This is a genomic window from Desulfolithobacter sp. (assembly GCF_054025815.1).
Window position 1 is genome coordinate 286,820 of the sequence record NZ_JBPMMS010000034.1, and the last position, 57,671, is coordinate 344,490.

Sequence of the window (57,671 nt, forward strand, 5' to 3'; positions counted from 1 at the left end):
TTCATACCGCCTATTCCGAGCTTCGGCGGCACAAGATGACCCGCCGGGGAGAGGAAGACCTTTATCTTTTTTCCATTCAGGTGGGAGATATCATCAAACAGGATCCCCGCAAGGTAGTTGTCGGTACCTCGGTGCAGGATGCGGCCCGGGCCATGGCCGACCACCATATCGGTTCGCTTCTGGTCCACGCCCGAGAGAATGAGGATGAGATACTGGGAATTGTCACTGACAGGGATCTGCGCAACAAGGTGATCGCCGCCGGGCTGGATTTGCGCAGGCCGGTGGAGGAGATCATGTCTTCTCCCGTGGTCACGGTACTGTCCCAGTCCATCTGTTTTGACGCCCTGATGAAAATGATGTCCACCGGAGTTCATCATCTGGCCGTGGAGCGTAAGGGGCGCATCATCGGGGTGGTGACCTCGCACGATATTCTGCTGCTCCAGGGTAATTCACCTTATGCCCTTTTCAAGGAGATCCGCAAGCAGCAGGAGATCCAGGGTCTCTATCCCCTGTCCCAGAAGATTCCCGATGTGATCCGCAATCTCATCAAGGAGGGAGCCAAGGCCGGCAATATCACCAGGATGATCTCCATCCTGAACGACCAGATTCTCGAGCGGCTCCTCACCCTGCTGGAAAACGAGTTAGGTCCGCCGCCGGTGGAGTACTGCTGGCTGCTCATGGGCAGTGAGGGACGCCGGGAGCAGACCTTCCGTACCGACCAGGATAACGCCATTGTCTATGCCGATCCGGCCAGCGAGAAACAGCGTCAGCAGGCGCAGGATTACTTTACCCGTTTTGCCGCAAAAGCCATCGATCATCTGGTCAACTGCGGTTATCCCCTTTGTCCCGGCGATATTATGGCCACCAATCCCAGGTGGTGTCAGCCCATGTCGGTCTGGAAGAAATATTTCAGCGACTGGGTGGCGGCACCAGAACCAGAGGAACTCCTCAATGTAACCATTTTTTTCGATTTCCGGCCTGGATACGGGGCTGCTACCCTGGCCGAGGATCTGCGTCGACATCTCGGTGATATCTCAAGCCGTCAGGAGATTTATCTGGTGCACCTGGCCAGGGAGTGTCTTGCCGCCCGGGCTCCGCTTTCTTTTTTCAAGAACTTCATTGTCGAGAAAAACGGCGAGCATAAGAACAAACTTGACATCAAGCGTAGCGGTCTGACCCCGTTTGTCAATTTCGCCCGGGTCATGGCTCTCAAGTATGGGGTGCGGGAAACCAATACCCTGGCCCGATTCCATGTCCTTGCCGACGAGGGCCATATCTCCCGGGACCTGTGGGCCGAGGCCAGCGAAGCCTACGAGATCCAGATGCATCTGCGCCTCATCCACCAGCTCCACCAGATAGAGGACGGGATCCTGCCGGACAACCATATTGATCCGGCCCAACTGTCTGACCTGGAGAAAAGGATGCTGAAAAACGCGTTTCAGGTTATCGACCATCTGCATATGGTCCTCAAAAATATTTTCCCGGTCAGTTGACGGTAATGCAGGGGCATACGTGCACCACACGGTCCGTCTGCCGGGGTCGGAGCCCGGCACGGATAGTTCTGTGACCAGATGAAATTTCTTGAAAAGATTCCATGGCTGCGCAGGCCCCATCCTGTAATTCAGCGCAACCGGGAGCTCTTTGCCGGCTTCAGCCAGGCCCGGCCGCTTGCAGAGTATACCTTTGTGGTCTGTGATACCGAGTTGACCGGCTTGAACCGGCGTCGCGACGAGATCATTTCCATTGGCGCGGTCCGGATCGTCAACCTGCAGATCGAGCTGAGCCATACCTTTCATGCATATATAAGGCCGGAAAACATCGATCCCAACGATGCCACCCTGGTGCACCGGATAACACCGGAGAAGCTTGTCGCGGCGCCACCCATGGAAGAAGTGCTGCCCAGGTTCGTGGAGTTCCTCGGTGATGCTCTCCTGGTGGGTCATTTTGTCGACATGGACATGCATTTTCTGGGCCGAGCCAGCCGTCGGGCCCTGGGTGGAACCCTGTCCAATCCCAGCGTAGATACAATGCGCCTTGCCCGGGGCTACAAGGAAGCCCGCTGCAGAGATTTTTATGGTCGGTGCGACATGTCCACTTCCTACAATCTGGATGACTTGAGCCGGGAGTTCAACCTGCCCCTTTTCAAACCCCATGATGCCCTGGAAGATGCCCTGCAGACGGCCTACCTCTTTCTTTTCCTTGTGAAAAAGCTTAAAGATGGAGGCATACGTACCCTGAAGGACCTCTATCGCTCCGGACGGACCCTGGGGCTGGTGTCGTAAAGCGGTCCGGCTGGTCGCCGGGACAGGAGCAAAAGATTTTTGTTTGATGAAGCCCGGCCAGCAGTAAGGGTTATGGCCGGATAACGGCCTATTTCCTTGACAGGCAAGAGGAAAAAAGGATACATTCCAGTTTCCCGGATTAACAGCCAGAAGATGTTGCCACTGAACAGACAGTGCGCAGACACTCTTCAGGTATCCTTGTTCGGGAGTCGTGCTGCGGTCGGGGAGTCCGCAGTCGATAGTCGGTCCACTGATCAGTGGCTCGTTTTCAAGACAGGGGAAATTCCATTACCCGTTTATTTCATGACAAAGAATAGGAGGAGAAAGTATGCGTACAGATGACTCTATCGCCTACTGGAAGGCGAATATCCGACTCGTCATCGGATGTCTCATCGTCTGGTTTATCGTGTCCTACGGGTTCGGTATCTTGCTGGCCGGGCCCCTCAATGCGATTCGGCTTGGCGGATATCAGCTCGGGTTCTGGTTTGCCCAGCAGGGCTCAATCTACACCTTTGTCGCTCTCATCTTTTTCTACGCCTGGCGTATGAATCAGCTTGACCGCAAATTTAACGTCCATGAAGAATAAGGAGGGGAGTGTATCATGAGCCTGCAATTAATGACCTATCTTGTTGTCGGGGCGACTTTCGCCCTTTACATCTTCATTGCGATCAAGGCCCGGGCCTCCACCACCGGTGAGTTTTACGTTGCCGGCAAAGGTGTCCACCCGGTACTCAACGGCATGGCCACCGGTGCCGACTGGATGTCCGCGGCCTCCTTTATTTCCATGGCCGGTCTCATCGCCTTTAAGGGATTTGACGCCTCTGTCTACCTCATGGGCTGGACCGGCGGCTACTGCCTGCTTGCCATGCTGCTGGCCCCCTATCTGCGCAAGTACGGAAAATTCACCGTGCCCGAGTTCATCGGCGACCGTTACTACTCCAATACGGCCCGAATCGTGGCGGTTATCTGTCTTATCACCGCTTCGCTGACCTATGTTATCGGCCAGATGAAAGGTATCGGCGTGGCCTTTTCCCGTTTTCTCGAGGTTCCGTTTGCCACCGGTCTGCTGGTGGGCATGGCGATTGTTTTTGTCTATGCGGTGCTTGGGGGCATGAAGGGCATTACCTACACTCAGATCGCCCAGTACTGCGTGCTCATCTTTGCCTATACCGTCCCGGCTGTCTTCATTTCTCTCCAGCTCACCGGTAACCCGCTCCCCCAGATTGGTCTTGGTTCCACCATGGCCGACGGTTCCGGAGTCTATCTGCTCGACAAGCTCGACCAGGTGCTTGTTGATCTCGGATTCAAGGCATATACGATCCAGAAAGGGACAACCATCAACATGTTTCTCCTGACGCTGTCCCTGATGATCGGTACCGCCGGTCTGCCCCATGTCATCACCCGGTTCTTCACCGTGCCCAAGGTTCGGGATGCCCGTTCCTCTGCCGGCTGGGCGCTGGTCTTTATCGCTATTCTCTACACCACCGCTCCAGCTGTCGGAGCAATGGCCCGGCTGAACCTGATGAATACGATCCAGATCGGTGAAGTCGGTTCCCCGGACGGTAATCTGAAGATTTCAGATGTCCCGGCCTGGTTTGTCAACTGGGAAAAGACCGGTCTGCTCAATCATGAGGACAAGAACAACGACGGGCGTATTCAGTACTACAATGACAAGAACAAGGAATTTGCTGCCAAGGCCGAGGCCTGGGGATGGAAAGGCAACGAAATGATCAAGGTTGACCGGGATATCATGGTTCTGGCCAACCCGGAAATCGCCAACCTTCCCAACTGGGTTATTGCTCTGGTTGCCGCCGGTGGTATCGCTGCAGCCCTGTCCACTGCTGCCGGTCTGTTGCTGGCGATCTCCTCGTCTATTTCCCATGACCTGCTCAAGGGGGTCTTTATTCCTGACATGACGGAGAAAAACGAGTTGCTGGCCTCCCGTATCTCCATGGCGGGTGCCATCCTGGTTGCCGGATACCTGGGACTCAATCCTCCCGGATTTGCGGCCCAGGTTGTGGCCCTGGCCTTTGGTCTGGCCGCCTCCTCGATTTTCCCGGCCATCATGATGGGAATCTTTTCCAAGCGGGTCAACAATACCGGTGCGGTTCTGGGCATGCTCTCCGGACTTGGTGTGACCCTGGTCTACATCTTCTGGTTCAAGGGCTGGTTCTTCATCAAGGGAACCGCCATGTTGCCCAACACCCCGGACAACTGGTTCCTGGGGATCTCTCCCGAGGCCTTTGGTGCAGTTGGTGCCCTGATCAACTTTGTTGTCGCCCTGGTAGTCTCCAACATGACCAAGGAGCCGCCTGAGCACATTCAGGCTCTGATCGAGGATATCCGCGTACCAGGTTCTTTTTCCAAGTAAAAATTGTTCTTTCAGGGAACCATAACCCTGATCGCAACCAGTGGGCCACAGCGCCCCGGCTCCTTGGAGTCGGGGCGTTTGTTGTTTGGGACTGTCTCCGGTCTCCGCTTGCCGTCCGGGACTGGGGTGCAGGGGGACAGCAAAGGAGAGCGACAGGAAAATCATCCTTTATCCGTATACTCTCCTGTTTTTCTGTTGCAAATTCCTGGCACTGCCACTAAAAAGCCGATATTCGCAACGATTCGTTGTTTATATAAGAAGTCCAGTATTCAGGTTACGTCCGTTGGTGTGCTATGAAACCGGTGTTTTTACGTCCAGAACAGTGCTGCCTGTACGTGGTTGATCCCCAGGAACGACTGATGGCCCATATCCATGGGGCCGACCGGGTGGTAAAAAATATTGGCCTCATGATCCACCTGGCCCGGGTGCTCAATATACCAATTGTCGCCAACACCCAGTACCGGAAGGGGATCGGTCCCATTGTTCCGGAACTTGCCGGGTTGTTGCAGGATGTGCCATGCCCGGATAAAGTGGAGTTCAATGGCCTGGCAAGTCCCGATGTCGGTCAGGTCCTGGCCGGTCTGGATCCTGGTGTGGATACCCTGCTGATCTGCGGGGTGGAAACCCATATCTGTATCTATCAGACCACCATCGGCGCTTTGCAGGCCGGGTATCAGGTCCGGATCGTGGCCGATGGCATTTCTTCACGGACCCCTGAAAACGATTATCTGGGACAGCAGCGGCTCCGTGAACTTGGAGCGGTCCTGGCGCCGGCGGAAATGATTATTTACGAGTTGCTGCGCAAGGCCGGGACCCCGGAGTTCAAGGCCATGCTGCCGCATCTGAAGTAAGGGGATGGCTTTGGTTGTCGGGCGGTTGTGAAGATGTGCCCTTTTCCCCTGTTTGTCATATGGTCCATGTGTTGGCAAGATGCAGGTGGTCTTCATGAATGGACTCAAAACTCTCTCCCAAGAACACGCAATTAAAATATGACAGGTAACGAAATACGTACACGGTTTCTCGAGTACTTTAAGCAAAAGGGCCATACCATAGTCGAAAGTTCCTCCCTGGTACCCCACGACGATCCGACCCTGCTGTTCACCAATGCCGGCATGGTGCAGTTCAAGCGGGTATTCATGGGCGAGGAGCAGCGCGACTATGTGCGGGCCACTACCTGCCAGCGGTGTGTCCGGGCCGGTGGTAAGCATAACGATCTGGAGAATGTCGGTCATACGGCCCGGCATCATACCTTTTTCGAGATGCTGGGTAATTTTTCCTTTGGGGATTATTTCAAGAAGGAAGCCATCGAATACGCATGGGAGTTCCTGACCCGGGAGCTGGGTCTGGATCCTGAGCAGCTCTGGGTGTCCGTGTTCCGGGATGACGACGAGGCCTATGAACTCTGGGAACAGATCGAGGATCTCCCTGCAGGGAGGATTGTTCGCCTCGGTGAGGAGGATAACTTCTGGGCCATGGGTGATACCGGTCCCTGCGGGCCCTGTTCCGAGATCCATATCGATCAGGGTGTGGAGGCGGGCTGTGGACGTCCGGAGTGCGCCGTGGGATGTGACTGCGATCGGTTTCTCGAGCTGTGGAACCTGGTTTTCATGCAGTTCTATCGGGATGAATCCGGCAAGATGACCCCACTGCCAAAACCGTCCATCGACACCGGTATGGGGCTTGAAAGGGTGGCGGCAGTCCTCCAGGGTAAACTGAACAATTTCGATTCCGACCTGTTCACGCCGCTTATCGGCCACATTGAAAAGATTTCCGGACGCAGATACAGGGAAGACACCAGTGACGACGTCTCCATGCGGGTCATTGCCGATCATGCCCGGGCTGCAACCTTCCTGATTTCCGACGGGGTGCTGCCCTCCAACGAGGGACGCGGCTATGTTCTGCGCCGGATCATGCGTCGGGCCATCCGCTTTGGCCGGGCCCTCGGGCTGACCAGGTCATTTTTTGCCGGGGTTTGTTCCCTGGTGGCAGACTCTATGGAAGAGGCCTATCCGCATCTTCGGGATGCACGCCAGTTGCTGGACAAGGTTGTCAACAACGAGGAAGACCGTTTCGGTGAGACCCTGGATAAGGGGTTGGCCATGCTGGCTTCGGAGATAGAGCGGCTGCGCAGGGAAGAAGGTGAAAGGGCCTGCATCGATGGGCAGTTCATCTTCAAACTCTATGACACGTACGGTTTTCCAGTGGACATTGTTCGGGACGTGGCACTGGAAAAGGGTATTGCCTTTGACGAGGCCGGATTCAACGCGGCCATGGAGCAGCAGCGGGAGCAGTCGCGTAAATCGTGGAAGGGCACTGATGTGGGCCACCTTGACCAGGGAGTGCTGGAGCTCCTGGAACAGGGGAGGCAGAGTCAGTTTGTCGGCTACTCCAACCGGGAGATTCACTGCACTGTCGAGGGAATTATCAATGAGCACGGTGAACTGGTGGAGAGTGCCGGAGAAGGAGAGCGGGTTCAGGTCTTCAGTCCCCGGACCCCCTTTTACGCCGAATCCGGTGGCCAGGCCGGTGACCGGGGAGCGATCATCTGGGACGGCGGCGAGATGGAAGTGGAGACTACCCGGTCGCCGGTGGAAGGAATAATCCTGCATGAAGGGGTCGTCACCAGGGGTGAGCTTCAGAGTGGCCAGGCCGTGACCCTGGCCGTTGCCGGGGACAGACGGGTGGCCACTGCCTGTAATCACAGTGCGACCCATCTCCTCCACGCAGCTATGAAACGGGTGCTGGGCGACCATGTTAAACAGGCCGGTTCCCTGGTTGAACACGATCGTCTCAGGTTCGATTTCACCCACTTTTCTCCGGTTACCCCTGAGGAGATCCAGGCCATCGAACAGCTGGTCAACAGTCAGATCCGGCAAAATATCCCGGTGCAGACGTCACTGCTCAAGCGCGATGAAGCCATAAAGGAAGGGGCCACGGCCCTGTTTGGCGAGAAGTATGGCGACGAGGTGCGGGTGGTTTCGATGGGCGATTTCAGTAAGGAGCTGTGCGGTGGAACCCATGTGCAGACCACCGGTGACATAGGATTTTTCAAGATCATCAGTGAAACCGGCATCGCGGCCGGTATTCGGCGTATCGAGGCCGTGACCGGTGACCGGGCCCTGGCCTGGGTTCAGGATCTGACCCGTCAGGCCGCAGCTGTCTCCGCGCTGCTTTCAGGTCCTCTGGATCAGGCGGCGGAAAAGATCGAATCCCTGCTCAAGCGCCAGAAGGAGCTGGAAAAGGAAGTGGCGCAGCTGACCGCAAGACTCGCCCTTTCCGATCTCGATTCTCTTCTGAACTCGGCCGTTGAGGTCGACGGTATCAGGGTGATCGGTGGTCAGGTCAAACTGGATTCGCCCAAAACCCTGCGCGAGATTGGCGACAAGCTGCGCGAAAAAATGGGGTCAGGTGTGGCTGTCCTCGGGGGGGAATTCGGCGGCAAGGCTGCGCTGCTGGCCCTGGTCAGCAAGGATCTTACCGGCCGGATCAGGGCCGGGGACCTGGTCCGTGAGGTTGCCGGTATTGTTGGAGGCAAGGGAGGTGGCCGGCCGGACATGGCCCAGGCCGGCGGACCCATGCCCGATAAGCTGCCCGAGGCAATGAAGGCGCTGCCGGATATTGTGGCCAGATTGCTGGGTGAGGAAAAATGACAGACCTTCAGGACGTGCAACGGGTTGTTATCACTGGTGTCGGCCTGACCGCGCCGGGCGGGGCCAATGATCTGTCGGAGTTTCGCCGCCGGCTGCTGGCCGGTGAGAGCGGGATCTCGACCATTGATCTGCGCTACATGGACCGGGCTCCGGCCGGTCTCTGTGCTTTCCCCGAGACCCGCTATCGCAAGAAAAAGGAGAACAAGCGCGGCACCCGTGCCGGCTGTATCGGGGTGTTCTGCGCCGGTGAGGCCCTTGCTGATGCAGGGATCGATTTCTCTGTGTACGACAAGGGCAGGACCGGCGTCTACATCGGGTTGACCGAGCATGGGACGGTGGAGACGGAAAACGAAGTCTATAACATTTCCCGTTTTGACTATAATGTGGATTACTGGACCCATCATCACAATCCGCGCACGGTCCTGAATAATCCAGCCGGTGAAATCACCATGAATCTTGGGATCACCGGGCCCCATTACTCCGTGGGTGCCGCCTGTGCCGCCGGTAACGCCGCCCTGATCCAGGGCACACAGATGCTGCGGCTGGGCGAGGTGGACATGGCGCTGTGTGGAGGTATTTCCGAGAGCACCGGTTCTTTTGGAATCTTTGCCAGCTTCCGGGCCCAGGGGGCGCTGGCGGAACACGAAAATCCACAAAAAGCCAGCCGGCCCTTTGACAGGGATCGTAACGGCATTGTCATTTCCGAGGGAGGGTGTATCTTTGTCCTGGAGCGGCTGGACCGGGCCCTGGCCCGGGGTGCAACGATTTACGGGGAAATTGCCGGCTATGCCATGAATTCAGATGCCCGTGATTTTGTGCTTCCCTATGGTGAGCGCCAGGCCCAGTGCATGGAGCTGGCCCTGCAGCGGGCAGGGCTTTTGCCAGAGGATATCACCATTATAAATACCCATGCCACCGGCACCAGACAGGGTGATATCGAGGAGTGCAGGGCGATCCGCACACTGTTTGGCGACCTCGAGACCACCTGGATCAACAACACGAAGTCGCTTATCGGGCACGCCATGGGGGCGGCCGGGGTGCTGGAGCTGGCCGGTAACCTGCCTGCTTTTTCCGATCACATGGTGCACCCTACCATCAACCTGGACCGGCTTGATCCGGAGTGCGACCTGTCCACCATTGTTGCCGGGAAGCCGAAACAGCTTGACAAGGTGGAGACAATTTTGAATAACTCCTTCGGCATGGTGGGGATCAACTCGGTGGTTATTGTCAGACGCTTTGATCTCTGATCCTGGATGCATACTCCGTGTCAGCCCCTAACCGGAGAAAATGGAATTTTTTGAGATATAACGTTAGAGGATTTGTATGACCCGTGATGAAATTAAGGATATGATCCTGGAGATCATTGAAGATATTGATGAAGATGCCGACTTCGATGGTCTTGATCCGGACAAGCCGCTCCGGGATCAGCTTGATCTGGACTCCATGGATTTTCTCGATATTGTGATGGAGCTCCGCAAACGGTACCAGTTGCAGATTCCAGAGGAAGAATATCCTGAACTCAATACCTTGAACAGCTGTGTCAACTATCTTGAACCGAAATTGAAACACGTCTGATCCTGGTGGCTGATCTTCAGACAGGCCACCGTGTCGATGATGCAGACATGGATCTGACGGCGTCGACCAGGAAAGGTGCCACCACATCGTATCAGCTTGTCATTATCGGCGGCGGCCTGTCCGGGCTCGCCGCCGGAATTCGTTTTGCCCGTTTTGGTGGCCGGGTTCTGATCGTCGAGCAGCACGCCATCCCCGGCGGGCTCAATTCCTATTATTTTCGCAACGGTATGCTCCTGGAGACAGGTCTGCACGCCATGACCAATTTCTCCAGGCCCGGGAACAAGCAGGCTCCCCTCAACCGCCTTTTTCGCCAGCTCAAACTCTCCCGAAAAAAATTTGTCACCAGGGAGCAGCTGGGTTCAGAGATCGTTTTTCCAGGGGTAAAACTGCGTTTTTCCAATGACCTTTCCCTGCTTGCCGGGGAAGTTGAGCGCGTTTTCCCCGAGGCAAGAGACAGGTTTTTCGACCTTGTCCGCTGGGTGGAAAACTTTGATCCCTTTGTGCCGGCACCCTGGCGCTCGGCCCGTTCCTTTCTCCGGGAGAAGCTGGGCCATCCCCTGCTCGAAGACATGCTTCTGTTGCCCCTCATGGTCTACGGCAATGCCGAGGAGAAGGACATGGACCTGGCCCAGTTCGCCATCATGTTCCGGGCCCTGTTTCTCGAGGGATTTTTCCGTCCCGAGCATACCATCCGGGAATTCCTCCACAGCCTGATGGCGCAGTATCGGCGGTTCGGTGGTGAAATCCGTTTCCGGACCAGGGTGGAGAAGCTGATCCGCAAGGGAGAATCCATATGTGCGGTGGTGCTGGAGGACGGGGAGGAGCTGGCCTGCGAGGCGGTCCTCTCTACGGCGGGTATTCCCGGGACGGCAAAGATATCCGGTTGGGATCTGGATCTGTCCAGGTACATCGGCCGGATGTCCTTTATGGAGACCATTTCCCTGCTGCCCGCGGCCGCACGCGGCTCCCTTAAAAGCGACCGGACAATTATTTTCTACAATATGGAGAACACCCTGAACTACTGCAGACCCGAGGCACCCCTGGATCCATCCTGGGGCGTGATCTGTTTTCCGGACAACTTTCACGGGTTGGAGATGAGCGAGCTGTTTCAGATCCGGGTGACCAATGCGGCCAATTACGATCTCTGGAAACAGGCGGATCGGGCAAGATACCTGCAGATGAAGAAAAAATGGGTCCGGGAATCGGCGGCGTCTGTCCGGAAAATCATTGGGAATTACACCCGGGACGTTGTATATCAGGATAGTTTCACGCCGGTGACCATCGAGCGGTTCACCGGAAAGGCCGCAGGTGCAGTCTATGGCAGCCCTGTCAAAATCAAGGACGGGCGGACGCCCTTTGCCAATCTGTTTCTGGCCGGCACCGACCAGGGCTATCTTGGTATTGTGGGCTCCATGCTTTCCGGCGTGAGTATCGTCAATCAGCACCTGTTGCGCCGATAGCCGTTACCTGGCAAGATGGTACAGAACATCGCCCCGGTCGGCCGGTACGTGCAGAATCCCTATTTACCGACAGAATTTCATGCAGTTTACTCCCCTTGACAAGATCAAAGACTCCTATGATGTTGTGGTGGTCGGTTCCGGTCTTGGCGGCCTGACCAGCGCCAACCGGCTGGCCAGAGCCGGTCACCGGGTGCTGCTCCTGGAGCATCACCATCAGCTCGGCGGGCTTGCAGCCTGGTTCAAGAGAGGCGGTCATATCTTTGATGTTTCTCTGCACGGATTTCCTTACGGCATGGTCAAGACCTGCCGCAAGTACTGGAACCGGGCAATCATGGACTCGATTGTCCAGTTGAAGAAAATCGTCTTTGACAATCCCCAGTTTTCCCTGACCACCACTTTTGACCGGCAGGACTTCACCCGTATCCTGGAGACGGAGTTCCGGGTCCCGCGGACGGTGATCGAGGATTTTTTCACCACCGTGGGCAAGATGAACTTCTACGATGACCGGTCCATGACCACAAGGGAGCTTTTTGAGCAGTTTTTCCCCGGCCGCAGCGACGTCCACCGGTTGCTCATGGAGCCGATCACCTATGCCAACGGTTCGACTCTGGATGAGCCGGCCATCACTTATGGTATCGTATTTTCCAATTTCATGAACAAAGGGGTCTTCACCTTTGAGGGCGGGACCGACCGGCTGATTGGGATGATGGCTGCGGAACTGGTGAAAAACGGGGTGACCATCTGCACCCGGGCCAGGGTGGAGAGGATCGTTTTCGATAAGGGACGGGTACGTGGAGTGGAGGTTGGTGGCCGGATGATCGGTGCCGGTTGCGTGGTCTCCAATGCCGGGATCACCAATACCATCGATGAACTGCTTGGTCCTGACCACCTGCCGGCCGACTTCCGGGACCGGTTCCGGCAGGTGCGGGTCAACAACTCCAGTTGCCAGGTTTATTTCGGGATCCGCAAGGGTGAATCGTTTTCCGATGTGGGAGACCTGCTCTTCACTTCCACCGCTCCGGAGTTTTCATCCGATGAGATGCGGCGCCCGGATACCAGGAGCCGGACCTTTTCGATCTACTATCCCAAGACCCGCCCCCAGCGACCCGACTACACGGTGGTTGCCTCTATGAACGCCAACTACGATGACTGGGCCGGTCTGGAAGGGGACAGGTATCGGAAGGCAAAGGAGGAGATGGTCCAGCGGTGTCTCGATGACCTGGAACGTTATATACCCGGGATTCGGGAAAAGATCGATACGGTGGAGACCGCCACCCCGAAGACCTTTTATCGCTACACCCTGCATACCCGGGGAACATCCTTCGGGACCAAGTTTGAGGGACTCGATATCTCCCGTTCCATCTTCAAGGTCGTGCCGGGGCTGTTCCATGTCGGTTCGGTGGGGATTATCATGTCCGGCTGGCTGGGGGCGATCAACTACGGGGTAATCGTGGCAAACGATGTGGATGCGTATCTGCGCAGTTAATACAGAAAAGGTGTGAGCAAGATGGATTTTGCCGGGCAGAAGGCCATTGTAACCGGGGCTACCCGTGGTATAGGTCGTGCTGTTGCCGAGTCCCTGCTGGCCAGGGGCGCTGTGGTTATCGGTGTGTACGGGGGTAACGATGAGGTTGCGGAGAGGTTTAGGCAGGAATGCGGCCCGGAAGCGGACCGGTTGTTCCTCCATAAGGTGGATGTCAGCGACTACCAGGCGGCACAGTCCTTTTACGCGGCCATGGAAGAACAGTTCGATACAATAGATATTCTGGTCAACAATGCCGGTATCCGCCGTGATGCGGTGGTGGCCATGATGAAGGAGGAGGACTGGCGCCGGGTCCTTGACATTAACCTGACCGGTGGTTTCAACATGTCCCGGTTCGTGATTCCTCTTATGATGAAGCAAAAATATGGCCGTATCCTGTTCATCACCTCACCCATGGCCCATCTGGGGTTTCCGGGTCAGGCAAATTATGCGGCTTCCAAGGCAGGCCAGATCGGCTTGATGAAGTCTCTTTCCAAAGAGGTGGCCAAGCGGGGAATCACTGTCAACTGCGTATCACCCGGCTTTATAGCTACGGATCTCATCGAGGATCTTACGACCGACCAGGTCAAGCAGTACAAAAGAATGGTACCGGTGCGTCGCTTCGGACAACCCGATGAAGTGGCAGAGGCGGTTCTGTTCCTGGCCGGCCGGAAGGCGTCCTATATCACCGGCTCGGTCCTCGACATCACCGGTGGGTTGTAAGGAGCGCAGACGGGCAGAGCCCGGGACAGTACCTTCGGGGTCAGGCAGGACGATACGATGAAACAGGACAGACAGTACATACTGGAACGCATTCCCCACCGGCCACCCTTTCTCTGGCTGGACCGGGTGATGGAGCTTGGTGAACAGGACATTGTGATGGAAAAGGATATCCCCGCCGATCTGGACCTGTTTCGCGGCCATTATCCGGATCATCCTCTCATGCCCGGGGTTCTCCTCTGCGAGGCCGTGTTTCAGGCCGGGGCCCTGCTTGTCGGGATCCTGCTGGAAAAGGAAGGAAAAAAGGTGGATGGTGTGCCGGTGCTGACCAGGATCCAGAGCGCCAGGTTTAAACGCGAGGTCCGGCCGGGAGAGACCATTTCAATACGTGCCTCCCTGGTGGAGCAGGTGGGCCGGGCCTGGTTTCTGAAAGGCCTGGTCAGGGTGGGCGGTAAAGTGGCGGTGCAGGTACGTTTTGCCTGCGCTCTCAAGGAATGACAGGCGTGGATTTTTTACAGCTTCAGAACAAGAACATTGTCCTCTTTGGCCTGGCCAACAGGAAATCCCTGGCATGCGCCATTGCCAGGGTGCTGGTTGAAAACGGTGCCAGAGTGATCCATGTGGTGCGCAGTGAAGAGCGCGCCCGGACCGCGCTCAGGCTCTTTCCCGATTCTCCGGTCTTCTGCTGTGACGTGGAGGAAGAGGCCAATATCATCCGGGTTCGCGACCAGATCGCGGCCATGGTAGACGAGCCGGTGGCCGGAATTGTGCATTCCATTGCCTTTGCCAATTACTCCGAGGGGCTCAAGCCCTTTCACGAGACCCTGAAGAGGGATTTTCTCCAGGCCATGGATATTTCCTGTTTTTCCCTGATCAGCATTGCGAACCATTTCAGGGAGCTGCTGGACAGGGACGGCTCGGTGGTCACCATTTCCATTTCGACCACGAGGATGGCGGCCGAGAACTATGGTTACATGGCTCCGGTCAAGGCTGCCCTGGAGTCGTCGCTCTGCTTCCTGGCCAAGTCTTTTTCCGCCTTCTCCCGGGTCCGGTTCAACGCTGTTTGCCCGAGCCTGCTCAAGACCTCTGCTTCGGCCGGTATTCCCGGCTATATCGACAGTTATCTCTTTGCCGAAAAGGTTATTCCCCGCAAGCAGGCGCTCAAGACATGCGAGGCCGCCAATGTGGCGGCGTTTCTTCTCTCGCCCCGTTCTTCAGGAATCAACGGCCAGTGCCTGGTGGTGGATGCCGGCATGGGGATGAACTATTTTGACCGGGAAATTGTCTCTAAAACAGTGAGCTGATCGCGCACCATGATGACCACACTGTCCAGGATCCTGCAGATGACCCGCCATGCGGTGGCAGTGTTCCGGGCTCCCGGGACGCCGCTGCCGGTCAAGCTGCTGCTGGCCAGCGGTCTTGTCTATGTTCTTTCACCCTGGGACCTCATACCGGAGTGGGTACCGGTGCTCGGCATGCTTGACGATCTCGCCCTGGTGGCCCTCTTGATCACCTGGGCTTCCAATTTTCGCATTGATTCAGAGTAATACCTGCCAGACAGGGGCTGACAACAGAAAGTGAACTGTACAATATCCTATACCAATGTCTGCCTCCACGATTTCGGCTACGTCCTGCCGCCAAACGTTGTGACCTCTGCCGCTCTGGAGAAGCGGCTTGAGGCGGTGTACCGGCGACTCAAGCTCCCTGAAGGGCGGCTTGAACTGATGAGCGGAATCCGCAGTCGCCGGTTCTGGAATCCTGGTACCCGTCCCAGCCAGGGCGCGGCTCTGGCCGGGAAAAAGGCCCTGTCCGTTGCCGCTGTGGACCGGAGGGAAATAGGCTGCCTTATCTTCACTTCGGTGAGCCGGGACATGATGGAGCCGGCCACCGCCTCTTTCGTCCACCGGAGTCTCGCGCTGCCCTCTTCCTGTCAGCTTTTCGATTTGAGCAACGCCTGTCTTGGCTTCCTCAATGGCATGGTCATGGTGGCCAACATGATAGAGCTGGGCCAGATCCGGGCCGGTCTGGTGGTGGCCAGCGAGACCGCCGAGGATCTGGTGGAGTCCACCATCAAGCAGCTGCTTGGCGATCAATCCCTGACCCGCCGTTCCATCAAACCGGCCTTTGCTTCCCTGACCATCGGCTCGGGTGCCGTGGCCATGGTCCTTGGAGACCGGCGTCTCTTCGATACAGGCCACTACCTCGTCGGCGGGGCGATCCGGGCCAACACCAAGCATAACGATCTTTGCCAGGGTGGCCAGAACAGCGAGCAGGGAGTGCTCATGTCCACGGACTCCGAACTGTTACTGGAAAAGGGTGTGGAAACCGCTGCCGGCTGCTGGAAGGATTTTCTCGCCCGGCTGGAGTGGAAACCGGACGGAATTGACCGGTTTTTCTGCCATCAGGTGGGCCGGGCCCATGCCCAGCTGCTGTTTTCCCGTTTGGGGCTGGATACGGCAAAAAACTTCGAGACCTTGCCGCTTCTTGGCAACGTGGGCTCGGTTTCGGCCCCGATCACCATGGCCATGGGGGTGGAAGAGGGTATTCTTTCGGCCGGTCAACGGGCCGCCCTCATGGGGATCGGTTCCGGGATCAACTCACTCATGCTGGGGGTTGAATGGTAGAAATGCTGGAACTGGCCGGGTATCCTTTTCGGCCGAAAAGATATCAGCTTGGGGATGGCGCTGTCATGTCCTATGTGGACGAGGGACTGGGAGATGTTGTGGTTATGGTCCATGGCAATCCTTCCTGGTCTTATCTCTACCGGGACCTTGTTTCCGCTTTGGCGCCCGGGTACCGCTGTATCGCTCCGGATCATATCGGTTGTGGTCTGTCTGACAAGCCCCAGGATTATCCCTACCGGCTCAGCCGGCACATCGAAAATCTGGAAGCCCTGCTCGATCACCTGGATGTCCGCCGCTGCGTGCTGGTTGTGCATGACTGGGGTGGTGCCATTGGCCTCGGTTGGGCCGGACGTCATGCGGATCGGGTGAGGGGAGTGGTGGTCCTCAATACGGCAGCCTTTCTCGCCAGGCGTATCCCTTTGCGGATCAGTCTCTGCCGCATGCCGCTTTTTGGAGCGTTCATTGTTCGCGGTTTGAACGGCTTTGCCTGGCCGGCCACCTCCATGGCGGTTTGCCGGAAGATGGAGCCGGATGTGAAAAAGGGGTTCCTGTATCCCTATGACAGCTGGCAGAGCCGGGTGGGAATACATCGTTTTGTCCAGGATATTCCCCTGCATCCCCGTCATCCGTCGTGGGAGACCTTGGTGGCGGTGGAGCAGGGACTGTTCAGGCTGGTCGACAAACCCATGCAGATATGCTGGGGTGGGCGGGATTTCTGTTTCAACCGCTTTTTTTACAGAGAGTGGCGCCGTCGTTTTCCCGCCGCCCGGGCCCGTTATTTTCCCGAGGCGGGGCATTATGTTCTTGAAGATGCCGGGGAAGAGATCATTCCTCTTGTCCAATACTTCCTGATGTCCTGTCATGACTGAGTACAACATAGCCGGTGCCCTGGTCCGGGTCGCGGCGGACCGTGGCGACAAGACCGGCCTGGTGGTCCCGCGGGGAAACGGCAGGTACCGGAGCTGGAGTTTTTGCGAGCTGGAGCAGACCGCTCGCAGGTATGCTGCCGGACTCAGCGGCATCGGGGTAGGCCGGGGTGACCGGGTCATGCTCATGGTGCGCCCGTCCCTGGAGTTTTATTGCCTCACCTTTGCCCTTTTTCGCCTGGGTGCGGTGGTGATTCTCATTGATCCGGGGATGGGATGGAAGAACCTGCTTGGCTGTATCGGTTCGGTGCGGCCGGCGGTTCTTGTCGGCATCCCCCCGGCTCAACTTCTGTCCCGGCTCTTTCCCGGTCCCTTTGCCACTGTGCGTTCACGCATCTGCGTCGGGCCGTCTCCCCTGCATCTGTTTGGCCACAGTCTGACGGCCATCACTTCTGGCGATCAGGGCGGAGATGTCTTTGTTTCCGCCGCCAGCGAGGATCCGGCGGCAATCATCTTCACCACCGGCTCCACCGGGCCTCCAAAAGGGGTTCGGTACAGCCACGGGGTTTTCCACGCCCAACTCCGTCTCATCCGTGACCACTACGGCATCCGGCCTGGCGATGTGGATCAGCCTGGATTTCCGCTTTTCGGACTGTTTTCCGTTGCCCTGGGTGCCAGGGCTGTGATTCCAGACATGGATCCTTCCCGGCCGGCCCGGGTGGATCCGGCCCGGTTTGTCCGCTCAATCCTTGACCAGGGAGTCACCTATTCTTTCGGTTCCCCCGCTATCTGGAACGTGGTCAGCCGCTATTGCCTGGACCGGGGAATCCGGCTGCCGGTGCAGAAGATACTCATGGCCGGTGCCCCGGTTCCAGGGGAGCTCATTACCAGGGTGGCGAGGATCATGGCCCCGGACGGGGAGATCCATACGCCCTATGGGGCCACCGAGAGTCTGCCTGTGGCCTCGATCACCGGTCGGGAGATACTTGCCCAGACCTGGCCGCAGACACGAAAGGGCAGAGGTACCTGTGTGGGACGGCCCTTGCCCGGTATCGATATCCGGATTATGGAACCCGTGGAGGGGCCGGTCGGTGATGTGAGCGCTGCACGGTGGGTGGCGACCGGGGAGGTTGGTGAGATACTGGTCCGCGGGCCGGTGGTCACCCGGGCCTATGACGGTAATGAAGAGGAAAACCGGCAGGCCAAGATTGCGGATGGGGACGGTTTCTGGCACCGGATGGGGGATATGGGCTACCTGGACGACCAGGGGCGACTTTGGTTTTGCGGCCGCAGGGCCCATCGGGTCCTGACGGAAAAGGGGGTGCTCTACTCGGTCTGTTGCGAGGCTGTTTTCAATGAGCATCCTTTGGTGTTTCGTTCAGCACTGGTGGGGGTGGGTGAACCAGGAAAGCAGCTGCCCGTGCTTGTGGTTGAGCTCAAGGATGGAAAGGTCGACAGGAAGGATCTTGTGGGCGAGCTCCGGGCCCTGGCCCTGGCCAATGACCTGACCCGGGATATAAAAACCTTTCTTGTCCATCCGGATTTTCCGGTGGATATACGTCACAATGCCAAGATATTCAGGGAACAGCTGGCAAGGTGGGCCGCGAGAAAGCTCCGGTCTGCTCCGTGCACGCGGCTGGACGGACTCTGATAGGGTGGAGGCTCATGGGGACCATGAACATGAAAAGAGCCCTGGTCACCGGTGGGGGAGGGTTTGTCGGTTTGGCCCTGACCAGAGCCCTGCGTCAGGCCGGGGTCAGGGTCACGGTATTGGGAAGGCACGTCTATCCGGAAGTCCAGACCCTGGGAGCGCGGTCGCTGGTCGGTGATATTCGTGATCTCGACTTTGTGAGCCGGGCCATGTCCGGCCAGGAGGTGGTCTTCCATGTCGCGGCCCTGGCCGGGGTCTGGGGCCCTTTCCACGAGTACTATTCTATTAACGTCACCGGGACCCTCAACGTACTGGCGGCCTGTCTCAGAAACCGGGTTCGCCAACTGGTCTACACTTCCACGCCGTCGGTGGTGTTTGACGGCCATGATCTGCAGGGCGCCGACGAATCGCTGCCCTATGCCTCCAGGCCCCTGTGTGCCTACGCGGCCACCAAGATCATTGCCGAACGGGAAGTGCTGGCCGTGAATAACAGGGGACTGCGAACAATTGCCATCCGGCCGCACCTTGTCTACGGTCCTGGCGATACCAACCTGATTCCGAGACTGCTGGCCCGGGGCAGAGAAGGAAGCCTGAAGATCGTCGGTTCAGGAGAAAACCGGGTGGACCTGACCTATATTGACAATGTGGTACAGGCTCATCTGGTGGCGGCCAGGGATCTCATGGGGCCAGGCCGGGGAGCGGGCCGACCTTTTTTTGTCTCGGACGGCACTCCGATCAGGCTCTGGTCATGGATAAACGACCTTTTTGCAGCCTGTGGAATCAGACCGGTGACGGCCAGGGTCCCTTTCAGGCTGGCAAGAAGTGCTGGCTGGCTGTTGGAAACAATCCATGTGCTCACCGGTTGTGAGCAGGAGCCGAAAATGACCAGGTTTGTGGCTGAGCAGATGGCCAGGGACCACTGGTTCAGTATTGAGTCGGCGAAAGAGCTGCTGGGTTATGTTCCGGAAACTACCACCAGCGGTGGCACTGCAAAACTGTTGAACTGGCTTGGGAGAAAAGATGAGTAAAACAGATCCTGACACCGGGAGCAGATTCGCGCCGTAGTGGTTCGCCGAAGCCGGCCTTAAAGGGTAATGTGTAAAAAGTGCAATAAAAAAAGATTTGACAGCTAAAGGTTTTTTCAGTACTTATCTCCTCAGTGGGCTGAACCACCATTCACTTCGCAGGGGTCAAAACATTATTTTTTTGAACAATCAGGAGCGGTTGGAATGATCACAATTGACATTACCCTGGTAATTCACATCATCAACATGATCGTGTTGATGATTGTCCTCAACACCATTCTCTACAAGCCTGTCCTGGGTATCCTGGCCAGGCGTGAAGAGACCATGGAGTCTCTTGGTAAGGATGTCGAGCAGTTCGAGCAGAACGCCCGGCGTCGACAGGCCGAGGTGGACAGGAAGATGCGGGAGGCCAGCAACCGGGCCAAGAAGGCACTTGACAGTGCCAGGTCAGAGGCTCAGGCCGCCGGGGCTGAAAAGCTTGCCGCGATTCGGCAGGAAGCCGAGACTGCGAAGGAAAAACAGCTCGCCGAGATCCGCGCTCAGATAGAGTCGGCCCGGAAGACGCTGCAGGAAAAGACGTCGGAGTTTGCCGCTGATATGGCTGGGAAGATACTTGGAAGGAGTCTGGAAGCATGAGATCGCGAATGACAAAATGTGTACTTCCGGTGCTTTTTGCGCTCTGCTTGAGCCTGGCATCGGTGGCGCTGGCATCGTCAGCGCATGAGGCGGAACCTGCTGCGGCCGGGATCCACGGGGCAACAATGGACCATGCGGCATCCGAGGCCGCCGGGGGCACCCATGCTCCAGCCGACGGACATGGGGCGGCCACAGGTCATGAAGCCGTGGGCGGACATGAGGGCGATGGAGGTCATGCGGCCCCCATGTTTACCCCCGAGAAGCTCAAGGATCTCTTCTGGCGGACGGTGAATTTTATCGCCCTGGTTATCATTCTGGTCAAGTTTCTCGCCAAGCCCATCGGTTCCGGGCTTGCCGGGCGCCGTCAGCAAATCAAGGAAGAGCTTGAAGAGTTGCAGGCCCGGCGTGACGAGGCCGAGCGCTCCTATAAGGAGTTCGAGGCCCGGCTGGCCGGCATGGAAAAAGAAATGGAGGTCGTTGTCGAACGGGCCGTGAAGCAGGCCGAGGCGGAGAAAGAGAAGATTCTTGCCGATGCCGAACGGCAGGCTGAAGATATCAAGCGTCAGGCCGAGGCTGCCATCCAGGCGGAGATCGTCAAGGCCCGGCGCGAGTTGCAGGACGAAGTGGCGGAGAAAGCCACGGCCATGGCAGAGGAATTGATCGTGAAGAACCTGACCCCCGAGGATCAGGTCCGGATTACCGAGCAGTATCTTGACAGGGTAGGTGCGGTACAGTGAAACAGACAATCTTAGCACGACGGTATACCAAGGCGCTCTTTTCCTTAGGGAAAGAGCAGGGTAAGGCTGAGGAGTACGCGGAAAAGCTCGGCGAAATAGCCGCGCTGTTCGAAGAGGCGGAAGGGGTTGCCGATGCTTTGACCAACCCTCTCTATCCCCTTGAGGCACGGCAGAAGGTCATGGCCAGGATAGCGGAGAGTGCTGGCGCTGATGCTGTTTTGACCCGGTTTCTCGATCTTCTGGTTGAGAAGAAGAGAGCTGGCATTCTTCCTGACATCGCGCTCGAGATGAAGGCAATGGTCGACCGGGAGCAGGGTATCAGCCACGGTTCACTGGTCTCGGCCATAGAACTGGATGCGTCACTCCTGGAGAAGATTCAGGCCACGCTTGAGAAAATAACAGGAACCAAGGTGATTCTCGAAACCCAGGTTGATCCATCGATAATCGGCGGAATCATTGCCAAGGTTGGCGATCTGGTGTTGGACGGAAGTATAAAGACGCAACTTAATGGATTAAAAGAATCTATCAAGGGGAGAGAATAGTCAAATGCAGATCAAAGCCGAAGAAATCAGTCAGATCATAAAGGATCAAATCGCTGGCTACGAGAGCGATGTCGACCTGAAGGAAACAGGAACCGTCCTCTCTGTTGGTGACGGTATTGCCCGTGTCTATGGCGTTGAGAACTGCCAGGCCATGGAGCTTCTCGAGTTCCCCGGCGGAATTTACGGTCTTGCCCTCAACCTTGAAGAGGATAACGTCGGTTGCGCTGTTCTTGGTGATGTCCGCGAGATCAAAGAAGGCGATATCGTCAAGCGGACCGGAAGAATCGCCGAGGTTCCGGTCGGCCCGGAAATGGAAGGTCGGGTCGTCGACGGTATCGGCCAGCCCATTGACGGCAAGGGGCCTATTGATGCCAAAGAGACCCGCAAAATCGAGGTTCTGGCCCCTGGTGTTATCGAGCGTAAGTCGGTTCATGAGCCCTGCTACACCGGTGCCAAGGCTGTCGACGCCATGACCCCGGTTGGGCGCGGACAGCGTGAGCTGATCATTGGTGACCGCCAGATCGGCAAGACCGCCCTCTGCATCGACGCCATCATCGCTCAGAAAGACACCGATGTCCACTGCATCTACGTGGCTATCGGCCAGAAGAAGTCCACAGTCGCCCTGGTGGTCGAGGCCCTGCGCAAGCACGGCGCCATGGAGTATACCACGGTCGTCGCCGCCTGTGCCTCGGACCCGGCGCCGATGCAGTACGTATCCGCCTTTGCCGGTTGCGCCATGGGTGAGTATTTTCGCGATAATGGCCAGCACGCGCTGATCGTCTATGACGACCTTTCCAAACAGGCTGTCGCCTATCGAGAGCTTTCCCTGCTGCTGCGGCGTCCGCCAGGACGTGAGGCCTATCCGGGTGATATTTTCTTCAATCACTCCCGTTTGCTCGAGCGGGCCGCCAAGGTGTCCGACGAGCTGGGAGCCGGGTCACTGACAGCGCTGCCGATCATCGAGACCCAGGCCGGTGACGTTTCCGCCTATATCCCGACAAACGTTATCTCCATCACCGACGGCCAGGTGTACCTTGAGCCGAACCTTTTCTTTGCCGGTGTCCGGCCCGCCATTAACGTTGGTCTGTCGGTTTCCCGTGTTGGTGGTGCTGCCCAGGTAAAGGCTATGAAACAGGTTGCCGGTACCCTGAGGCTGGATCTGGCCCAGTATCGAGAGCTGGCTGCCTTTGCATCGTTTGGATCCGATCTTGACGCTGCAACTCAGGCCCAGCTTACCCGTGGTGAACGTCTGGTTGAAATTCTCAAGCAGCCGCAGTATCAGCCCCTGCCCATGGAGAAGCAGGTCACCATCCTTTTTGCCGGTGCCAACGGCTTCCTCGATGAACTGCCGGTCGACACCCTGGCCGATTACGAACAGGAACTCTACACCTATATCGAGACGAACGAGCCCTCAATCTTTTCCGATCTCCAGGAAAAGCAGGAGATCGATACTGCCCTGGAAGAGAAAATGAAGAAGACGTTGACAGCCTTCGGTGAGACCTTCAAGGCAACAAAGGGCCTGAACTAAGAGAAGAGGGGAAACAATCCCATGCCTGGATTAAAGGATGTCAAAACAAAGATAGAGGGTGTAACCAAAACCTCGCAGATCACCAAGGCGATGAACATGGTTGCCTCGGCAAAACTGCGGGGCGCCCAGGAGAAAATGGAGTCTTTCCGGCCTTATGCCGGGAAGTTTGCCCAGGCCATGCAGAATCTGTCTTCCGGCATGGAAGCCAGCAGTCAACCGCTGATGGAGGTTCGCGATGTCAAGTCGGTGGAGCTTGTCGTTGTGACTTCCGATAGAGGTCTCTGTGGGTCCTTTAACTCAAACATTCTCAGTGCGGCTGAGAAACTGGCACAACAGTATGAAAGCGAAGGAAAGAAAGTAAGCTTCATATGTGTTGGCAACAAGGCCTGTCAGTATTTCAGGAAAACAGGTAAGGTTCGGGTTGAGTATAAGGACATCATGGGCACCTTTCAGATGTTCAATGCCCGCGAAATTTCCCAGACCATTGCCGATGCTTTTATCTCCGGTGAGAGTGACGAGGTCAAGATAGTCTATGGCAAGTTTCATTCAGTGGCCGTCCAGAAGCCTGAGACAGAGTTGCTTTTGCCGATTAAGCCGGTTGAGCAGGAAGAGGGCGGCGATACATCCGGCTCCATGAGTGGTGCCTATATCTTTGAGCCGGAGCCGGGCGAGATAATGGAAGTCCTGCTGCCCATGTATCTCAATGTCCAGGTGTATCATGCCATGCTCGAGGTTGGTGCCAGTGAACATGCCGCCCGGATGACTGCCATGGATAATGCTACCAACGCCTGTAAAGATATTGTTAATGAACTTACGTTGCTTTACAACAAGGCTCGTCAGGCTGCAATTACCGGCGAACTCATGGATATCGTCGGCGGTGCCGAGGCGTTGAAGGGATAATTCCATACGGAAGAGTATTTTTGATTATTAGAGGAGGCCATTTCAAATGGGTGATTCACGAGTTGGTAAGATTATACAGGTAATTGGCCCGGTTGTAGACGTCGAGTTTGCCGACGGAAAGCTGCCGGAAATTTTGAATGCATTGATGGTGACAAATCCGGCTATCAGTGACGAGCCCGACAACCTGGTTATTGAGGTTGCCCAGCATCTTGGTGACAATGTTGTTCGTTGTGTCGCCATGGACCAGACCGACGGTCTTGTCCGGGGGATGGAATGTCGTGATACAGGTGCTCCGATCCAGATTCCTGTCGGCGAGCCGGCCCTTGGCCGCATCATGAATGTTGTCGGTCGTCCTGTCGACGGTAAGGGGCCGATCAATTCGGACAAGAAGATGCCGATCCATCGCCCTGCTCCCGCGTTCACCGAGCAGGACACAGAGGTAAACGTGCTTGAGACCGGTATCAAGGTTATTGATCTTCTGGTACCGTTTCCCCGAGGCGGCAAGATGGGACTCTTTGGCGGTGCTGGTTGCGGCAAGACGGTTATCATGATGGAGATGGTCAACAACATCGCCATGCAGCATGGTGGTATTTCCGTATTCTGCGGCGTCGGCGAGCGGACCCGTGAAGGAAACGATCTCTACATGGAGATGAAGGAGTCAGGAGTACTTCCCAAGGCCGCCCTGGTTTACGGGCAGATGACCGAGCCTCCCGGGGCCCGTTCACGGGTAGCCCTGACCGGATTGACTGCTGCCGAGTATTTTCGTGACGAGGAAGGACAGGACGTGCTCTTCTTCGTGGATAATATCTTCCGTTTCACCCAGGCCGGTTCCGAGGTTTCCGCCCTTCTTGGCCGTATCCCCTCGGCAGTTGGTTACCAACCGACACTGGCCACCGATCTCGGTGCCCTGCAGGAGCGTATCACCTCCACGAACAAGGGCTCCATTACTGCGGTACAGTGTGTATACGTACCTGCCGATGACCTGACCGACCCTGCACCGGCAACAACCTTTGCCCATCTTGACGGTACAGTTGTTCTTTCGCGGCAGATTGCCGAGCTTGGTATCTACCCTGCCGTTGACCCGCTGGATTCCACCTCGCGCATCCTTGATCCCAACGTTGTTGGCGAAGAACATTATAAGGTTGCCCGGGGCGTCCAGGTTTCCCTGCAGAAATACAAGGACCTGCAGGATATTATCGCCATCCTCGGTATGGACGAGCTTTCCGAGGAAGATCAGCTTACAGTTCAAAGAGCCCGTAAGATCCAGCGTTTCCTGTCCCAGCCCTTCCATGTTGCCGAGGTCTTCACCGGTATGGACGGCAAGTATGTCAAGGTTGAGGACACGGTACGTGGCTTCAAAGAGATCCTGGAAGGGAAGCATGATGATCTGCCGGAAACCGCCTTCTACATGGTAGGTACCATTGATGAAGCTGTCGAGAAGGCAGCCGGTGAAAAGGCAGAGGCTTAATCGTCCGCAGGACGCGCAGAGGTATAACCGATGGCACAGATTCATCTTGAAGTAGTGACCCCTACGGGACCGGTAATCAGCGATGATGTGGATATCGTTACCGCGCCCGGTTATGGTGGAGAGTTCGGTGTTCTGGCTAACCATGCACCCTTTCTCAGTACCATAAAAATCGGAACGCTCAGCTATAAAAAGGACAAGCAGACCAACTATCTGATGGTCAGCGGCGGATTTGCCGAAGTGTCCAACAACAAGATAACCTTCCTTGTTGAAAGCGCTGAGTATGGATACGACATAGATGTGGAACGCGCCATGCGGGCCAAGGAACGTGCTGAAAAGCGTCTTGCCCAGGCCCAGTCGCAGTCTGAAAAGATCAATCGGGCCCGTGCCGAAGCAGCCTTGCGTCGTGCCATGGCCCGACTGAGAACGGCAGAGATGGCCAAGCAGTAAGTACCACATCGTTTCCCCTGCAAAAGCCGCCCATTTCGGGCGGCTTTTTTTTTGCTCGAAAATCATGCCGGCTGCTTGTGTCCTTGCCAAAATGCCAATATTCTGTTATTTTCCGCTGTTAATATTTTCATGGAAGCTTGATGAACAGGAGGTAGGATGAAAGCAAAAGAACGTATGGCCATCCCGCGCCAGAAGCCCAGGGAACTCGATCCGAAAGAGCGGATCACCACTTTTGACGAAGTGACTTTTGGTTATGATGAAGAAACCGCCATCCTGGAGGCCAACCGGTGCCTGCAGTGCAAAAAACCCGGCTGTGTGGATGGCTGTCCCATTCGAAACGATATCCCGGCCTTTATAGGTTTACTCAGGGAAAAGAAATTCGAAGAGGCCTACTGGAAGGTCCGGGAGACATCCACCATGCCTGCAGTCTGTTCCCGGGTGTGTCCACACGAATTTCAGTGCGAGGGTAGTTGTGTGCGGGGCAAAAAAGGAGAACCTGTGGCCATCGGGATGCTGGAGCGATATCTGACCGATTGGATGGTGGCCAACAACAAAAATCTGTTTCAGTCCTGCGCCATCAGCAATGGCAGGAAGGTTGCCATTATCGGCTCCGGTCCTGCCGGCATGTCAGTAGCCTTTTACCTGGCTCATATGGGCTACGACTGCACCATATTTGAGGCCTTACCGGTTTTCGGTGGCATGTTGGCTGTCGGCATTCCTCCCTACAGGCTGCCCAGAGACATAATCGGGGCAGAGCTTTACGCCCTGAAGCATTGCGGAGTGACCATTGAGTTCGGTGTTACCATCGGCCGTAATCGCTCTCTGCAGGACCTGCGAGACGAAGGATTTGACGCTGTCTTCCTCGGGGTCGGAGCCCATCAGTCGAGGAAGCTCGGTATTGAGGGCGAGGACTCCACCGAAGGTGTGCTCCACGGAGTCGATTACCTGCGTAAAGTGCTCACCGGCGAGGATGTCCATATAGGTAAGAAGGTCGTGGTGGTCGGAGGGGGCAACGTGGCCATCGACGTTGCCAGGACCGCACTTCGGACCGGTTCCGAGGATGTATTTATCCTCTATCGCAGGACCAGGGAGGAAATGCCTGCCTCCAGGGCTGAGATTCATCACCTGGAGGAAGAGGGAGTACGGGTGGAAATTCTTGCCGCGCCGGTGAAAATACATGCTGAGAATGGACGGCTGACAGGGGTTGAGTGTATCCGCATGGAACTTGGCGAGCCTGACGAGTCCGGACGTCGGCGACCGGTTCCCATCGAGGGTTCCAACTTTATCATCGAGGCAGATTCTATCATTCCTGCCATCAGTCAGAAAGTCGATCATACAGCGGTTGCCGGAGTTGATATTAAATTGAGTCGCTGGGGAACCTATGAGGTTGATCCGCAGACCCTGCAGACCAGTATTGAATGGGTTTTTGCCGGTGGCGATGATGTGCTCGGACCCCAGACCGTGGCCAAGGCCGTGTTCCAGGGCAAGGTGGCAGCCGAATCCATGGACCGGTACATGCAGGGGAAGGACCTTTATGCAGGACGGAAGTTTGTCAACTATCTGAGCTGACAGGCTGTTCAGGGAGCCGCAATGTCGGCTCCGGCTGAAAAAGTAACAAGGCGCCCGAATTCAGCTTCTGGATTCGGGCGCCTTTTTTGTTGACGGGCAGCAAGCATCATTCACAGCTGGAGTGCAGCGGTCGTGTGGTGGTCCACGTACCGGGCAACCCCGGCGGCGATCCTGGAGGCTATTTCTTCAAGGTAGTTGTCCTGTTTGAGCAACTGGGCTTCCTGGGGATTGGTGATAAAGGAAATCTCCGCCAGAATTGCCGGCATCTCGGCCCCGATCAGGACATAGAAGGGGGCCTGTTTCACTCCCAGGTTTTTTACCCTGTGCTGCTGTTTGTTCAGCCCGTTGACCAGGCTGTTCTGGACGTATCTTGCCAGGCGTGAGGACTCTTCAATCTTTGAATTTTTCATCAGGTCTGACAAAATATCCTGCAGGTCGGAGATATTATGGGTCGAGGTGGCATTTTCCAGTGCCGCCACCCGCATGGCTTCGGTGTTGGTGGCCAGGTTGAGATAAAAGGTTTCGATGCCCCTGACCGATTTTTTTGGATGTGCATTGACATGGATGGAGAGAAAGAGGTCTCCATCGCTTGTGTTGGCAATGGCGGTCCTTTCTTCCAGAGGCAGGAATATATCCCGATCACGCGTCAGCAGTACCTCGTAGCCGTATTGTTCCACGAGGATTTTTTTGACCCTGCGGGCCACACTGAGGACGATGTCTTTCTCTTTGAGGCCATGGGCCATGGCTCCAGGATCCTTGCCCCCGTGTCCAGGGTCGATGACGATTTTTCGGACCCGGAGACCAAGTTGCTGGGCCAGGGAGAGGTTTGACAGGGAGGTGTCCTCCGGCCTCGTAACCGGCTTTTTCTTTTTGCTGTCAGCCAGGGTGATGATGGAGGATGACTGTGAGGAGGATGAAGGGGGTGGTTGTCTGGTCTCACCGCCCACCGCCTTTGGGTCGGTTGCCAACCTGGGGGGGGCCCCGGCTCTCGGTTTGGGCTTTGTTGAATCATCGGCAGCAACATCTGCAGAACGGTTTTTTTCCTGTTTCTGCCCATGGACGTCGACAATCACCCGGAAAGGGTCGCTGAGACTGAATATCTTGTAGTCGGAAATCGACTCGATATCGAGAACCACCCGAACCGTGGTCGGATCGAACTGGCCCGTGCGGACCCGCTTGAGCAGTCCGTCCTGGATCGGGATGGGGGAGCGAAATCGGGGCGGGATATAGCTCTGGCTGAAGTCAATATAGAGCCGCCTGGGCCTGTCACCATCACGCTCAAGCAGCCTGGCGGTATAGTGGACAGGTTTGTCGGCCCGGATGACGATGCGGGTATAGTTGCTGGAGGACCAGTACTTGACCGGCAGGACATGAACCAGATTCTGCAGGTTGAGGCGGCTCATCTTCTTTGGAATCTGAATGTTATATTTTTCCGAGAGTTCCTGCAGGCGACTGAGAGCCGGGGCGTACTTGTCTCCTTTTGCAAACTGCTTGACCAGCTTTTCATAAAGGCGGACCGCCTGGTGCGGATTTTTTCTGTCCCGGCGCTGGATTTCTGCCATGGCGAACAGAGCGTCATCGGCCAGCCGGTTGTCCGGGAAAATGGTGACCACGTCGTTGTAGTAGGAAATCGCCTCTTCGAGATCGCTGTCTTTCTGGAAACGGTGGTACATGCGCAGGTGCATGCGGGCCATCATATACAGGCAGGAGGGGGCCAGGGAACCCTTGGGCGCGGCCAGGTAGATGCGACGAAAGTTTCGCACTCCGGTGAGCCAGTTGTCCCGATTCCGGCCGAGTTCAGGGTCCCGCTCGAGACGCAAATAGTGGTCCTTGGCTTTCTTGTACTGTTTTTCAAGGGAGTTCTGTTCGGTAGCCGGGGACTGGCCGGGGGCCTGCTTACCATAAACACAGGTGGGCAGCACCAGGAGAATGAACAGGAAGAGCAGCAGTCTCTTTCCGGTATCAACGCAGGGATATGATAGGGTGTCGAAGTGAGATGGCATCAGGTGCGCTGTAGCTCGGAGCCAGGGAGCAATAATTGTGCTGCATTCTGCCCGGTGCGGGTCAACGAATCCGGGAGAGCAGACAAGAGGTCCCAAACCAGAGACAATGCCTGTCTGGCCCCCTGTTTTTTCCGGTATGGCCTGCGGCGGACATCCTGCCGGGAAGTATACTGCATTTTGATGGCAATCACAAAATACTTTGTCCTGGTTCGGGTTCAGTTGCGCTTCCTTTCGTCCAGCAACTTTCTGGCCTCATAAAGGAGGTTCAGGGCCTGCCTGGGAGTAAGCTCATCTGGATTGATCTCTCTCATGAACCGGTGCAGTTTATCCTCTCCGGGGGAGAACAGCGGGAGCTGGCACGGTTGGGAAGCGGTGGGGTTTTCTTCTTCCTCCGGCTGGTTTTTCCGCTTCAGCAGGCTCGGTCGGCTCTTTTGCCATTCGCGCTCTTCAATGCCTTTGAGTATCTCGTGGGCCCGTTTGACCACGTGGGGAGGCACACCGGCAAGGCCCGCCACCTGGATGCCGTAACTGCGGTTGGTCGCCCCTTTGACCAGTTTGTGAAGAAAGATGATGGAATCATTCCATTCCCGTACCGCTATGGAATAGTTCTGGATTCGTGAATGGGTTCGGGCCAGTTCCGTGAGTTCGTGGTAATGGGTGGCAAAGAGGGTCTTGACCCCGCGATCGTTCTTGCCGGCCAGCTCTTCGGCCACGGCCCAGGCAATGGCCAGGCCGTCATAGGTCGATGTGCCGCGGCCGATTTCATCCAGGATCACCAGGCTGCGTTCCGTGGCATTGTTGAGAATATTGGCGGTTTCGTTCATTTCGACCATGAAGGTGGACTGGCCGCGGCGCAGATCATCCATGGCCCCCACCCGGGTGAAGATCCGGTCCACAAGACAGATCTCAGCCCTGTCGGCGGGCACGAAACAGCCGATATGCGCCATGAGCACCAGGAGTGCGGTCTGGCGCAAAACAGTGGATTTACCGGCCATGTTGGGCCCGGTGATAATCAGCAGTTCGTTTGTCTCCTGGTCGAGATGGACATTGTTTGGTACAAAGCGGCCCGGTTCCAGGCTTCGCTCGATGACCGGATGGCGACCCTCGATAATGGTGATGGCGCTGTCATCGGTCAGCTTTGGCTTGGTCCAGTGGTATCGGTGGCTGGCTTCGGCCAGGCTGCACAGGACATCCACCCGGGCAATCCCCGAGGCAGTGGTCAGCAGCCGATCCGAGTGGGAGGCTATCTGGCGGCGTACTTCAAGGAATAGTTCGTATTCCAGTTCCAGGCGCCGTTCCTGGGCCGTGCTGATCCTGTTTTCCAGTTCCTTGAGATCCGGGGTGATGAAGCGTTCGGCATTGACCAGGGTCTGTTTGCGGATAAAGTCCTCCGGGACCTTTTCGGCATGGATTTTCGAGACCTCGAAAAAATAGCCAAAGACCTTGTTGTAGCCCACTTTGAGCTTGGGAATCCCGGTCCGCTGCCGTTCTTTCTCTTCCAGGCCAAGGATCAGCTGTTTGCCGTCGCGCACCAGGACCAGGAGTTCGTCAAGTTCGTCGTGGTATCCCTCCCGTATCAGGCCGCCTTCACGCAGGCTCACCGGGGCATCCTCGCGGATGGACTGGTGAATGAGCTCGTGCAGGTCGGCAAGCAGGTCCAGTTCGGTGCCGATATCAAAGAGCAGTCCGGAGCCAAGTTCCAGGAGAATTTCTTTCATCTCCGGCAGTCTGGCCAGGGATATCTTCAGGCTGGTCATGTCCCGGGCATTGCCCTGGCCAAGGCTCAGACGACTGCAGAGACGTTCCAGGTCATAGATTGAATCGAGAATTTCGCGCAGTCGTCTGCGGAGGCCGGGATCGGCCAGGAGTTGCTCCGTGGCGTCCAGCCGGGCTTTGATTCGGCTGCGGTCCTGGAGTGGAAAGAGAAGACGCTGGCGCAGGAGGCGGGCACCCATGGGAGTACGGGTCAGGTCGAGGACCGACAGCAGGCTCCCTTCTCTCTTGCCGCCGATAATGGTCTCGGTCAGTTCCAGGTTCCGGCGGGAGGCATCGTCGATAACCAGGTGCTCACCACGGCTGAGGGAGGAAATGCGTCGAATATGCGAGAGGTCGGTCTTCTGGGTCTCCCTGATATAGAGCAGCAATCCGCCGGCGGCCCGGATGCCGGTGTGCAGGTCGCTTAAGCCAAACCCTTCCAGGCCACTGGTCTTGAAGTGTTCGGTCAGGCCGGTGAGGGCGGTGTCGCGGTCAAATTGGTGATCCGCCCGCCAGGTGATACAGAGTCCGGGCAGCAGAGTTTTCAGGGTGTCAAGCAGCTGTGCCAGTTGTTCTTCCAGTGATTCCGGCAGGAGAAGCTCGGCCGGCATCATCTTGGTCAGTTCGTCGGTTACCCGGCTGTATTCACGGTCCACCTGGTGTTCGCAGACGAGGAACTCCCCGGTGGAGACATCGAGGAAGCTCATGCCTGCAATTTTTGTCTTTTTCTGTTTATCAAAAACAAGCCCGCAGACATAACAGTTGTTCTTTTCATCGAGGATCTGTTCTTCGGTGGTTACTCCCGGGGTAACCACCCGAACCACTTCCCGCTTGACAATACCCCTGGCTTGCCTGGGATCTTCTGTCTGTTCGCAGATGGCGACCCGGTATCCGGCCCGGACCATTTTGCCAAGATAGGAGGAAACTGCATGGTAAGGCACTCCGCACATGGGAACCTTGTTGGCGTCATCCTTTGCGCTACGGGAAGTCAGCGTGATTCCCAGGACCCGGGACGCGGTGATGGCATCGTCAAAAAACATCTCATAGAAATCACCCATGCGGTAGAAAAGGATGGTGTCCTTGTGCTGCTCCTTTATTTCCAGGTACTGGCGGAGCATGGGGGTCATCTTAACGGGTTTTGTCATGACGTCAGGGCTGAGAGCAGGTTTTGAAAATCAGGCACCAGGAGATCAAAGGTTTGATCGATATGCTGGGGGATGGTGCGGATATCGGCGCTCACTGTGAGAAAGTTATGATCTCCCTCCCAGCGGGGAATGATGTGGAAATGGAGATGGTCGGCAATGCCGGCTCCTGCTGCCGGGCCAAGGTTGCAGCCGATATTGAGACCGTCGGGATGCAGGTGGTTTCTCAGGATGCGGCAGCAGTCCTGGAGCATTTTCATCAGGGCACTGTTTTCTTTCCGGTCCAGGTCAGTGATGTCGGCCACGTGGCGCCGGGGGGCTACCAGCAGATGGCCGTTGGCATAGGGGAAGCGGTTGAGCAGGACAACCACGCTCCGGTCCCGGTAAAGCAGCAGGTGGGCCCGGTCCCGGGAACTGTCTCCAGGCGGTTCGAAAAGGCAGCCCTCAACTTTTGGAGCCCTGCCCAGAACATGTTCCATGCGCCAGGGTGTCCACAGGGTCTTCATGGGGACGACACCTCGTGGATGGTAACCTTCAGGGTTTCACCAATGGACAGCAGGGCGTAGGTTCCAGGTGCTCCGTAACGGCCGGTGGACCGGAAACTGCCTGGATTAATGAACAGTTTGTCGCCCTGGCGGCGGCAGGAGGCCTGGTGGGTGTGTCCGTAGATTACGCAGTCGGCCTCGGGGAAAATATCCCAGAGAGCGGATTCGATATCGTAACCCAGGCCGGCTCCGTGGATCAGGCCAAAGGAAAAGTCGCCCACTTCAAAATTCTGCTGACTCGGAAGACGCTCCCGGGTGATGCGGCTGCACATGTTACCATGGACCGCATAGACCTTTTTGTCGCCGAAGATATCCAGGACACTGGCTTCGGTCAGATCTCCTGCGTGGATGATTATTTCGCAGTCTCCAAAGGCACGGGCAGTCTGGCTGGCAAAGGTCCCGTCCGGAGCAAAGAGATGGGTGTCGGAAAGAATGCCTGCCTTGATCATACTTTTGTGTCTGTCTTTGGTTGTTGTTTTTGTTTTTCAGGAAGAACTGTGTTGCAAAGGTGTGGAAACAGTGTCGCTGTCGTCAGCCGGGACCAAAGCCTCAACAGTGTAAAAGAGAAAGAGGTTGAAAACAAGAAAAGAAGAGGAAGCGGTTGCAAAAAAGGTGTCTATCCCGTAACATGCACGACAAAAAAATACTCTAACCATGAGCATGGGGGGTCGACAATGTACAGTGCTTCTGACCTTAGAAAAGGGTTGAAGATTCAGATAGATGGTGAGCCTTATATTATTACGGAATTTGAGTTTTCAAAGCCCGGCAAGGGCCAGGCCCTCTACCGGACCAAGATGCGTAACATGATCACCGGCAACCAGTTCACCCAGACTTACCGCTCCAACGACAAGTTTGAAAAACCGGACCTTGAGGAGCGGAAAATGCAGTTTCTCTATTCCCAGGGCGATGAATACCATTTCATGGATCTCAACTCCTATGAACAGTATGTTCTCAGTCGTGACCAGATCGGGGATAATATCAATTTTCTGGTCGACAACATGGAGGTTCATGTTCTTTTCTTCGGCGACCGGCCCATTGATCTCAACCTGCCGATCTTCGTAAACCTCGAGGTGGTCAAGGCAGATCCCTGGGTCAAGGGAGACACCTCTGGTTCTGATTCCAAGCCGGTGACCGTGGAAACCGGGTACGTTTTGCAGGTACCGCCCTTTGTGGAAAAGGGCGATAAGATTCAGATAGACACCCGCAGTGGCGAGTATATTACCCGTGTGAAAGAATAACCATGAATGTCCCTTCCGGATGCCTGCAGCTGCGATCCAGGCTGCTGCAGGCGGTCCGTGGTTTTTTCCTCGCCCGCGACTATATCGAGGTCGACACCCCCATACGCCTTCCCACCCTCATCCCTGAATCCGAGATAGAACCCGTCGCCTCCGGGGACTGGCTGCTGCAGACCTCGCCGGAACTGTGCATGAAGCGGCTCCTGGCCCGGGGATGGCCAAGGATTTTTCAGATCTGTCACTGTTTTCGCAGCGGTGAATCCGGCCGTCTGCATCTGCCCGAGTTCACCATGCTGGAGTGGTACCGGCTGGGCTGGGATTACAATGATCTGATGGCGGAGTGCGAAAGTTTCATCCGGGCAGTGGCCCGGGACTGCGGTGATTTTCCGGGTCTTGCCCGGCCTGGTGTGTTGGCATGTCAGGACCGCCGTATCGATCTTGATTCGACGTTTGATCGCCTGACCGTGGCCGAGGCCTTTCATCGTTACGCAGGGGTGAGCGCTGTGGAAGCGGTGGCATCGGACCGATTTGACGAGATCCTGGTAACCCGGGTCGAACCCTATCTCGGCTGGCCCCGGCCGGTTTTTCTCCATGACTACCCCCTGGAGCTTGCCTCCCTGGCCAGGAGAAAAAACAGGGACGAGGTTGCCGAGCGTTTCGAACTCTACATTGGCGGGATCGAGCTCGCCAACGGTTTTTCAGAGCTGGTGGATAGCCGGGAGCAGCGGCAGAGGTTTGCCAGAGAGATTGCCCGGGCCGCAGAAGCCGGGCTCCGGCTCACCATGCCGGAACAGTTTCTTGCCGATCTGGACACCCTGGACGCGGCCGCCGGTATCGCCCTTGGGTTTGACAGGTTGCTCATGTTGCTCACAGGGGCCGAAGAAATCTCCCAGGTGGTCCCTTTTTCCCCTCAAAATATGTAACCCCCTGTTTGTAATTTATAATCAGATGATATACGATGTTACAACGAGGTCGGAAAGGGATGGGTTGTTTCTCCGGGAACACTGACAAATTCCCGTTCCGGCAGTAGCAGGGCCGTGAGTCGGCCGCCGTAGACCGCGCCGGTGTCGATGCCGATCTTGTTGGGTTCCATCAGTGGTTTTTTGAATACAGTGTGGCCGAAGATAACCGGTTTGCCGAAATCAAAACTGGAGTGAATAAATTTGTCCCGAACCCAGAGACACCAGTCCGGTTTCTGCCAGCTCAGGTGGCATCCCGGTTCCAGGCCGGCATGGACATAGATCCCATGGTTGTCTTGCCAGAAGAGGGGCAGGCTGGTGAAAAAGTCCAGGTGGTCCTCGGGAAGGGACTCTCTGGTCACGGGTTCTCCGCGCGGATCCAGGCCATAGCTTTGCAGGGTCTGCAGGCCGCCGACCCGGAGAAAGACGGTCTGGTCACGGCCTTCCAGGTAGTTGAGCAGCATCAGCTCATGGTTGCCCTGGAGAGTGATGACCCGGGGATGTTCTTTTTTCAATTCCAGGATCCGGTCGATCACCTGGCGCGAGGCAGGTCCCCGGTCGATATAATCTCCGAGCAGAACAATGGTATCAGCCCGGTCCCGGACCTGTTCAAGCAGCATGGAAAAAGAGTGGATACAGCCGTGGATGTCACCGATGACACAGGTACGGAGCATATGGAAACCCGTCGGGTCGCTGGAGAGTTAAAGAAAGCTGAGCCTTTGAACGGTACAAAATAAATCATGGAAAACGATCAGCGTCAACAGGTAAAGAAATATGTGGGTCTTCTGGCCTTTCGCTGGAAGATGATCGTCGTGTTCACCCTGGTGGCCCTCACCCTGGGGCTGGGGATGTACATGCGGATGCCCAAGCTCTATCAGGCCTCGGCGCTGCTCAGCTACGAACAGCAGCGCATCAACCCGGCCCGAATGGCGCCCGAGGTTACCCGGAGGCTCCGGGACACAGTGAGCACCCTGTCCGATATCGTCACCAGCCGCAACAACCTGGAACAGGTGATCAAGCAGTTCAACCTCTATCCCGAGGCCCGCCAGCAGTTGCCCATCGAAGATGTGATTGAGCTGATGCGGAAAAATATCAGGATATCCCCATCCTCCCGTGGGGATACCTTTACTGTTACTTTCCAGGGCCGGTATCCGGACAAGGTGATGAAGGTGACCAATGCCCTGGCGGCCAAATTTATCGAAGAGAACCTGAAGTACCGCGAGGAGAGGACCACCGAGACCTCCAAGTACACCCAGGATGAACTCAACATGGCCAAGGAGGTCCTGGACCGCAAGGAACAGGCCATGCGCGATTACAAGCTCAAATACTATAACGAGATGCCGGATCAGCGAGCGGGAAATATGCAGCGGCTGACCGCGCTCCAGGACCAGTATCAGAATATCCAGGACTCGATCCAGGATCTGGAGCGGACCAAGGTGATGGTCCAGGAGCAGATTGCCCTGAGAAAACAACTGGCTGCCGGAGCATCCCAGCTTGGTCCTGTTGTCCAGACTCCGGCTGTGCCCACGGGCCCGGCAACTCCTTTTGAGCGTCTCCAGGAACTGCACAGCCGGCTGGATACTCTGCTGCTCAAGTACACCGATAAACATCCGGAAGTTCGACGCATAAAGCAGCTTATCGCCAAGCTGGAAAAGGATCTCGAACAGCCGGACCAGGCCGCTCCGGGCGAGGAGGATACGGCCCGAAGTGGTCTCGCCGCCAGGATGCAGGATCCGCAGCTGCAACAGCTGAAGCTGCAACTTCGTGAAATCAATCTCAATATCAAGAAGTTGCGGGAAGACCAGGTCAAGATCCGGGCGGAGATCGAAAAGTACAAGAAATGGATCGCCGCCGCTCCCATACGGGAGGCGGAGTGGGCCGCTCTCACCCGGGACTACAACGAGCTGCGCCGTCACTATGATTACCTGGTGGCCCAGAATCTGCAGGCGGCCTCGGTGGAACATCTGGAGCGGAAACAGAAGGGCAGCAAGTTCAAGATCGTCGATCCGGCCCGGTATCCGGAAAAACCATTCAAACCCGATTTCAAGAAGCTGATCCTCATGGCCCTTGCCGGCGGGATAGGCCTGGGCGTGGGATTGGCCTTTGGGCTGGATTTTATCGATACTTCGTTCAAGGATGTGGAAGACCTGGAAAATACCCTGGGACTCGCTGTCTCCTGTACCGTGCCCTATCTCCCGACCCGGGCAGAGATGCGCCGGCAGCGGCTTGGTTCCATCTTGTGGGGCACTGTGCTCTTTTTCTACGCTGTTGCACTGTTCGGGGCCATGGTCTATTTCTGGAGAAAGGGCATGATCATCATCTGAGCCCGTTAAGGGAACTGATGTGTCTGGTCCTGGTTGGTAACTGTTTTCATGTATCGACAATATTACGGATTATCCAGAAAGCCTTTTGAGCTCTCCCCGGATCCAGAAGTGGTCTACATGAGCGAGCCCCACCAGGAGGCCCTGGCCATCCTGCGCTACGGGGTGATGTCGAGCAAGGGGTTTCTGGTCCTGACAGGTGATGTGGGGACCGGCAAGAGCACCCTGCTCCAGGCGCTGGTGGCCTCGCTGGACAGGCAGGTCCATATCTGCATGCTCAACAATCCTGTTCTGGAGCGGGAAGAGTTTTTCACCTACATCTGCCACTACTTCGGCCTGAGCTTTCAGGGTAACAAGGCCGCCTTTCTCCTCGCTTTCGCCGATTTTCTCATGGAGTGTCAGGAGCGGCAGGAAAAGGTCCTGTTGATCGTGGACGAAGCCCACGTTCTGCCGGTGGAGCTTCTGGAAGAGATCAGGCTGTTGTCCAATCAGGACCGGCAGGGACGTGAGGTCCTGTCGATTTTCCTGGTTGGGCAGCCGGAGCTGAACGTCCGGATGTCCGATGACCGGTTGCTGCCCCTGCGTCAGCGGATCGGGATGCGATTTCATCTCAGGCCGTTCGATTCCGGGGAGACTCGGCAGTATATCCTCTTTCGTCTGCGCCGGGCCGGGGGGCGGCACCTTGACCTGTTCACCAGCGAGGCCATGGACCTCATCTATCAGGCGAGCAAAGGTACCCCGCGGTTGATCAATATTATCTGTGATCATGCTCTGCTCACCGGATTTGCCAGGGAAAAATCGATCATAGACGGGGACATTATCCGGGAGTGTATTGGTGAACTGCATTTTCCCGGAGAGGAAACATCCTTGCCCCTGCCGGTTCAGCAGAAAAAAGATCCAGGGAAGAGAGGGCTCGCTGGCCGCAGTCTGACAGTGCTTCTTCTGCTGCTGCTTGGCTTTGCGGTGGTGGAAGCTATCCCTCAGCTCAGGCCCTATTCTCCGCTGCAGTTTATCCTGCCGCCCCAGTGGCGGGATACTCTTCATTTATTTTTAGAACGTTTAGCTGGAGGCTTGCATGGGAAAGGTTTTTGATGCACTGGAAAAGGCCGGATCGGCTGAAGAATTGTCCCGCTCAAGGCCCACTCCTTCACCTCCCGAGGAGCCGAAATCCGGCAGAAAAAGGAAAAAAGAGCTAAAACGACCGGCCGGGAAAGTGCCCGGGCCTGTGGCCGGAAACTGGGACGAGCGGCTGGTCAACGCCTCCATCACCAATGCTCCGGTGGCGGAAAGTTTTCGTACTCTGCGGACCAGGATCCTTCACCCTTTCCAGGGTGATCCGCCACGCAGCCTGCTGATCACCAGCGCCTCTCCTGGCGAAGGAAAGAGCTTTGTCTGCGCCAATCTTGGAGTGGTTCTGGCCCAGGGGGTGGATCAGTATGCCCTGATGGTGGACTGTGATCTGCGCAAGCCTGCTCTCCACGACCTGTTCGGACTTCCCAATGACCAGGGGCTGGTCAATTTTCTCCGTGACCGGGACGATGTGGGTGAGATTATCCTCAAGGCCGGGGTCGACAAACTTTCACTTATTCCTGCCGGGCCTCCGCCGGTCAATCCATCGGAACTGCTTGGTTCCGGAACCATGGGCCGGCTGGTCGATGAACTGACTTCCCGTTACGACGATCGGATCATCCTCTTTGACAGTCCGCCCATGCAGGCTGCCTCAGAAACCGCCATCCTGGCTCAGCATGTGGATGGTGTGGTCCTGGTGGTTCGCTGGGGAGGAAGCCGGAGGGAGTATGTTCAGGATCTGGTGGAGCTCATCGGCCGGGACAAGATTGTCGGGCTGGTCTTCAATGCCTACAAGACCAATGTTCTGGAAGCCAGGATGTTTGGTTCTTACGAGTACCAGCAGAAATATTATTATGCCCATGGACGCTGATTTGTTCTTTTGAGGCACCAAAAAAGCGGGCCCGCGGGCCCGCTTTTTTGGTGCTGAATCCGGACTGTCGGATCAGGTCGTTCTGGGCACGTAGTGGGTCAGGGGGCAGTCCTTGCATCCGTCTTCATCGACTCCCATCTCGTTATGAACCTTGTCGATAAGGTCGGCGACCGCGCTCTCTGTATCCGGGTAGAGACTTTCCTGTCCGATTTTGCCCAGGAGACCAGTTCGCTCCATAACCGCCATAACCTGGCCTTTGACCCCGGACATGGCAAATCCAAGACCTGCGGCACGAACCCGGTCCACCAGCAGGGCCAGAGCCTCTTCACCCGAGGCATCCATGTCGTTTATTCCCCTGGCGTCCAGCAGGATATAGCGCAGTTCCGGGTGCTCGGTCCGAAACTTGGCCACCTGCTCGTCCAGGTAGCTGGCATTGGCAAAGAACAGCGCGCCGTCAAAGCGGACAACCGATATGTGGCGACAGCCCTTGAGCCGGTAATGCTCTGCACTCTTGAGAACTTTGTCTTCGTGCATGGACAGCTCCGCCACTACCGGGCGCATGGATTTGTAAAGGAAAACACCCATGGAGAGGGCCACTCCGACCATGATGCCCTTGTCGAGATGCGGAGCATAGGCCAGGGTGACGATGAATGTAATGACAGAGATGGCGCCGTCATACCACTGGGCCTTCCAGGCATGGACAAAACCCTTGGTGTTGACCAGTCCGATGACCGCCATCATGATGACCGCAGCCAGAACTGCCTGGGGCAGGTGGTAGAGCAGCGGGGTCAGGAAAAGAAGGGTGATGACCACCATCAGCGAGGTGACAACTGAAGATACGCCGGAAACAGCTCCGGCCTGCAGGTTGACGGCCGAGCGGGAAAAGGAGCCGGAAACCGCGTAACTCTGGCCCATGGAGCCGACTATGTTGGCCAACCCCTGGCCTATGAGTTCCTGGTTCGGGTCCAGCTTTTGACCGGTTTTGGCGGCCATGGCCTTGGCAATGGCAATGGCCTCCATGAAGCCCAGCAGGGAGATGATGACCGCTGAGGGCAGCAGTTTGAAAAAAGTTTTTGCGGTCAGTTCGGGAACGGCAAAGGAGGGCAGACCTTCGGGAATCTTGCCGACCACGGCCCCGCCGCCCATCATGTTCAACCTGGTCAGATCCAGGGGGTTGTTTTTGACCTTGATCCGCCAGGTCCGGCCGTCGGCGGTCATCCCGGGCGGTACCTTGTCCTTGGGATAGAAGACCAGCTGGTCTCCTTCCTCGACCCCGGCGAATTTCAGGTGCCGCAGCTGATAGCGCAGTTCATGGGCATGTTGTTTGGACTCAGCCATCATGGCGGTGAGAATTTCTATTTCGCTCTCCAGTTTGATGAGTTCAATGGGAAGTCCGTGCCCTTTTGATTCCTTAAGTTCCTTTTTCAGTTCGTCGAGTTTAAGTCCAAGAGCGGCCCGTTCGTTGCCGATGGCCTTGATTTTTTCTACTGTCTGATTGTAATCCTGAATAATTTCTTTGAGTTCAGGGTGGCGGATTTTCGAAACGTCCACCGCGGCATCATGATTGAAACCGGTGAGATAAGACAGGATTGTGGTGATCATGACCGCCACCAGCACATTGGGGATGCGGGGATTGATTTTTTTCAGGACCACCATGATGATCACCGCGCTGACACCGTAGAGCAGCGTGGGGATGTGGGTGTAGTCCATGGCCGCTTTGGCTACGCGGATCAGGGTTTCGTAATGATGCGGTGCCTTGTCGACATAGACGCCGAAAAATTTGGAAAACTGGGACGAGGCAATAATGATCGCTGCCGCATTGGAGAAGCCGTTGACAACGGGATGGGAGAGAAAGTTGACCACCAGTCCCAGTTGGAGAATACCCAGGGAAAACTGGAAAAGACCAACGACCAGGGCGAGTATCACCGAGTAGGCGATGAATTCAGGGGACCCTGCTGTTGCCAGGGGCTCCAGGGATGCCGCGGACATCAGTGAGACCACGGCCACCGGCCCGGTGGCTAATTGGCGGCTGGACCCGAACAGGGCGGCGACCATGGGTGGCAGAAATGCGGCGTACAGGCCGTAGTAGGCCGGCAGTCCGGCAAGCTGGGCGTAGGCCATGGACTGGGGGATGAGTACCAGGGCTACTGTGACGCCGGCCACCAGGTCCAGTTTGAAGTCGTTTGGTTTGTAGCCCTTGAACCAGAGAAGAAACGGAAAAATTTTAAATATCATTGGCAGTCTTCCTAAGTAAGAACAGGTTGATTTTTATGCTTTGAAGTCTTCGCTATCTGCTGAGGCAGGACTGTGCGGCAATATGATCCAACCAGGTTAGAGCAGCTTCACTTCGCCCGATTCCAACTCGTAAAAAGCCGATACGACCTTGACCCTGCCGTCTGCCACCAGCTTTTTAAGAACCGGTTCCGAGTGTCTCAGCTTTTCCGCTGTCGTACGGGCCACTTCCATGGCCGCGTTGTCCACCAGGTCGCCGGGCTGTCCCTTGACCCGCTCCACGGCCGGCTGAATTTCCGGGACCAGGCTGGCGATGTGGCCTTCCAGTTCTGCTCCGCTGGCAACTGCGCCGATGCCCCCGCAGCACGAGTGGGCCATGACCATGATCAGGGGGGTGCCCAGATGACCGCAGGCATATTCCAGACTTCCCAGTATCTGATCGTTGATAATGTTGCCGGCAACCCGGACCACGAAAAGATCTCCCAGGCCCTGGTCGAAGATTACCTCGGGCGGAACCCGGGAATCGGCACAGGCCAGCACGGCGGCAAACGGAGCCTGTCCCTGATTCAGGGCCATGCGACGAGTTGGATCCTGGTGCGGATGGGTGATCTCAGCAGTAACAAAGCGACGGTTTCCCTCCAGCAACCGTTCTATCGCTTCGTCAGCTCTGATATTTTGTTTACTCTCCATGTACTTCTCCTCCTCGGTGAAATAGAACAGGGATCTCAATGATACCGGTATACAGAATGCCCTCCGGGCAGACAGTACAGGTCAGGATCAGACCCTTGAAAAGAAGGTGCTTGATTCCATGGGCAGTCAGTTGTGATAATGGTTGGCGTGTATCGTACCTGAGCGGACCTCTTTTGCAGGTCCCGGCTCTGGTTTTAAAGAAGAGAATGGCCGGCGGGCAAACGAGTCCAGGAGACTCGAAGGAATTTTGGATTGGAACGCAGTGGCACCCACGCTCCATCGCTGGCTCAGCCGCATTATACACCCTGATTTCCGTTACCGTATACCGACTGGTGCACAGGACAAAACTATGCACTGCCGCTCACACTGTCTTTGGCAGAACAGTGGACCGGAGAACATTACTGTTACTGTTGTATCGTTGAGGTGGAAATTAAAAAACCTTGCAAACCATCTTAAGTCATAGCATTGTTGCCAACAAAGTCAAGCGGAAACGAACGAAAAATGAATGGGTCCTCAGTGGTCAGGTTCTCCGGAGCGGCCAGAGCCTGTGGTTTGCCGAGGAAGGTAGTTGGCGCGGGATGAGGTTTTTGATAATATAGGACAATTTGGGTTAGCCGGTCAGATGTGGATCAGGGCGGGCGGGTGAAAGATTTTGCTGATTACCGTCCTGCTGGAGGACCGGTTTTTGACGTAAGGCAGGTGAAGAATGACCTTTCCCATTGAGCAGGTTCTCTCTCTTCTTGAGGAAGAGGTGAGGGACTACCAGGTTCCGGTGGTCGACCTTATCGCCGCTCAGACAGGGGATCCGTTCAAGGTCTTGGTGGCCACCACCCTGTCTGCCCGGACCAGGGACGAGGTGACGGCCGCTGCGAGTAGACGGCTTTTTGCCCGGGCATCGACACCCGGTGAGCTGGCCCGGCTGTCCGTGGAAGAGCTGGAGAAGCTCATCTATCCGGTGGGTTTTTTCCGTAACAAAGCCCGGTATCTTAGTAAGCTGCCGCCGGCCCTTGCCAATATGTTCGGCGGTCGGATACCTGATCGGGTTGAGGATCTTGTCAGGCTGCCGGGAGTCGGCCGCAAAACCGCCAATCTGGTGGTGGCGGTCGCTTTCGGCAAACCGGCCATCTGTGTGGACACCCATGTGCACCGGATCATGAACATCTGGGGCTATGTCGCCACGTCCACTCCGTTGCAGACCGAAATGGCTTTGAGGGAGAAACTACCGTCCGGGTACTGGCTCAAGGTCAACTCCATCCTGGTGGCTTTTGGCCAGGGAACCTGTAAGCCGAGGCTGCCCCACTGCGATCAATGCGTTGTGGCTCGTTACTGTCCCAGGATCGGTATCACGCCGAGGAACGTAGTGGCTGACGGGGCACGAAAAAAAGAGGGCAATAAAATGGGACAACGATTTGTTTCCTGGAATGTCAACGGGTTGCGGGCTGCCCATAAAAAAGGTTTCCTGGACAGCTTCCACGAGCTCAATGCAGACATTTTCGCCATCCAGGAGATCAAGGCCATGCCGGAACAGCTCCCGGAAGAGCTGAGAGAGGTCAAGGGATACCATGCCTTCTGGTATCCGGCCGAAAAGAAGGGCTATTCCGGCACCGCAATCTACACCCGAAAAGAGCCCCTGGATGTCGTGTACGGAGTTGGCCGGGAAGAGTTTGATCACGAGGGGCGGGTATTGACCCTGGAGTTTGATTCGTTCTATTTCGTCAATATCTATTTCCCCAACGCCCAGCATGGCCTTAAACGACTGGATTTTAAGCTGGCCTTCAATCGGGCTGTGCGCCGGTATCTGGATCTTCTTGCCGAAAAGAAAAGTGTCGTGGTCGGCGGAGATTTCAACGTAGCCCATCGGGAGATTGATCTGGCCAATCCGGATTCCAATGTGAAAAATCCCGGTTTCACCTCTGAGGAGCGGGCCTGGATGGACGAAATGGTCGGTGCCGGTTACGTGGATACATTTCGCCAGTTTAACCAGGATCCCGGCTGTTATACCTGGTGGAGTTATCGATTCAATGCCCGGGTAAGGAACATCGGCTGGCGGATCGATTATTTTCTGGTGGATCCCGCCAGCCGGGACCGGATACGGGGGGCTGCGATCCACGACGAGGTGGCTGGCTCGGATCATTGTCCGGTCAGCCTGACGTTTCTCTGAAAATCGATGGCTGCATGTATGAGGCTGTCCTGGACAGATAATTTTCTAAGCAAACCGATCTTGAGCTCTCAGTCATGAAATCCTATCGTATCATACTGGCCGATGACCATGGGTTGATCCGACAGGGTATCAAGTCGATCATCATGCAGGAATCCAGTTTCGAGGTCATGGGCGAAGCGGCTGACGGCCACGAGCTGCTCAAGCTGCTGGAACAGGCCCGGCCGGACATGATCATTCTCGATATCTCCATGCCCGGGCTCAACGGACTCGAGGTTCTGGGGAAGCTCAGGGAGCTGTACCCTGAGGTCAGGATTCTCATCCTGACCATGCATCGCAACAGCCAGTATTTTTATCATACGATTTCGGCCGGGGCCCACGGCTACCTGATGAAGGATGATTCTGATACCGAGCTTTTGAATGCCATCCGCACGGTTCAGGAGGGGAAAATCTATATGTCCCCCCAGCTTGCCCAGGAGGTGACCAACGAGATGATCACCGCCTTCCGGGAAAAAAGGGATGTCTTGCCGGTTCCATTGACCGACCGGGAAAAACAGGTGCTGCACCTGGTGGTCAAGGGATATACTTCCAGGAAGATGGCCGAACTGCTCTGTCTCAGCCCCCGGACCATCGACCATTACCGGGCCAGCCTTCTGCGCAAGTTCAAGATGAAAAATACGGTCGATCTGGTTAATTACGTGGTTCGTAACTCCATAGTCGTCCCTGACTGAGTCCCTGTTTCAAATTCTTCCCTTTTTCTTCTGCGCCAGCGCTTTATAGGTATATTTACCTATTGAAGAATGGGTAACTCCCACAATTGTTTTTTGGGCCAGTCGCTGTTTAATTAAATCAACGAAAAGGACTGGGCAAGAGTGGATACAGGCATTGCCTGTCAAAAAAACAGCGATAGGAGGGACGAATCATGAACAAGAGTGATCTTATCGAGTCAATTGCCAGTGCAGCCAATATCAGCAAGGTGGCGGCAGAGCGGGGACTTAACGGGATGCTGGCTTCCATGTCAAGGGCCATGGAAGAGGGAGAGCGGGTTACCCTGGTGGGTTTTGGCAGCTTTTCCATCGTCGACCGGGCGCCTCGGGTCGGTCGCAATCCCAAAACCGGTGAAGCAGTACGCATACCACCCCGTCGGGCGGTAAAGTTCCGGCCCGGCAAGGAGTTGGTTCAGAAGATTCAGTAGTCTTCCGGTGTCTGCATCAGTACAGATACCTTTTTTCTCCGAAGAAGCGGCCCGGATATCTGTTCAGGATATCCGGGGCGCTTTTTTTGTTTGTATCCGCACAAGCCAGAGTACGGTACCGCCGACCAGCATGAGGAGACTCAGGATCTGTCCCATGGTCATTCCCAGGGCAACGGTTCCCAGCTGCGGGTCCGGTTCGCGAAACTGTTCGACAAAGATGCGCACGAGCGCATAGAGGATGAGAAAAAGGGCCATCATGGAACCATGGGGCCAGTTCGGGTGCTGTTCCCGCCACGGCCTGCTTTTCAGGCTCCAGAGAACCACAAACAGGACCAATCCTTCCAGAAAGGCTTCGTAGAGCTGGGAGGGGTGCCTGGGTATCGGGCCGCCGCCGGGGAATACCATGGCCCAGGGCACATCGGTGACCCGGCCAAACAGCTCACCGTTGAGAAAATTGCCGATCCGGCCCAGGCCCAGGCCGACAGGGACCGTAACTACATAGAGATCCGCTGTTTTCCAGAAGTCGAGCTGATGACGGCGGCAATAGATCGCCCCGGCTATAATCACTCCGATGCAGCCGCCGTGAAACGACATGCCACCCTGCCAGGTGGCGAGTATCTGGAGGGGGTGGTTCAGGTAATAGGAAGGGTTGTAGAAGAGCACATAGCCCAGACGGCCACCCAGGATCACGCCGAGGATGAGGACCAGGTTGAGATTGTCGAGCCGTTTCTCCAGCTCCTGCCAGTGAAACTTTCTGGTCTGAAAGCTCACCAGTACATAGGTGGCGATAAAGCCCAGCACGTACATGAGTCCGTACCAGCGGACCTGGAGCGGACCCAGGTGGATAAGCACCGGGTCAATTTTCGGATAGGGCAGCATATCGTTCTACAGCCTCCCCATTTTTTTCAGATGAATCTGGAGCACCGAAATGGCCGCCGGCGTAACTCCGGAAATCCGCGAGGCCTGTCCAAGGGAGCGCGGCTGGACAGTGGTCAGCTTTTCCACCACTTCGTTGGAGAGTCCGGGGAGGGCCTCGTAGGGCATGTCTTCTGGTAAGAGGATATGCTCCAGTTTCTTGAATCGTTCCACCTGCTCTTCCTGGCGTCGAATGTAGCCCTCATACTTGGTTTCGATCTCTATCTCATCGCGAAAGGGCAGCTCAGCCAGGTTAAAGGGCAGCTCGATTTCTGCTCGCCGTGCCAGGGCCTGTACATGACCCAGGTGGATTTCAGGTCGGCGAAGAAGATCGGCCAGGTTCAGGGGCTGGGTCATCGGGGTTGAGCCGAGCTCAACGAGCAGGTCGTTGACCGCAGGCAGAGGGGTCAGTCGGGTGTTGCGCAGCACCCGGGCCGCTTCTTCGATGGAGTGTTTCTTTTCCTGGAACTTGTCCCAGGTCGTCCTGTCCACCAGGCCAAGCCGGTAACCGATTTCCCGCAGCCGCAGGTCTGCGTTATCCTCGCGGAGCAGGAGTCGGTATTCCGCTCTGGAGGTGAACAGACGGTAGGGTTCACGGGTGCCAAGCGTGATCAGGTCATCGATGAGCACGCCGGTGTAAGCCTGGGACCTGTCCAGGATCACCGGCTTGTCGCCGCGTACATACTGGACCGCGTTGATGGAGGCCATCAGCCCCTGGGCCGCTGCTTCCTCGTATCCTGATGTTCCGTTGATCTGTCCGGCAAGAAACAACCCCCGGACCCGCTTGGTTTCCAGGGTGGGGCGAAGCTCCATGGGATCGATGAAGTCGTACTCGATGGCATAACCGGGCCGGATGATCCGGGCTTTTTCAAGCCCCGGAATGGAATGGATCATGTCGACCTGGGTCTTCAGGGGCAGGCTGGTGGGGATGCCGTTGGGATACACTTCCACAGTATCAAGTCCTTCCGGCTCCAGGAAAACCTGGTGACGTTCCTTGTCCGGAAATCGCATTACCTTGTCCTCGATGGATGGACAGTAACGGGCCCCGATACCCTCGATAATGCCGGCGTACATGGGGGACTGATCAATGGATGCCCGGATGATCTCGTGGGTGCGCTGATTGGTGTAGGTGATGTGGCACGGCAGCTGGGGAAGGGGGGGGCTGCCGGTGCTGGAAAAGGAGAACAGGGCTGGCGGGTCGTCGGAGTACTGAGGTTCCAGGTTGGCGTAATCGATGGTGGTGCCGTCCAGCCGGGGGACGGTTCCGGTTTTCATCCTTCCCATGCGAAAATTCATATGGGCAAACCAGCGGGCGAGGCTGGTTGAGGGCGCATCTCCCATCCGGCCGGCCGGGAAATTTTTCAGGCCGATGTGAATGAGACCGTTTAAAAAAGTACCTGTGGCCACCACCACCGCCTGAACCGGAATGATTTCGTCCAGCGAGGTCCGCACTCCGGTGACCTCGTTGTCCCGGACCAGAATTTCGTCGACGACGGTCTGGCGAATTTCCAGGTTCGCCTGGTTTTCCAGGACCTTTTTCATGCGCAGTCGGTAGAGCAGCCGGTCGGCCTGAGCCCTGGAAGAACGGACCGCCGGTCCTTTCGAGGTATTGAGGCGGCGGAACTGAATACCGGTGGCATCGATGTTTTTCGCCATCTCGCCGCCCAGGGCATCGATTTCCTTGACCAGGTGTCCCTTGGCCAGGCCTCCGATGGCAGGGTTGCAGGACATGGCGCCAATGGTGTCGGCATTGATGATGCAGACCAGGGTTCGGCAGCCCATGCGGGCAGCGGCCAGGGCTGCCTCGCATCCGGCATGACCGGCGCCGATGACACAGATATCATACTGATTGTCAGAGGATGGCATGGAGATTCTTTGTCTCTGGATATGTGAATGAACGGTCTGTTATTTATGTTCAGTGGTTCTTTTTTGCCAGCGCAGCTTCGGCCGCCGGGTCATCTCCCAGTAAAAAGGAGTGAGCAGGATGGCGATGGTGTAGAGCTCCAGGCGGCCTGCCAGCATGCAGAAGATGAGCACCAGTTTGGCCAGGTCCGGTAGATGGCCGAAATTCTGGGTCGGACCCACCAGGTGTAACCCGGGGCCGATATTGTTGAGGGTGGCGATCACCGCGCTTGGCCCGGTGATGATGTCCACTCCGAGAGCGGTGATGATCAGGCTGGCGACGAGAAAAACAGCCAGGTAAATGGCAAAGAAGCTTAAAATAGCGATCATCACGTCTTGGGGTACCCGGGTGTTGCCCAGCTTGATGGTCTCCACCTGGCGGGGATGAACCAGTTTGTGCAGCTGGGAACGGGCGTACTTGAAGAAGAGGAGGAAGCGGACCACCTTGATCCCACCGCCGGTGGAGCCGGCGCAGCCGCCGACAAACATCAGGGTAACCAGCATGATACGGGAAAAGGGCGGCCAGGTATCAAAATCAGCAGTGCCAAAACCGGTGGTGGTCATGATTGAGACCACCTGGAAGAGGACGTCGCGCAGGTTGCGGCCGGCTTCAACATAGAGGCCGGAGAACTGATTGGCTGTAAATATCAGCAGAGTGGCGATCAGGATAATCGACAGATAAAGGCGGAATTCCTCGTTTTTCCAGTAGGCTTTGAAGTCGCCCCGCAGGATGAGGAAATGGAGGGAAAAGTTGGCCCCGGCCAGGAACATGAAGAGAATAATCACCGACTGGATGTAGAGCGACTGGTACTGGGCGATGGAGGCGTTGTGGTTGGAAAATCCACCGGTGGCCAGGGTGGCGAACGAATGGGTCAGAGCGTTGAAAAAGTCCACCCCGCCCAACATCAGAAGTACGGTCTCCATGACGGTCATCAGCAGATAGACCGACCAGAGGATGCGGGCTGTGTCCTGGATGCGCGGTGCCAGCCGATCCTTGGTGGGTCCGGGCACTTCGGCCTGGAAGAGTTGCATGCCGCCGATCCCAAGCAGGGGCAGGATGGCCAGGGTCAGGACGATAATCCCCATGCCGCCCAGCCAGTGGGTCATGGTGCGCCAGAATAAAAGACTCTTGGGGAGAATCTCGATATCGCTGAGGATGGTCGAGCCAGTGGTGGTGAAGCCGGACATGGATTCGAAAAAGGCATCGATAAACGAGCCCACATGGCCGGAAATATGATAGGGCAGGGCACCGAGCAGGGCCAGGGCCAGCCAGCTGAAGGCGACAATGGCGAAACCGTCCTTGTATCCCAGTTCTTTTTCCGGCAGGAAAATGGCCACCAGGATGGTGCCGGCCACCAGGCCAAGGCCGGAACAGGCCAGAAAGGTAGCCATCATTCCATCGTTATAATAGATGGAAAAAGGCACCGGGGTGAGCAGCATCAGCGACAGGATGATGAGCAGCTTGCCCAGGAGGTTGAGTACACCACCGATTCGCATAACAGGTACGTTTCAGTTGTCCTTGAGCCTGGAAAGAATCAGGAAGGAAAAGGATATTTCAGGCATCACGATTGAAGAATTTCTCCACATCCCTGGCCGCGTCCCTGGTGAAAAAGATGACCAGGTTGTCTCCTGGCCGGATTATGCTCTCACCCGAGGGGATGAAAACCTCCCGTTTCCGGACAATAGCGCCGACCACGGAGCCGCGGGGACAGCCCAGGTCCTTGAGTGGAACGTTGTCGAACCGCTTGTGGTCCGGTACTGTCACTTCCATGACCTCGGCATCGGTGTCCAGAATAGTGGCCACCGAGATGATATCCGCCCGGCGAACATAGCGCAGGATCATGTCTGCTGCAACCTGACGCGGGCTGAGGGCCACGTCGATGCCGAGCTTGTCCAGCATGGGGATGAAGTCGTGGCGGGTTATCTTGGTAATGCACCGTTTTGTGCCATGGTGCTTGGTCAGCAGGGAGGCCAGGATATTGGTGGTGGCCGAATCAGTCACCGCGATGACCAGGTCGGCCCGGTCAATCCCCTCCTCCAGCAGATCGTGGGCCTCGAGCCCGTCCATGTTGAGGACAATGGAGTGGGCCAGGTTTTCGGACAGGAACTCGCATCGTTCCTCGTCAACCTCGACGATCTTGATATCGATATGCAGTTCCTCGAGCTGACGGGCCACCATGTAGCCGATATCGCCACCGCCGATGATAAAGACTCGTTTGGGCAGCCGGCTGGCAAAATGGAACAGCTGTTCTACTTTGGCCATGTCGCGCCGCAGAACCATGAGATAGATCTTGTCTCCGGCCTGGATTACGTCCTCGCCCCGGGGAATGATGGTCTCGCCGTTGCGGATGATGGCGGTCATTACATACTGCTGGGCGCCGTGCCTGCGGCCGAGCTCAAAAAGAGACAACCCGATGAAGGGATGGTTCTCGTGCACGCTGTAGCCGAGCAGCATGACCTGACCCTCGGCGAACTCGGCGGTGTCAAAGGCCTCGGAAACATGGATGAGTTTGATGATTTCCTCGGCCATGGCCCAATCCGGACTGATGATCAGGTCAATACCCAGGGCGTCTTCGTTCAGAGCCGAGCCGGGCATGAGCAGATCTTCGCTTTTGACCCGGGCAATTCTTGTGGTCACCTCATACTGGCGGGACATGAAACAGGCCACCAGGTTGACCTCGTCGCTGTCGGTGACTGCAATGAACAGGTCGGTTTTGGAGATGCCGGCTTCTGCCAGAACCCGGGCCGAGGCACCGGAGCCGTGTACAACGAGAATGTTGAGTTCCCGCTCCAGGCGCTGCAGTTTTTCCTTGTCCCGGTCGATAAGGGTAACTTCTTGACCTTCTGAGGAAAATTTTTCGCACAGGTACTGGCCCACCAGGCCGGCACCGACTATCATGATCCGCACGTGGAATTTCTCCTTCAAGAGTATCGAATATCCTGCAGGACCGCCTGTTTACAGTGCAGCAGGAGATTGTTCCCGCAGCCGGGGGTCGATTATATGCCCAAGTGACAATCTTTGCAAGAGAACCCTCAGTTGCGTTCCTGACACGGTTTCCAGCTGATGAAGGCCCAGATGGGCGGATGTTGGCGCCGGATGGTGACCTCGCCGTTCCCGTGGAAGGTGGCGATGGAGCAGACGTAGTCTTCCAGATGCTGCCGTTCCCCGGCGGTCAGGTCTCTGAACATCCAGGTGTAGCTTTCCAGGGCCTCGGCAAGGGAGTTGTAGAGGAGCTCCTTTTCCAGTTCGATAAAATCCACCGTGGCACGGTGTCCCAGCTGGTAGAGGAGGTTGAGCGTATAAATGTAATCGGGTCCTGATTCCAGTTTGCGTCCCAGGGCAGCGAAGGCATCGGGGTCCATGGGGCCGTGAGCCACCCGGTCGGTCAAGCAGACCCGCTTGATGGCAAAGGAGTTGAGTTTTTCCAGGGCCTCGCGAAGGTCGGGAACAGACATGGAGCGTGAAGCGATGGCAAGGTCGTGGGGCTTGAGGCAGTGGGAGCCCCAGTCGTCGGTCCAGGAGAGGTGGACTGGAGTTATGTTGTCGATATCCTGCCGGGCCGCGTCCCGTTCAAGGATGTCCAGCATGGCCCGGGAAAAATCCAGGGCCGTGACCCTGCGAACTTGTTGGGCAAGGGGCAGGGTGAGACTGCCCGGTCCGCAACCCACATCCAGCACAGACCAGCCAGGGTCGGGCCGGAGCAGCTGGAGGAATTTTTCAGTGTAGATGGAGCTGGCGGTACGACGGGCAAAGGAGGGTGCCCTCCTGTCCCAGTCCGTCGCTCCCTTGGAGCGCCATGATTTTTTTTTCCTGGCCAGGTGCCAGAGTGCGTTCCAGTCTATGTCTTCGAAACAGGTTATGTCCATTGAAACACCGTTTGTGACGGAAATAATTTGACAGGGATGGTCGGCTGTGATTAAAATACAAAATTTTCATAAAGTAAATGGCAAGATCGCTGTCCGCTCACCCATTCCGAAAGACACGGAGACGGTTGCACTCCTGCTGTCACAACGCAATTTCATCTCCGGACAGGTCGTCTGCAGATCTCCGGTACTGACGTGTGCCGCGAGGCTGAAGAACGCGCCATATATTTATCACGGAATGTACGATAACAGGTGGATTAAGAGAGCGGCAACGACCTGCCGGGACCAGAAAAGATCACAAGGAAAAAGTCATGAGCAAAAGAACGTATCAGCCCAGCAATACCAGACGTAAACGTACCCATGGATTTCGTGTCCGGATGCGTACCCGGGCAGGACAGGCGGTGATCAAAAGCCGTCGGGCCAAGGGGCGCAGGCGCCTGGCCGTCTGACCCGGGTGGAACGGTTCCGGCTCCCGAAGGCTCATCTTCTGCGGAAATCACGGGAGTTTGACCGGGTATACCGGCAGGGCAGGAGGCTGCGTGGCCATGGAATGCAGATTATCTTCAGACCAAACGACCTGCCATACAACCGGCTGGGTATCAGCGTGCACAGAAAGACTGGCGGAGCGGTTCGGCGCAACCGGATCAAACGGATTATCAGGGAAAGTTTTCGCTGCAACAGGGACCTCTATCCTTCAAACAGCGATATCGTTATCACTGTTCGGCCCGATTTTGGTCTGGACAGTGCCCATGATGTCACCTCCACCGTGGCTGCAATGATGGCGTCCGGCAAGGCACGGAAATAGACACCATGGCTCGTGCAATGCGTTCAGGTCCGGACCTGGAAGGGGCAGGGAAACAGCCCGGAATCGCGGCCCGGTTCTGTATCCGATGTTTTCGAGGATACCAGTATTTCATCTCTCCCCTCTTCCCGCCAAGCTGCAGATACACCCCGACGTGTTCAGAGTATGCCATTGAGGCCTTGCGTCGCCACGGTGTGATCCGGGGATCGCTTCTCGCCCTCTGGCGCATTCTGCGCTGCCACCCCTTTGCCCGTGGCGGGTACGATCCGGTGCGATGATCTTGATCGGGGAAGGCATGCGGGGTGTCTGTTTCAGTGCAGTCGCAGGAACTGTGCCCGCGGAGCCCCACCTGTATCATGTATGTGGAACACTACCGGTCTGGCCATGTATGGCGACCGGTTTTTTCGTGTTGTAGGTAATAACAAAGGAACATAATTATGGATATGTACAGGGCTTTTCTGGCCATTGTTCTCTCGTTTCTCGTATTGATCGGCTACCAGTTTTTCTTTGTCAAACCGGCGCTTCAGCAGCAGGGTGGTCAGCAGCAGACCGAGCAGAACAATACCGGCGCCGGGGCCTCAGCAGTGAAAAAAACCGCCCCTGCCGCCCCGGCGGTGGTTCCGGGACAGGAGCCTGCGGCCGTTGCCAGGGTGGAAAAGGTGGAGGCCAATCCCAATGCCCGTGATATTGTCATTGATACACCTCTCTATACCGCGGTCATCAGTGAGCAGGGTGGTGGTTTCAAGAGCTTTGAGCTCAAGAAATACAAGCTGCACAACAGGCAGGATTCGCCCCTGATGCAGCTGGTGAAGACTCAAGGCCCCCTGGACCTGCCAGTACTCTTTACCCTGGATAACGGGGCTGCGGAGAATCTGCCCCTGTATCGGGCGGACCGGGACCATATCACACTGAGCCAGGAAGATCAGGTCACCACCTTGACAATGACCGCCCGGCTGGCCGGCGGAGTGGAGGTGATCCGAACCCTGGTTTTTGATCCGTCCACTTATCTCGTCGGTATCAGTTACATGGTGAAAAACGGCGATACTCCCTTTCAGGCCGCACCGGCCATGGTGCTGACCAATAAACCGTTTACCGAAGGAACCGCCTCCAGCCGCTATATGTTTTCCGGCCCAGTGGCGCTGGTCAACGACGAACTCCATGAGGTAAAGGGCAAGAAACTGAGCCAGGGGGTCGAGACTCTCCAGGGAAATGTTATCTGGGCGGCCTACGAGGACAACTATTTCATCTGTGCCCTTATTCCCCAGGAGCCCACCACCAGGATGGTCACCATGGCTGCGGCTGGTGACAAGGTTCACACTATCGTCGCCGAGGGAGTGATCCATCTGGATCCCGGGGCGGTGCAGGAGTTTAAATACAAGATGTATTTCGGCCCCAAGAAACTGTCCATCCTCAAGGAGACAGGGTATGAACTCTCCCGGGCCATCAACTTCGGCTGGTTTGACATCATCGCCAAGCCCATGCTCTGGCTGCTCAATTTTTTCCATGACTATGTGGGCAATTATGGGGTGGCCATTATCCTGCTCACTGTGCTGATTAAGGGTATCTTCTGGCCCATTACCTCCAAGGGTATGAAGTCCATGAAGAATATGCAGAAGCTGCAGCCCAAGGTCGCCAAGCTCAAAGAGAAATACAAGGATGATCCCCAGCGGATGAACCAGGAAATGATGGCCCTGTACAGGACGTACAAGGTCAATCCCCTGGGCGGTTGTCTGCCGATGTTGCTTCAGATTCCGTTTTTCTTCGCCCTCTACAAGGTTCTCTTGATGTCCATCGAGTTGCGTCATGCGCCGTTCATGCTCTGGATCACCGACCTGTCGGCCCCTGACCGGCTGTGGATCGGGATTGATATCCCTGTGCTGCACGGCATCCCGGTGCTGACCCTGCTCATGGGGGCGTCCATGTATCTGCAGCAGAAAATGACTCCGACCACCGCCGATCCGACCCAGGCAAAAATCATGCAGTGGCTGCCGGTCCTCTTTACCTTCATGTTTATCAATTTTGCCTCCGGGCTGGTATTGTACTGGTTTGTCAACAACCTGCTTTCCATTCTGCAGCAGCAGCTCATCAACCGGCAGACCAGTAAGGCATAAGTTCTGGCACAGGAGTCATAGATGGCAAAGGCAAAAGTACAAGATTTTTACGGATCCGACGTTCCCGAGGCCATAGACAAGGCCTGTCAGGAGTTGGGCGTTTCTCAGGAAGAACTGGATATAGAAATTTTGGAGACCGGTTCGGCAGGAATTTTCGGACTCTGCAGGAAAAAGGCACATATCCGTGCCGGCCGGCGGCAAGCGGATGTCCCGGGGGAGAAAAAGAAGCCCGGTAAAAGGGTCCGCAAACCTGCCCCTGTCGAGGGCAAAGGTAAAGTCAGGGAGATTGCTGTAGAAGAAGGACCAGTCCACCCCCCTGCAGCCCCTGCGGTCGAGGATCGGCCCAGCCCGGATTCTTCATCCTCCAGGGAAGGTACAGACGTGCAAGAATGTGTACCGGCCCCGACAGCGGACAGCGCGGTAACCGGGAAAGCAGCATCGGTCCAGGAACCGCCTGAGCCTCCGGGTGAAGAGATGCTGGCCGCTGTAAAGGCGGATATCGAGCAGATTTTGGTCCTGATGGGGTATCCTTCCGAGGTTCGGGTAAGTTTCAGTGAGAATACGGTTCTCTGTCATATTTCCGGTGAGCATGAGGAGGCGATTGTCGGCCAGGACGGACGGACCCTGGACAGTCTCCAGTATCTTCTTCGCAAGATGATGAGCCAGCGGCTGCCGGATCGGATCATGCTGACCATTGACGTCGGCAACTTCCGTGAGCGGCGGATGCAGGAGCTTAAGGAGCGGGCTCTGGAACTGGCCGAGCAGGTCAAAGAACATGGTAAAACCCAGGCCATACCGGCCCTGAATCCTCCTGAGCGGCGAGTGGTGCATATGGTGCTTCAGGAAGACAAGGAAATCCGTTCCCGCTCGGTGGGAGAAGGGTTGTTCAAGAAAGTGCTTATCTATAAGCCGGGCAAGGGCCGCAAATCCCGCTCCCAGTCCCGCCGTCGAGGTCGCTCCGGTGGCCGTACTTCCAGTAAGTGATACTATTGCCGCCATTGCCACTCCTCCCGGCACCGGCGGTATAGGTATTATCCGCATCAGCGGGCCGCTGGCACCTGGTATTATGCAAAAGCTGTTCAGTCCAGCCCGACCCCGCTCTGCCTTTGAAAGCCACAAGCTTTATTACGGCACCATTACCGACTCGAAGGGAAAGGTACTGGACGAGGTTCTCGCTGTTTATATGCGGGCTCCGCATACCTATACCAGGGAAGATGTGGTGGAGCTGCACAGTCACGGGTCCTACCTGGTTCTCCAGTCGATTCTGGCCGCGGTCATGGAGTGCGGTGCCCGACCGGCCGAGCCAGGTGAGTTCACCAAGCGCGCCTTTCTGGCCGGCCGTATCGATCTCACTCGGGCCGAGGCGGTCATCGACCTGCTCAAGGCCAGGACCGGCGACGGGGTCCAGCTTGCCGTTCACCAGCTCCAGGGAGAGCTCTATGACCGGGTGGAACGGATCCGCCAGGGTCTGGTTTCTCTTCTGGCCGTGGTCGAGGTGGCGATCGATTTTCCCGATGAGGACGTGGAAATCCTCGATGTTTCGCATTTGCAGGAGCGGCTGTATCAGGATGTGGAGGAGCCGCTGGCCCGGTTGCTGGCCGAGGCAGATCGGGGTCGAATCCTGCGCGAAGGGGTGAAGGTGGTTATTGCCGGGCGTCCCAATGTGGGTAAGTCCAGCCTGCTCAACGCCCTGTTGCGCGAAGACAGGGCCTTGGTCACCGCTGTGCCCGGCACCACCAGGGATACCATCGAAGAGGTGGTCTCTATTCATGGAGTTCCGGTGTTTCTGGTCGATACCGCCGGTATCAGGGAAGATGCTGATCAGGTGGAAGAATTGGGAATCGAACGGGCCAGGAGCAAGTTCAGGGAGGCTGATCTTATCCTTTTCATGGCGGATGCATCCCGGGGGGTGGAAGCGGAGGATCAGGCCCTGTACGAATCCATTGCCGACAAGGAACGGATTATCGTCCTCAATAAGATCGATGTGGCGGCCAGGGGGGATATTGAACTCCTGGAACAAAGATTTACCGGAGAAGAGATCGTCAGGGTGTCGGTCCTGGAGGGTCAGGGGCTGGATATCCTGGAGGAGCGAATGAGTTGCAGGTTCCTTGGCGGGGATGACCGGTTGCAGGAACAGCCGGCCTGCGCACCCAACTTGCGCCACCGGTTGATTCTGGAACAGGCGGCCCGGGCCAGCTCCAGGCTGCGCCGGGCCCTGGATCAGTCTGCACCACCGGACCTGCTGGCGGTGGAATTGCAGGCGGCTCTGGACTATCTTGGCGATATCGTCGGTATCACCACTCCAGACGATGTGCTGGATACGATATTTT

The 57,671-nt window shown here is 56.5% G+C and carries 52 protein-coding genes (2 of these 52 running past the window's edge); 40 read left to right on the top strand and 12 right to left on the bottom strand.

Annotated elements, in window-relative coordinates:
* The 26 genes from ACXJJY_RS09425 to ACXJJY_RS09550 form a co-directional block, all read left to right on the top strand.
* Positions 1-1,493, top strand: the 3' portion of a protein-coding gene (locus tag ACXJJY_RS09425) for a DUF294 nucleotidyltransferase-like domain-containing protein (RefSeq protein ID WP_456387260.1). It extends 442 nt beyond the left edge of the window; 1,493 of the gene's 1,935 nt are visible here — the last part of the coding sequence; the start codon falls outside the window, past its left edge; its stop codon occupies positions 1,491-1,493.
* Positions 1,494-1,571: 78 nt separating this feature from the next.
* Positions 1,572-2,282: a 3'-5' exonuclease gene (locus ACXJJY_RS09430; protein WP_456387261.1), complete on the top strand. Its 711-nt coding sequence runs from the start codon at positions 1,572-1,574 to the stop codon at positions 2,280-2,282.
* A 328-nt stretch (positions 2,283-2,610) separates the two neighbouring features.
* Complete coding sequence (locus tag ACXJJY_RS09435; protein WP_456387262.1) at positions 2,611-2,868, top strand: DUF4212 domain-containing protein; 258 nt, start codon at positions 2,611-2,613, stop codon at positions 2,866-2,868.
* 15 nt (positions 2,869-2,883) lie between these two features.
* Positions 2,884-4,653, top strand: a complete 1,770-nt coding sequence (locus tag ACXJJY_RS09440) for a sodium:solute symporter family protein (protein WP_456387263.1) — start codon at positions 2,884-2,886, stop codon at positions 4,651-4,653.
* A 293-nt stretch (positions 4,654-4,946) separates the two neighbouring features.
* A complete protein-coding gene (locus ACXJJY_RS09445) occupies positions 4,947-5,504 on the top strand; it encodes an isochorismatase family protein (protein ID WP_456387264.1) in 558 nt (185 codons plus the stop codon).
* A 138-nt stretch (positions 5,505-5,642) separates the two neighbouring features.
* Positions 5,643-8,303, top strand: a complete 2,661-nt coding sequence (gene alaS, locus ACXJJY_RS09450; RefSeq protein ID WP_456387265.1) for an alanine--tRNA ligase — start codon at positions 5,643-5,645, stop codon at positions 8,301-8,303.
* On the top strand, positions 8,300-9,550 hold the full coding sequence (locus ACXJJY_RS09455; RefSeq protein ID WP_456387266.1) for a beta-ketoacyl-[acyl-carrier-protein] synthase family protein: 1,251 nt from the start codon (positions 8,300-8,302) through the stop codon (positions 9,548-9,550). The genes alaS and ACXJJY_RS09455 overlap by 4 nt, the downstream gene beginning before the upstream one ends.
* Before the next feature lie 76 nt (positions 9,551-9,626).
* Positions 9,627-9,878 carry an acyl carrier protein gene (locus ACXJJY_RS09460; protein WP_456387267.1) on the top strand — a complete coding sequence of 84 codons (252 nt, stop codon included), beginning with the start codon at positions 9,627-9,629 and terminating at the stop codon, positions 9,876-9,878.
* 47 nt (positions 9,879-9,925) lie between these two features.
* Positions 9,926-11,338, top strand: a complete 1,413-nt coding sequence (locus ACXJJY_RS09465; RefSeq protein ID WP_456387268.1) for a phytoene desaturase family protein — start codon at positions 9,926-9,928, stop codon at positions 11,336-11,338.
* A 79-nt stretch (positions 11,339-11,417) separates the two neighbouring features.
* Positions 11,418-12,824: a phytoene desaturase family protein gene (locus tag ACXJJY_RS09470; RefSeq protein WP_456387269.1), complete on the top strand. Its 1,407-nt coding sequence runs from the start codon at positions 11,418-11,420 to the stop codon at positions 12,822-12,824.
* Between the two features lie 21 nt (positions 12,825-12,845).
* Entirely contained in the window at positions 12,846-13,583 is a 738-nt protein-coding gene (gene fabG, locus ACXJJY_RS09475) for a 3-oxoacyl-ACP reductase FabG (RefSeq protein ID WP_456387369.1), read from the top strand.
* A gap of 57 nt (positions 13,584-13,640) precedes the next feature.
* Positions 13,641-14,078, top strand: coding sequence for a 3-hydroxyacyl-ACP dehydratase FabZ family protein (locus tag ACXJJY_RS09480; RefSeq protein ID WP_456387270.1), 438 nt, complete (start codon positions 13,641-13,643; stop codon positions 14,076-14,078).
* A gap of 5 nt (positions 14,079-14,083) precedes the next feature.
* Positions 14,084-14,884, top strand: a complete 801-nt coding sequence (locus ACXJJY_RS09485) for an enoyl-ACP reductase FabI (protein ID WP_456387271.1) — start codon at positions 14,084-14,086, stop codon at positions 14,882-14,884.
* 9 nt (positions 14,885-14,893) lie between these two features.
* Entirely contained in the window at positions 14,894-15,127 is a 234-nt protein-coding gene (locus tag ACXJJY_RS09490; protein WP_456387272.1) for a YkvA family protein, read from the top strand.
* Positions 15,128-15,157: 30 nt separating this feature from the next.
* Positions 15,158-16,204, top strand: coding sequence for a 3-oxoacyl-ACP synthase III (locus tag ACXJJY_RS09495; RefSeq protein WP_456387273.1), 1,047 nt, complete (start codon positions 15,158-15,160; stop codon positions 16,202-16,204).
* Positions 16,198-17,073 carry an alpha/beta fold hydrolase gene (locus tag ACXJJY_RS09500; RefSeq protein ID WP_456387274.1) on the top strand — a complete coding sequence of 292 codons (876 nt, stop codon included), beginning with the start codon at positions 16,198-16,200 and terminating at the stop codon, positions 17,071-17,073. Before ACXJJY_RS09495 ends, ACXJJY_RS09500 begins: the two co-directional genes overlap by 7 nt.
* Entirely contained in the window at positions 17,066-18,721 is a 1,656-nt protein-coding gene (locus ACXJJY_RS09505) for a fatty acid CoA ligase family protein (RefSeq protein ID WP_456387275.1), read from the top strand. Before ACXJJY_RS09500 ends, ACXJJY_RS09505 begins: the two co-directional genes overlap by 8 nt.
* A 23-nt stretch (positions 18,722-18,744) precedes the next feature.
* Complete coding sequence (locus tag ACXJJY_RS09510; protein WP_456387276.1) at positions 18,745-19,749, top strand: NAD-dependent epimerase/dehydratase family protein; 1,005 nt, start codon at positions 18,745-18,747, stop codon at positions 19,747-19,749.
* A 201-nt stretch (positions 19,750-19,950) separates the two neighbouring features.
* Positions 19,951-20,382, top strand: a complete 432-nt coding sequence (locus ACXJJY_RS09515; protein WP_456387277.1) for a F0F1 ATP synthase subunit B — start codon at positions 19,951-19,953, stop codon at positions 20,380-20,382.
* 8 nt (positions 20,383-20,390) lie between these two features.
* Complete coding sequence (locus ACXJJY_RS09520) at positions 20,391-21,119, top strand: F0F1 ATP synthase subunit B (protein ID WP_456387278.1); 729 nt, start codon at positions 20,391-20,393, stop codon at positions 21,117-21,119.
* Positions 21,116-21,661 (top strand): ATP synthase F1 subunit delta, encoded by a 546-nt coding sequence (gene atpH, locus ACXJJY_RS09525; RefSeq protein WP_456387279.1) that lies wholly within the window; start codon positions 21,116-21,118, stop codon positions 21,659-21,661. Before ACXJJY_RS09520 ends, atpH begins: the two co-directional genes overlap by 4 nt.
* A 4-nt stretch (positions 21,662-21,665) precedes the next feature.
* On the top strand, positions 21,666-23,189 hold the full coding sequence (gene atpA, locus ACXJJY_RS09530) for a F0F1 ATP synthase subunit alpha (RefSeq protein WP_456387280.1): 1,524 nt from the start codon (positions 21,666-21,668) through the stop codon (positions 23,187-23,189).
* Positions 23,190-23,210: 21 nt separating this feature from the next.
* A complete protein-coding gene (atpG, locus tag ACXJJY_RS09535; protein ID WP_456387281.1) occupies positions 23,211-24,089 on the top strand; it encodes an ATP synthase F1 subunit gamma in 879 nt (292 codons plus the stop codon).
* A gap of 46 nt (positions 24,090-24,135) precedes the next feature.
* Positions 24,136-25,557 carry a F0F1 ATP synthase subunit beta gene (gene atpD, locus ACXJJY_RS09540; RefSeq protein ID WP_456387282.1) on the top strand — a complete coding sequence of 474 codons (1,422 nt, stop codon included), beginning with the start codon at positions 24,136-24,138 and terminating at the stop codon, positions 25,555-25,557.
* Positions 25,558-25,587: 30 nt separating this feature from the next.
* Positions 25,588-26,004: a F0F1 ATP synthase subunit epsilon gene (locus ACXJJY_RS09545; protein ID WP_456387283.1), complete on the top strand. Its 417-nt coding sequence runs from the start codon at positions 25,588-25,590 to the stop codon at positions 26,002-26,004.
* Positions 26,005-26,160: 156 nt separating this feature from the next.
* On the top strand, positions 26,161-27,573 hold the full coding sequence (locus ACXJJY_RS09550; protein ID WP_456387284.1) for an NAD(P)-dependent oxidoreductase: 1,413 nt from the start codon (positions 26,161-26,163) through the stop codon (positions 27,571-27,573).
* Positions 27,574-27,683: 110 nt separating this feature from the next.
* Here the strand turns inward: ACXJJY_RS09550 and ACXJJY_RS09555 are convergent, their stop codons facing one another.
* The 4 genes from ACXJJY_RS09555 to ACXJJY_RS09570 all read right to left on the bottom strand — a co-directional run bounded on the left by ACXJJY_RS09555 (position 27,684) and on the right by ACXJJY_RS09570 (position 33,467).
* Positions 27,684-29,576 carry an N-acetylmuramoyl-L-alanine amidase gene (locus ACXJJY_RS09555; protein ID WP_456387285.1) on the bottom strand — a complete coding sequence of 631 codons (1,893 nt, stop codon included), beginning with the start codon at positions 29,574-29,576 and terminating at the stop codon, positions 27,684-27,686.
* Positions 29,577-29,791: 215 nt separating this feature from the next.
* Entirely contained in the window at positions 29,792-32,476 is a 2,685-nt protein-coding gene (mutS, locus tag ACXJJY_RS09560; RefSeq protein ID WP_456387286.1) for a DNA mismatch repair protein MutS, read from the bottom strand.
* Positions 32,473-32,979, bottom strand: a complete 507-nt coding sequence (locus ACXJJY_RS09565; protein WP_456387287.1) for an HIT family protein — start codon at positions 32,977-32,979, stop codon at positions 32,473-32,475. Before ACXJJY_RS09565 ends, mutS begins: the two co-directional genes overlap by 4 nt.
* Positions 32,976-33,467, bottom strand: coding sequence for a metallophosphoesterase family protein (locus ACXJJY_RS09570; protein WP_456387288.1), 492 nt, complete (start codon positions 33,465-33,467; stop codon positions 32,976-32,978). The genes ACXJJY_RS09565 and ACXJJY_RS09570 overlap by 4 nt, the downstream gene beginning before the upstream one ends.
* A gap of 225 nt (positions 33,468-33,692) precedes the next feature.
* Here ACXJJY_RS09570 and efp point away from each other — a divergent pair, with 225 nt between their 5' ends.
* Entirely contained in the window at positions 33,693-34,256 is a 564-nt protein-coding gene (efp, locus tag ACXJJY_RS09575; protein WP_456387289.1) for an elongation factor P, read from the top strand.
* Between the two features lie 2 nt (positions 34,257-34,258).
* Positions 34,259-35,176: an EF-P lysine aminoacylase EpmA gene (gene epmA, locus ACXJJY_RS09580; protein WP_456387290.1), complete on the top strand. Its 918-nt coding sequence runs from the start codon at positions 34,259-34,261 to the stop codon at positions 35,174-35,176.
* A gap of 38 nt (positions 35,177-35,214) precedes the next feature.
* Here the strand turns inward: epmA and ACXJJY_RS09585 are convergent, their stop codons facing one another.
* Positions 35,215-35,886, bottom strand: coding sequence for a metallophosphoesterase (locus tag ACXJJY_RS09585; protein WP_456387292.1), 672 nt, complete (start codon positions 35,884-35,886; stop codon positions 35,215-35,217).
* A 66-nt stretch (positions 35,887-35,952) separates the two neighbouring features.
* Between ACXJJY_RS09585 and ACXJJY_RS09590 the strand changes: the two genes are divergently transcribed.
* The 3 genes from ACXJJY_RS09590 to ACXJJY_RS09600 are packed head-to-tail and all read left to right on the top strand — an operon-like array spanning position 35,953 to position 39,472.
* The gene (locus tag ACXJJY_RS09590; protein ID WP_456387294.1) at positions 35,953-37,536 is read left to right on the top strand and encodes an XrtA system polysaccharide chain length determinant; all 1,584 of its coding nucleotides are present in this window, start codon (positions 35,953-35,955) and stop codon (positions 37,534-37,536) included.
* Positions 37,537-37,584: 48 nt separating this feature from the next.
* Positions 37,585-38,625, top strand: a complete 1,041-nt coding sequence (locus ACXJJY_RS09595) for an ExeA family protein (protein WP_456387297.1) — start codon at positions 37,585-37,587, stop codon at positions 38,623-38,625.
* Entirely contained in the window at positions 38,609-39,472 is an 864-nt protein-coding gene (locus tag ACXJJY_RS09600; RefSeq protein WP_456387299.1) for a CpsD/CapB family tyrosine-protein kinase, read from the top strand. The genes ACXJJY_RS09595 and ACXJJY_RS09600 overlap by 17 nt, the downstream gene beginning before the upstream one ends.
* 72 nt (positions 39,473-39,544) lie before the next feature.
* Here ACXJJY_RS09600 and ACXJJY_RS09605 read toward each other — a convergent pair whose 3' ends face one another.
* Positions 39,545-41,707: a SulP family inorganic anion transporter gene (locus ACXJJY_RS09605; protein WP_456387300.1), complete on the bottom strand. Its 2,163-nt coding sequence runs from the start codon at positions 41,705-41,707 to the stop codon at positions 39,545-39,547.
* 96 nt (positions 41,708-41,803) lie between these two features.
* Complete coding sequence (locus tag ACXJJY_RS09610) at positions 41,804-42,394, bottom strand: carbonic anhydrase (RefSeq protein WP_456387301.1); 591 nt, start codon at positions 42,392-42,394, stop codon at positions 41,804-41,806.
* A 706-nt stretch (positions 42,395-43,100) separates the two neighbouring features.
* Between ACXJJY_RS09610 and ACXJJY_RS09615 the strand changes: the two genes are divergently transcribed.
* From ACXJJY_RS09615 to ACXJJY_RS09625, 3 genes are all read left to right on the top strand, one after another.
* A complete protein-coding gene (locus ACXJJY_RS09615) occupies positions 43,101-44,555 on the top strand; it encodes an exodeoxyribonuclease III (RefSeq protein WP_456387302.1) in 1,455 nt (484 codons plus the stop codon).
* A gap of 74 nt (positions 44,556-44,629) precedes the next feature.
* Entirely contained in the window at positions 44,630-45,283 is a 654-nt protein-coding gene (locus ACXJJY_RS09620) for a response regulator (RefSeq protein ID WP_456387303.1), read from the top strand.
* A 191-nt stretch (positions 45,284-45,474) separates the two neighbouring features.
* A complete protein-coding gene (locus tag ACXJJY_RS09625; RefSeq protein WP_456387304.1) occupies positions 45,475-45,747 on the top strand; it encodes an HU family DNA-binding protein in 273 nt (90 codons plus the stop codon).
* 63 nt (positions 45,748-45,810) lie between these two features.
* On the opposite strand, the gene lgt is transcribed toward ACXJJY_RS09625, so the two are convergent.
* From lgt to ACXJJY_RS09650, 5 genes are all read right to left on the bottom strand, one after another.
* The gene (lgt, locus tag ACXJJY_RS09630) at positions 45,811-46,626 is read right to left on the bottom strand and encodes a prolipoprotein diacylglyceryl transferase (protein WP_456387305.1); all 816 of its coding nucleotides are present in this window, start codon (positions 46,624-46,626) and stop codon (positions 45,811-45,813) included.
* 6 nt (positions 46,627-46,632) lie between these two features.
* Positions 46,633-48,528 carry a tRNA uridine-5-carboxymethylaminomethyl(34) synthesis enzyme MnmG gene (mnmG, locus tag ACXJJY_RS09635; RefSeq protein ID WP_456387306.1) on the bottom strand — a complete coding sequence of 632 codons (1,896 nt, stop codon included), beginning with the start codon at positions 48,526-48,528 and terminating at the stop codon, positions 46,633-46,635.
* Between the two features lie 39 nt (positions 48,529-48,567).
* Positions 48,568-50,061: a TrkH family potassium uptake protein gene (locus ACXJJY_RS09640; RefSeq protein ID WP_456387308.1), complete on the bottom strand. Its 1,494-nt coding sequence runs from the start codon at positions 50,059-50,061 to the stop codon at positions 48,568-48,570.
* Positions 50,062-50,119: 58 nt separating this feature from the next.
* On the bottom strand, positions 50,120-51,463 hold the full coding sequence (trkA, locus tag ACXJJY_RS09645) for a Trk system potassium transporter TrkA (RefSeq protein ID WP_456387371.1): 1,344 nt from the start codon (positions 51,461-51,463) through the stop codon (positions 50,120-50,122).
* 134 nt (positions 51,464-51,597) lie between these two features.
* On the bottom strand, positions 51,598-52,431 hold the full coding sequence (locus tag ACXJJY_RS09650; protein WP_456387309.1) for a class I SAM-dependent methyltransferase: 834 nt from the start codon (positions 52,429-52,431) through the stop codon (positions 51,598-51,600).
* Positions 52,432-52,739: 308 nt separating this feature from the next.
* Between ACXJJY_RS09650 and rpmH the strand changes: the two genes are divergently transcribed.
* The 6 genes from rpmH to mnmE all read left to right on the top strand — a co-directional run.
* A complete protein-coding gene (gene rpmH / locus ACXJJY_RS09655) occupies positions 52,740-52,877 on the top strand; it encodes a 50S ribosomal protein L34 (protein WP_267926839.1) in 138 nt (45 codons plus the stop codon).
* 5 nt (positions 52,878-52,882) lie between these two features.
* The gene (rnpA, locus tag ACXJJY_RS09660) at positions 52,883-53,233 is read left to right on the top strand and encodes a ribonuclease P protein component (protein WP_456387310.1); all 351 of its coding nucleotides are present in this window, start codon (positions 52,883-52,885) and stop codon (positions 53,231-53,233) included.
* Positions 53,234-53,238: 5 nt separating this feature from the next.
* The gene (yidD, locus tag ACXJJY_RS09665; RefSeq protein WP_456387311.1) at positions 53,239-53,508 is read left to right on the top strand and encodes a membrane protein insertion efficiency factor YidD; all 270 of its coding nucleotides are present in this window, start codon (positions 53,239-53,241) and stop codon (positions 53,506-53,508) included.
* Between the two features lie 159 nt (positions 53,509-53,667).
* Entirely contained in the window at positions 53,668-55,341 is a 1,674-nt protein-coding gene (gene yidC / locus ACXJJY_RS09670; RefSeq protein ID WP_456387312.1) for a membrane protein insertase YidC, read from the top strand.
* A gap of 21 nt (positions 55,342-55,362) precedes the next feature.
* Positions 55,363-56,325: a Jag family protein gene (locus ACXJJY_RS09675; RefSeq protein WP_456387313.1), complete on the top strand. Its 963-nt coding sequence runs from the start codon at positions 55,363-55,365 to the stop codon at positions 56,323-56,325.
* Positions 56,303-57,671, top strand: partial view of a tRNA uridine-5-carboxymethylaminomethyl(34) synthesis GTPase MnmE gene (gene mnmE, locus ACXJJY_RS09680; protein ID WP_456387314.1) — the 5' portion only. Its footprint extends 23 nt past the window's final position; only the first 1,369 of its 1,392 coding nucleotides appear in the window; the start codon lies at positions 56,303-56,305; its stop codon lies beyond the right edge, outside the window. Before ACXJJY_RS09675 ends, mnmE begins: the two co-directional genes overlap by 23 nt.

Coding starts and splice junctions, on each gene's coding strand:
- ACXJJY_RS09430 (WP_456387261.1), top strand. CDS start 1,572: ATGAAATTTCTTGAAAAGATTCCATGGCTGCGCAGGCCCCATCCTGTA.
- ACXJJY_RS09435 (WP_456387262.1), top strand. CDS start 2,611: ATGCGTACAGATGACTCTATCGCCTACTGGAAGGCGAATATCCGACTC.
- ACXJJY_RS09440 (WP_456387263.1), top strand. CDS start 2,884: ATGAGCCTGCAATTAATGACCTATCTTGTTGTCGGGGCGACTTTCGCC.
- ACXJJY_RS09445 (WP_456387264.1), top strand. CDS start 4,947: ATGAAACCGGTGTTTTTACGTCCAGAACAGTGCTGCCTGTACGTGGTT.
- alaS (WP_456387265.1), top strand. CDS start 5,643: ATGACAGGTAACGAAATACGTACACGGTTTCTCGAGTACTTTAAGCAA.
- ACXJJY_RS09455 (WP_456387266.1), top strand. CDS start 8,300: ATGACAGACCTTCAGGACGTGCAACGGGTTGTTATCACTGGTGTCGGC.
- ACXJJY_RS09460 (WP_456387267.1), top strand. CDS start 9,627: ATGACCCGTGATGAAATTAAGGATATGATCCTGGAGATCATTGAAGAT.
- ACXJJY_RS09465 (WP_456387268.1), top strand. CDS start 9,926: ATGGATCTGACGGCGTCGACCAGGAAAGGTGCCACCACATCGTATCAG.
- ACXJJY_RS09470 (WP_456387269.1), top strand. CDS start 11,418: ATGCAGTTTACTCCCCTTGACAAGATCAAAGACTCCTATGATGTTGTG.
- fabG (WP_456387369.1), top strand. CDS start 12,846: ATGGATTTTGCCGGGCAGAAGGCCATTGTAACCGGGGCTACCCGTGGT.
- ACXJJY_RS09480 (WP_456387270.1), top strand. CDS start 13,641: ATGAAACAGGACAGACAGTACATACTGGAACGCATTCCCCACCGGCCA.
- ACXJJY_RS09490 (WP_456387272.1), top strand. CDS start 14,894: ATGATGACCACACTGTCCAGGATCCTGCAGATGACCCGCCATGCGGTG.
- ACXJJY_RS09500 (WP_456387274.1), top strand. CDS start 16,198: ATGGTAGAAATGCTGGAACTGGCCGGGTATCCTTTTCGGCCGAAAAGA.
- ACXJJY_RS09505 (WP_456387275.1), top strand. CDS start 17,066: ATGACTGAGTACAACATAGCCGGTGCCCTGGTCCGGGTCGCGGCGGAC.
- ACXJJY_RS09510 (WP_456387276.1), top strand. CDS start 18,745: ATGAACATGAAAAGAGCCCTGGTCACCGGTGGGGGAGGGTTTGTCGGT.
- ACXJJY_RS09515 (WP_456387277.1), top strand. CDS start 19,951: ATGATCACAATTGACATTACCCTGGTAATTCACATCATCAACATGATC.
- ACXJJY_RS09520 (WP_456387278.1), top strand. CDS start 20,391: ATGACAAAATGTGTACTTCCGGTGCTTTTTGCGCTCTGCTTGAGCCTG.
- atpA (WP_456387280.1), top strand. CDS start 21,666: ATGCAGATCAAAGCCGAAGAAATCAGTCAGATCATAAAGGATCAAATC.
- atpG (WP_456387281.1), top strand. CDS start 23,211: ATGCCTGGATTAAAGGATGTCAAAACAAAGATAGAGGGTGTAACCAAA.
- atpD (WP_456387282.1), top strand. CDS start 24,136: ATGGGTGATTCACGAGTTGGTAAGATTATACAGGTAATTGGCCCGGTT.
- ACXJJY_RS09545 (WP_456387283.1), top strand. CDS start 25,588: ATGGCACAGATTCATCTTGAAGTAGTGACCCCTACGGGACCGGTAATC.
- ACXJJY_RS09550 (WP_456387284.1), top strand. CDS start 26,161: ATGAAAGCAAAAGAACGTATGGCCATCCCGCGCCAGAAGCCCAGGGAA.
- ACXJJY_RS09555 (WP_456387285.1), bottom strand. CDS start 29,576: ATGCCATCTCACTTCGACACCCTATCATATCCCTGCGTTGATACCGGA.
- mutS (WP_456387286.1), bottom strand. CDS start 32,476: ATGACAAAACCCGTTAAGATGACCCCCATGCTCCGCCAGTACCTGGAA.
- ACXJJY_RS09565 (WP_456387287.1), bottom strand. CDS start 32,979: ATGAAGACCCTGTGGACACCCTGGCGCATGGAACATGTTCTGGGCAGG.
- ACXJJY_RS09570 (WP_456387288.1), bottom strand. CDS start 33,467: ATGATCAAGGCAGGCATTCTTTCCGACACCCATCTCTTTGCTCCGGAC.
- efp (WP_456387289.1), top strand. CDS start 33,693: ATGTACAGTGCTTCTGACCTTAGAAAAGGGTTGAAGATTCAGATAGAT.
- epmA (WP_456387290.1), top strand. CDS start 34,259: ATGAATGTCCCTTCCGGATGCCTGCAGCTGCGATCCAGGCTGCTGCAG.
- ACXJJY_RS09585 (WP_456387292.1), bottom strand. CDS start 35,886: ATGCTCCGTACCTGTGTCATCGGTGACATCCACGGCTGTATCCACTCT.
- ACXJJY_RS09590 (WP_456387294.1), top strand. CDS start 35,953: ATGGAAAACGATCAGCGTCAACAGGTAAAGAAATATGTGGGTCTTCTG.
- ACXJJY_RS09595 (WP_456387297.1), top strand. CDS start 37,585: ATGTATCGACAATATTACGGATTATCCAGAAAGCCTTTTGAGCTCTCC.
- ACXJJY_RS09600 (WP_456387299.1), top strand. CDS start 38,609: ATGGGAAAGGTTTTTGATGCACTGGAAAAGGCCGGATCGGCTGAAGAA.
- ACXJJY_RS09605 (WP_456387300.1), bottom strand. CDS start 41,707: ATGATATTTAAAATTTTTCCGTTTCTTCTCTGGTTCAAGGGCTACAAA.
- ACXJJY_RS09610 (WP_456387301.1), bottom strand. CDS start 42,394: ATGGAGAGTAAACAAAATATCAGAGCTGACGAAGCGATAGAACGGTTG.
- ACXJJY_RS09615 (WP_456387302.1), top strand. CDS start 43,101: ATGACCTTTCCCATTGAGCAGGTTCTCTCTCTTCTTGAGGAAGAGGTG.
- ACXJJY_RS09620 (WP_456387303.1), top strand. CDS start 44,630: ATGAAATCCTATCGTATCATACTGGCCGATGACCATGGGTTGATCCGA.
- ACXJJY_RS09625 (WP_456387304.1), top strand. CDS start 45,475: ATGAACAAGAGTGATCTTATCGAGTCAATTGCCAGTGCAGCCAATATC.
- lgt (WP_456387305.1), bottom strand. CDS start 46,626: ATGCTGCCCTATCCGAAAATTGACCCGGTGCTTATCCACCTGGGTCCG.
- mnmG (WP_456387306.1), bottom strand. CDS start 48,528: ATGCCATCCTCTGACAATCAGTATGATATCTGTGTCATCGGCGCCGGT.
- ACXJJY_RS09640 (WP_456387308.1), bottom strand. CDS start 50,061: ATGCGAATCGGTGGTGTACTCAACCTCCTGGGCAAGCTGCTCATCATC.
- trkA (WP_456387371.1), bottom strand. CDS start 51,463: ATGATAGTCGGTGCCGGCCTGGTGGGCCAGTACCTGTGCGAAAAATTT.
- ACXJJY_RS09650 (WP_456387309.1), bottom strand. CDS start 52,431: ATGGACATAACCTGTTTCGAAGACATAGACTGGAACGCACTCTGGCAC.
- rpmH (WP_267926839.1), top strand. CDS start 52,740: ATGAGCAAAAGAACGTATCAGCCCAGCAATACCAGACGTAAACGTACC.
- yidD (WP_456387311.1), top strand. CDS start 53,239: ATGGCTCGTGCAATGCGTTCAGGTCCGGACCTGGAAGGGGCAGGGAAA.
- yidC (WP_456387312.1), top strand. CDS start 53,668: ATGGATATGTACAGGGCTTTTCTGGCCATTGTTCTCTCGTTTCTCGTA.
- ACXJJY_RS09675 (WP_456387313.1), top strand. CDS start 55,363: ATGGCAAAGGCAAAAGTACAAGATTTTTACGGATCCGACGTTCCCGAG.